This is a genomic window from Streptomyces netropsis, from assembly GCF_014203545.1.
Lineage (GTDB): Bacteria > Actinomycetota > Actinomycetes > Streptomycetales > Streptomycetaceae > Streptomyces > Streptomyces netropsis.
Genome location: NZ_JACHJG010000010.1, coordinates 1 through 55,511 on the forward strand (window position 1 = coordinate 1; position 55,511 = coordinate 55,511).

Annotated in this window: 56 protein-coding genes and 1 rRNA gene (1 of these 57 running past the window's edge); 30 read left to right on the top strand and 27 right to left on the bottom strand. The window is 70.7% G+C overall.

The window, feature by feature from the left end; translation table 11 throughout:
- Window positions 1-92 (top strand): 5S ribosomal RNA (gene rrf, locus FHS38_RS22520); the annotation flags it as partial.
- 122 nt (window positions 93-214) lie between these two features.
- Here the strand turns inward: rrf and FHS38_RS22525 are convergent.
- Window positions 215-1,249, bottom strand: a complete 1,035-nt coding sequence (locus tag FHS38_RS22525) for a hydroxyacid dehydrogenase (protein ID WP_221495267.1) — start codon at window positions 1,247-1,249, stop codon at window positions 215-217.
- A 122-nt stretch (window positions 1,250-1,371) separates the two neighbouring features.
- Between FHS38_RS22525 and FHS38_RS22530 the strand changes: the two genes are divergently transcribed.
- The 4 genes from FHS38_RS22530 (at window position 1,372) to FHS38_RS22545 (ending at window position 5,121) form a co-directional block, all read left to right on the top strand.
- Complete coding sequence (locus FHS38_RS22530) at window positions 1,372-1,929, top strand: GNAT family N-acetyltransferase (protein WP_184736170.1); 558 nt, start codon at window positions 1,372-1,374, stop codon at window positions 1,927-1,929.
- A complete protein-coding gene (locus tag FHS38_RS22535; protein WP_184736172.1) occupies window positions 1,923-3,110 on the top strand; it encodes a sensor histidine kinase in 1,188 nt (395 codons plus the stop codon). The genes FHS38_RS22530 and FHS38_RS22535 overlap by 7 nt, the downstream gene beginning before the upstream one ends.
- A complete protein-coding gene (locus tag FHS38_RS22540; RefSeq protein ID WP_184736174.1) occupies window positions 3,107-3,769 on the top strand; it encodes a response regulator transcription factor in 663 nt (220 codons plus the stop codon). The genes FHS38_RS22535 and FHS38_RS22540 overlap by 4 nt, the downstream gene beginning before the upstream one ends.
- 161 nt (window positions 3,770-3,930) lie before the next feature.
- Window positions 3,931-5,121, top strand: a complete 1,191-nt coding sequence (locus FHS38_RS22545; protein WP_184736176.1) for a serine hydrolase domain-containing protein — start codon at window positions 3,931-3,933, stop codon at window positions 5,119-5,121.
- Window positions 5,122-5,156: 35 nt separating this feature from the next.
- Here FHS38_RS22545 and FHS38_RS22550 read toward each other — a convergent pair whose 3' ends face one another.
- The 6 genes from FHS38_RS22550 to FHS38_RS22575 all read right to left on the bottom strand — a co-directional run bounded on the left by FHS38_RS22550 (window position 5,157) and on the right by FHS38_RS22575 (window position 12,498).
- On the bottom strand, window positions 5,157-6,647 hold the full coding sequence (locus FHS38_RS22550; RefSeq protein ID WP_184736178.1) for a P-loop NTPase family protein: 1,491 nt from the start codon (window positions 6,645-6,647) through the stop codon (window positions 5,157-5,159).
- Window positions 6,648-6,669: 22 nt separating this feature from the next.
- Window positions 6,670-8,085: an ATP-binding protein gene (locus FHS38_RS22555; RefSeq protein ID WP_184736179.1), complete on the bottom strand. Its 1,416-nt coding sequence runs from the start codon at window positions 8,083-8,085 to the stop codon at window positions 6,670-6,672.
- Between the two features lie 10 nt (window positions 8,086-8,095).
- Window positions 8,096-9,649, bottom strand: coding sequence for an SCO6880 family protein (locus FHS38_RS22560; protein ID WP_184736624.1), 1,554 nt, complete (start codon window positions 9,647-9,649; stop codon window positions 8,096-8,098).
- A 2-nt stretch (window positions 9,650-9,651) separates the two neighbouring features.
- Window positions 9,652-11,055, bottom strand: a complete 1,404-nt coding sequence (locus FHS38_RS22565) for a hypothetical protein (protein WP_184736181.1) — start codon at window positions 11,053-11,055, stop codon at window positions 9,652-9,654.
- Window positions 11,045-11,947: a DUF8175 domain-containg protein gene (locus FHS38_RS22570; RefSeq protein ID WP_184736183.1), complete on the bottom strand. Its 903-nt coding sequence runs from the start codon at window positions 11,945-11,947 to the stop codon at window positions 11,045-11,047. Before FHS38_RS22570 ends, FHS38_RS22565 begins: the two co-directional genes overlap by 11 nt.
- 239 nt (window positions 11,948-12,186) lie before the next feature.
- Window positions 12,187-12,498 carry a DUF8827 family protein gene (locus FHS38_RS22575; protein ID WP_130878234.1) on the bottom strand — a complete coding sequence of 104 codons (312 nt, stop codon included), beginning with the start codon at window positions 12,496-12,498 and terminating at the stop codon, window positions 12,187-12,189.
- Between the two features lie 410 nt (window positions 12,499-12,908).
- Between FHS38_RS22575 and FHS38_RS22580 the strand changes: the two genes are divergently transcribed.
- The 5 genes from FHS38_RS22580 (at window position 12,909) to FHS38_RS22600 (ending at window position 19,580) form a co-directional block, all read left to right on the top strand.
- A complete protein-coding gene (locus FHS38_RS22580; protein ID WP_184736185.1) occupies window positions 12,909-14,309 on the top strand; it encodes a serine/threonine-protein kinase in 1,401 nt (466 codons plus the stop codon).
- Window positions 14,310-15,019: 710 nt separating this feature from the next.
- Window positions 15,020-15,688 (top strand): hypothetical protein, encoded by a 669-nt coding sequence (locus FHS38_RS22585; protein ID WP_184736186.1) that lies wholly within the window; start codon window positions 15,020-15,022, stop codon window positions 15,686-15,688.
- Between the two features lie 231 nt (window positions 15,689-15,919).
- Entirely contained in the window at window positions 15,920-17,587 is a 1,668-nt protein-coding gene (locus tag FHS38_RS22590; protein ID WP_184736188.1) for a serine/threonine-protein kinase, read from the top strand.
- A 58-nt stretch (window positions 17,588-17,645) separates the two neighbouring features.
- Window positions 17,646-18,650, top strand: coding sequence for a C40 family peptidase (locus tag FHS38_RS22595; protein WP_308433509.1), 1,005 nt, complete (start codon window positions 17,646-17,648; stop codon window positions 18,648-18,650).
- Between the two features lie 219 nt (window positions 18,651-18,869).
- Window positions 18,870-19,580 carry a phosphatase PAP2 family protein gene (locus FHS38_RS22600; RefSeq protein WP_184736190.1) on the top strand — a complete coding sequence of 237 codons (711 nt, stop codon included), beginning with the start codon at window positions 18,870-18,872 and terminating at the stop codon, window positions 19,578-19,580.
- Between the two features lie 70 nt (window positions 19,581-19,650).
- Here FHS38_RS22600 and FHS38_RS22605 read toward each other — a convergent pair whose 3' ends face one another.
- Window positions 19,651-21,225, bottom strand: coding sequence for an FAD-binding oxidoreductase (locus FHS38_RS22605; RefSeq protein WP_184736628.1), 1,575 nt, complete (start codon window positions 21,223-21,225; stop codon window positions 19,651-19,653).
- A gap of 112 nt (window positions 21,226-21,337) precedes the next feature.
- Window positions 21,338-21,547 carry a hypothetical protein gene (locus tag FHS38_RS22610; protein WP_184736674.1) on the bottom strand — a complete coding sequence of 70 codons (210 nt, stop codon included), beginning with the start codon at window positions 21,545-21,547 and terminating at the stop codon, window positions 21,338-21,340.
- Window positions 21,548-21,637: 90 nt separating this feature from the next.
- Between FHS38_RS22610 and FHS38_RS22615 the strand changes: the two genes are divergently transcribed.
- Together FHS38_RS22615 and FHS38_RS22620 are read left to right on the top strand one after the other, a co-directional pair.
- Window positions 21,638-22,657: an SCO4651 family lipoprotein gene (locus FHS38_RS22615; RefSeq protein ID WP_184736192.1), complete on the top strand. Its 1,020-nt coding sequence runs from the start codon at window positions 21,638-21,640 to the stop codon at window positions 22,655-22,657.
- Between the two features lie 223 nt (window positions 22,658-22,880).
- Window positions 22,881-23,063: a hypothetical protein gene (locus FHS38_RS22620; RefSeq protein ID WP_184736194.1), complete on the top strand. Its 183-nt coding sequence runs from the start codon at window positions 22,881-22,883 to the stop codon at window positions 23,061-23,063.
- A gap of 63 nt (window positions 23,064-23,126) precedes the next feature.
- On the opposite strand, the gene FHS38_RS22625 is transcribed toward FHS38_RS22620, so the two are convergent.
- The gene (locus FHS38_RS22625; RefSeq protein ID WP_184736196.1) at window positions 23,127-23,522 is read right to left on the bottom strand and encodes a metal-sensitive transcriptional regulator; all 396 of its coding nucleotides are present in this window, start codon (window positions 23,520-23,522) and stop codon (window positions 23,127-23,129) included.
- Window positions 23,523-23,845: 323 nt separating this feature from the next.
- Between FHS38_RS22625 and FHS38_RS22630 the strand changes: the two genes are divergently transcribed.
- Together FHS38_RS22630 and FHS38_RS22635 are read left to right on the top strand one after the other, a co-directional pair.
- A complete protein-coding gene (locus tag FHS38_RS22630; protein WP_116213255.1) occupies window positions 23,846-24,466 on the top strand; it encodes a DUF47 domain-containing protein in 621 nt (206 codons plus the stop codon).
- A gap of 6 nt (window positions 24,467-24,472) precedes the next feature.
- Window positions 24,473-25,471, top strand: a complete 999-nt coding sequence (locus FHS38_RS22635; RefSeq protein ID WP_184736198.1) for an inorganic phosphate transporter — start codon at window positions 24,473-24,475, stop codon at window positions 25,469-25,471.
- Between the two features lie 131 nt (window positions 25,472-25,602).
- On the opposite strand, the gene pstB is transcribed toward FHS38_RS22635, so the two are convergent.
- The 4 genes from pstB to pstS all read right to left on the bottom strand — a co-directional run bounded on the left by pstB (window position 25,603) and on the right by pstS (window position 29,712).
- Window positions 25,603-26,382: a phosphate ABC transporter ATP-binding protein PstB gene (gene pstB, locus FHS38_RS22640; RefSeq protein ID WP_184736200.1), complete on the bottom strand. Its 780-nt coding sequence runs from the start codon at window positions 26,380-26,382 to the stop codon at window positions 25,603-25,605.
- Window positions 26,383-26,408: 26 nt separating this feature from the next.
- Window positions 26,409-27,485, bottom strand: coding sequence for a phosphate ABC transporter permease PstA (gene pstA, locus FHS38_RS22645; RefSeq protein ID WP_184736202.1), 1,077 nt, complete (start codon window positions 27,483-27,485; stop codon window positions 26,409-26,411).
- Entirely contained in the window at window positions 27,482-28,474 is a 993-nt protein-coding gene (pstC, locus tag FHS38_RS22650) for a phosphate ABC transporter permease subunit PstC (RefSeq protein WP_184736204.1), read from the bottom strand. Before pstC ends, pstA begins: the two co-directional genes overlap by 4 nt.
- Window positions 28,475-28,581: 107 nt before the next feature.
- Window positions 28,582-29,712: a phosphate ABC transporter substrate-binding protein PstS gene (pstS, locus tag FHS38_RS22655; RefSeq protein WP_184736206.1), complete on the bottom strand. Its 1,131-nt coding sequence runs from the start codon at window positions 29,710-29,712 to the stop codon at window positions 28,582-28,584.
- A 481-nt stretch (window positions 29,713-30,193) separates the two neighbouring features.
- On the opposite strand from pstS, the gene FHS38_RS22660 reads away from it, so the two are divergent.
- Together FHS38_RS22660 and FHS38_RS22665 are read left to right on the top strand one after the other, a co-directional pair.
- Complete coding sequence (locus FHS38_RS22660; protein ID WP_229822127.1) at window positions 30,194-31,231, top strand: C40 family peptidase; 1,038 nt, start codon at window positions 30,194-30,196, stop codon at window positions 31,229-31,231.
- Window positions 31,232-31,835: 604 nt separating this feature from the next.
- A complete protein-coding gene (locus FHS38_RS22665; protein ID WP_184736208.1) occupies window positions 31,836-33,059 on the top strand; it encodes a PP2C family protein-serine/threonine phosphatase in 1,224 nt (407 codons plus the stop codon).
- Window positions 33,060-33,206: 147 nt separating this feature from the next.
- Here FHS38_RS22665 and FHS38_RS22670 read toward each other — a convergent pair whose 3' ends face one another.
- The 3 genes from FHS38_RS22670 to FHS38_RS22680 all read right to left on the bottom strand — a co-directional run bounded on the left by FHS38_RS22670 (window position 33,207) and on the right by FHS38_RS22680 (window position 34,693).
- The gene (locus tag FHS38_RS22670) at window positions 33,207-33,599 is read right to left on the bottom strand and encodes a DUF2516 family protein (protein WP_184736210.1); all 393 of its coding nucleotides are present in this window, start codon (window positions 33,597-33,599) and stop codon (window positions 33,207-33,209) included.
- A gap of 102 nt (window positions 33,600-33,701) precedes the next feature.
- Complete coding sequence (locus FHS38_RS22675) at window positions 33,702-34,286, bottom strand: hypothetical protein (protein WP_184736212.1); 585 nt, start codon at window positions 34,284-34,286, stop codon at window positions 33,702-33,704.
- 17 nt (window positions 34,287-34,303) lie between these two features.
- The gene (locus tag FHS38_RS22680; protein ID WP_184736214.1) at window positions 34,304-34,693 is read right to left on the bottom strand and encodes a helix-turn-helix domain-containing protein; all 390 of its coding nucleotides are present in this window, start codon (window positions 34,691-34,693) and stop codon (window positions 34,304-34,306) included.
- 531 nt (window positions 34,694-35,224) lie between these two features.
- Between FHS38_RS22680 and FHS38_RS22685 the strand changes: the two genes are divergently transcribed.
- Entirely contained in the window at window positions 35,225-35,398 is a 174-nt protein-coding gene (locus FHS38_RS22685; protein WP_184736216.1) for a hypothetical protein, read from the top strand.
- A gap of 10 nt (window positions 35,399-35,408) precedes the next feature.
- On the opposite strand, the gene FHS38_RS22690 is transcribed toward FHS38_RS22685, so the two are convergent.
- Both FHS38_RS22690 and FHS38_RS22695 read right to left on the bottom strand, forming a co-directional pair.
- A complete protein-coding gene (locus FHS38_RS22690) occupies window positions 35,409-36,116 on the bottom strand; it encodes a hypothetical protein (RefSeq protein WP_184736218.1) in 708 nt (235 codons plus the stop codon).
- Between the two features lie 141 nt (window positions 36,117-36,257).
- Window positions 36,258-36,857: a TetR/AcrR family transcriptional regulator gene (locus FHS38_RS22695; protein WP_184736220.1), complete on the bottom strand. Its 600-nt coding sequence runs from the start codon at window positions 36,855-36,857 to the stop codon at window positions 36,258-36,260.
- 91 nt (window positions 36,858-36,948) lie between these two features.
- Here FHS38_RS22695 and FHS38_RS22700 point away from each other — a divergent pair, with 91 nt between their 5' ends.
- Together FHS38_RS22700 and FHS38_RS22705 are read left to right on the top strand one after the other, a co-directional pair.
- Window positions 36,949-37,650: an SDR family NAD(P)-dependent oxidoreductase gene (locus FHS38_RS22700; RefSeq protein ID WP_184736221.1), complete on the top strand. Its 702-nt coding sequence runs from the start codon at window positions 36,949-36,951 to the stop codon at window positions 37,648-37,650.
- Between the two features lie 150 nt (window positions 37,651-37,800).
- A complete protein-coding gene (locus tag FHS38_RS22705; protein ID WP_184736223.1) occupies window positions 37,801-38,880 on the top strand; it encodes a MerR family transcriptional regulator in 1,080 nt (359 codons plus the stop codon).
- Between the two features lie 209 nt (window positions 38,881-39,089).
- Here the strand turns inward: FHS38_RS22705 and FHS38_RS22710 are convergent, their stop codons facing one another.
- Window positions 39,090-39,635, bottom strand: a complete 546-nt coding sequence (locus FHS38_RS22710) for a DUF4232 domain-containing protein (protein ID WP_184736225.1) — start codon at window positions 39,633-39,635, stop codon at window positions 39,090-39,092.
- A gap of 280 nt (window positions 39,636-39,915) precedes the next feature.
- On the opposite strand from FHS38_RS22710, the gene FHS38_RS22715 reads away from it, so the two are divergent.
- The 4 genes from FHS38_RS22715 (at window position 39,916) to FHS38_RS22725 (ending at window position 42,144) form a co-directional block, all read left to right on the top strand.
- Window positions 39,916-40,119, top strand: coding sequence for a hypothetical protein (locus FHS38_RS22715; RefSeq protein ID WP_184736227.1), 204 nt, complete (start codon window positions 39,916-39,918; stop codon window positions 40,117-40,119).
- Window positions 40,120-40,301: 182 nt separating this feature from the next.
- The gene (locus FHS38_RS36390) at window positions 40,302-40,685 is read left to right on the top strand and encodes an erythromycin esterase family protein (RefSeq protein WP_373301799.1); all 384 of its coding nucleotides are present in this window, start codon (window positions 40,302-40,304) and stop codon (window positions 40,683-40,685) included.
- A gap of 101 nt (window positions 40,686-40,786) precedes the next feature.
- Window positions 40,787-41,707, top strand: coding sequence for an RNA polymerase sigma-70 factor (locus FHS38_RS22720; protein ID WP_184736228.1), 921 nt, complete (start codon window positions 40,787-40,789; stop codon window positions 41,705-41,707).
- On the top strand, window positions 41,695-42,144 hold the full coding sequence (locus FHS38_RS22725; protein WP_184736230.1) for an SRPBCC family protein: 450 nt from the start codon (window positions 41,695-41,697) through the stop codon (window positions 42,142-42,144). Before FHS38_RS22720 ends, FHS38_RS22725 begins: the two co-directional genes overlap by 13 nt.
- Window positions 42,145-42,182: 38 nt before the next feature.
- On the opposite strand, the gene FHS38_RS22730 is transcribed toward FHS38_RS22725, so the two are convergent.
- The 3 genes from FHS38_RS22730 to FHS38_RS22740 form a co-directional block, all read right to left on the bottom strand.
- Complete coding sequence (locus FHS38_RS22730) at window positions 42,183-42,530, bottom strand: DoxX family protein (protein WP_184736232.1); 348 nt, start codon at window positions 42,528-42,530, stop codon at window positions 42,183-42,185.
- A 129-nt stretch (window positions 42,531-42,659) separates the two neighbouring features.
- Complete coding sequence (locus tag FHS38_RS22735; RefSeq protein ID WP_184736235.1) at window positions 42,660-43,154, bottom strand: cupin domain-containing protein; 495 nt, start codon at window positions 43,152-43,154, stop codon at window positions 42,660-42,662.
- A gap of 131 nt (window positions 43,155-43,285) precedes the next feature.
- Window positions 43,286-43,669 carry a MerR family transcriptional regulator gene (locus tag FHS38_RS22740; RefSeq protein WP_184736237.1) on the bottom strand — a complete coding sequence of 128 codons (384 nt, stop codon included), beginning with the start codon at window positions 43,667-43,669 and terminating at the stop codon, window positions 43,286-43,288.
- A gap of 66 nt (window positions 43,670-43,735) precedes the next feature.
- On the opposite strand from FHS38_RS22740, the gene FHS38_RS22745 reads away from it, so the two are divergent.
- Window positions 43,736-44,839 carry an alkene reductase gene (locus tag FHS38_RS22745; protein WP_184736239.1) on the top strand — a complete coding sequence of 368 codons (1,104 nt, stop codon included), beginning with the start codon at window positions 43,736-43,738 and terminating at the stop codon, window positions 44,837-44,839.
- 253 nt (window positions 44,840-45,092) lie between these two features.
- Window positions 45,093-45,860 (top strand): sensor domain-containing protein, encoded by a 768-nt coding sequence (locus FHS38_RS22750; RefSeq protein ID WP_184736241.1) that lies wholly within the window; start codon window positions 45,093-45,095, stop codon window positions 45,858-45,860.
- 67 nt (window positions 45,861-45,927) lie between these two features.
- Here FHS38_RS22750 and FHS38_RS22755 read toward each other — a convergent pair whose 3' ends face one another.
- Together FHS38_RS22755 and FHS38_RS22760 are read right to left on the bottom strand one after the other, a co-directional pair.
- Window positions 45,928-47,346, bottom strand: coding sequence for an MFS transporter (locus FHS38_RS22755; protein ID WP_184736243.1), 1,419 nt, complete (start codon window positions 47,344-47,346; stop codon window positions 45,928-45,930).
- The gene (locus tag FHS38_RS22760; protein ID WP_184736245.1) at window positions 47,343-47,921 is read right to left on the bottom strand and encodes a TetR/AcrR family transcriptional regulator; all 579 of its coding nucleotides are present in this window, start codon (window positions 47,919-47,921) and stop codon (window positions 47,343-47,345) included. Before FHS38_RS22760 ends, FHS38_RS22755 begins: the two co-directional genes overlap by 4 nt.
- A gap of 104 nt (window positions 47,922-48,025) precedes the next feature.
- Between FHS38_RS22760 and FHS38_RS22765 the strand changes: the two genes are divergently transcribed.
- Entirely contained in the window at window positions 48,026-48,514 is a 489-nt protein-coding gene (locus FHS38_RS22765) for a MarR family winged helix-turn-helix transcriptional regulator (RefSeq protein ID WP_184736247.1), read from the top strand.
- Window positions 48,515-48,661: 147 nt separating this feature from the next.
- Window positions 48,662-50,143 (top strand): MFS transporter, encoded by a 1,482-nt coding sequence (locus FHS38_RS22770; protein ID WP_184736248.1) that lies wholly within the window; start codon window positions 48,662-48,664, stop codon window positions 50,141-50,143.
- 25 nt (window positions 50,144-50,168) lie between these two features.
- Here FHS38_RS22770 and FHS38_RS22775 read toward each other — a convergent pair whose 3' ends face one another.
- A complete protein-coding gene (locus FHS38_RS22775) occupies window positions 50,169-50,666 on the bottom strand; it encodes a MarR family winged helix-turn-helix transcriptional regulator (RefSeq protein ID WP_184736250.1) in 498 nt (165 codons plus the stop codon).
- Window positions 50,667-50,741: 75 nt separating this feature from the next.
- Here FHS38_RS22775 and FHS38_RS22780 point away from each other — a divergent pair, with 75 nt between their 5' ends.
- The 3 genes from FHS38_RS22780 (at window position 50,742) to FHS38_RS22790 (ending at window position 53,605) form a co-directional block, all read left to right on the top strand.
- Window positions 50,742-51,635, top strand: a complete 894-nt coding sequence (locus FHS38_RS22780) for an EamA family transporter (protein ID WP_373301780.1) — start codon at window positions 50,742-50,744, stop codon at window positions 51,633-51,635.
- A gap of 36 nt (window positions 51,636-51,671) precedes the next feature.
- Window positions 51,672-52,310, top strand: a complete 639-nt coding sequence (locus FHS38_RS22785; RefSeq protein ID WP_184736254.1) for an NAD(P)-dependent oxidoreductase — start codon at window positions 51,672-51,674, stop codon at window positions 52,308-52,310.
- Window positions 52,311-52,651: 341 nt separating this feature from the next.
- Window positions 52,652-53,605 (top strand): endonuclease/exonuclease/phosphatase family protein, encoded by a 954-nt coding sequence (locus tag FHS38_RS22790; RefSeq protein WP_229822323.1) that lies wholly within the window; start codon window positions 52,652-52,654, stop codon window positions 53,603-53,605.
- A 7-nt stretch (window positions 53,606-53,612) separates the two neighbouring features.
- On the opposite strand, the gene FHS38_RS22795 is transcribed toward FHS38_RS22790, so the two are convergent.
- Window positions 53,613-55,511: the 3' portion of an AfsR/SARP family transcriptional regulator gene (locus tag FHS38_RS22795; protein WP_184736256.1), read on the bottom strand. It continues 1,350 nt past the right edge of the window; 1,899 of the gene's 3,249 nt are visible here — the last part of the coding sequence; the start codon falls outside the window, past its right edge — the gene reads right to left on this strand; it ends in the stop codon at window positions 53,613-53,615.

Consider the following 55,511-nt stretch of genomic DNA (forward strand, 5'->3'; position numbering starts at 1 on the left):
CGCCCGGTTACATTCCGAACCCGGAAGCTAAGCCTTTCAGCGCCGATGGTACTGCATGGGGGACCGTGTGGGAGAGTAGGACGCCGCCGAACAATTTTTAAGAGTAGCCCCTGTGGGAACCTTCTGGTTCCTGCGGGGGCTATTCTGCGTTTCCGGGCCGTTTTCGGCGCCGGATCATTGAATCGGTTGAATTACCGGTTCGATCGCGTCCACATCAGGCCAGCCGGCTCAGCTCTTCTTCCCTGACCCGACCGCGCAGCGGTTCCCCGCGGACCAACCGTCCGATTTCCTCGACGGCGTATGCGCCGAGGCGGCGGACCTCGCTGCCCTGAGCCCCCGCGATATGCGGGGTGAGCAGGACATTCGGCAGCTTGCGCAGCGGGTGTCCGACAGGCAGTGGCTCCGGTTGGGTGACATCGAGAATGGCGTCCAGACGGCCCGCGAGACATTCCCGGGTGAGGGCGTCCGTATCGACGAGGGCCCCACGTGCCGTATTGACGACCGTGCCGCCGTCCGGGATGAGGGCGAGGCGCTCCGCATCCAGCAGGCGGTGCGTTTCCGGCAGGAGCGGGGCGTGGACCGTGACGATGGAACTGGCCCGGCACAGTTCGTCCAGCCCCGAAAGCTCGACCCCCAGTCCGGCCGCTTCTCGAGCGGTCACACAGGGGTCGTACAGAAGAATGCGGAATTTCGCGTCCGAGGCGCGCAGCCTGGCGAGGACCCGGCGGCCGATGCGTGAGGCACCGATCACCCCGACCGTGCGGCCGTCAGCGCCCTCACGGTCGAGGAAGGCCGGCTTGGGGTTCGTGGCGTAGGCGGCGGCTGCGGGGATCGCCTTCTTCGCCGCGAGGACGATGGCGGCGTACGTGTAGTCCGCCACTGGGCCGGCGTTCGCCTCGGCGGCCGAGGAAACGACGATGCCGCGATGCCAGACGGTGGAGGTGACCAGTTCCCTGACGGACCCTGCGGCATGGACCACCGCGCGCAGTCGAGGGGCGGACGCCAGAACGCCCTCGGTGAGTGCCGGGGTCCCCCAACCGGTGATCAGCACATCGGCGGCGGCAAGAGCCCTACGTTCTTCCGGTGCGGTGAGGTCTCCGGTCAGTACCCCGGGCGTCAGTCTCGCGATCGTGTCGAGCTCGGTGCGAAGGTCGGCGGGCAGAGACGCCGCGGCCTCGTCCGCCCCCATGGCGACGACGACGGTCGGTCGTGCCGGGAACGGCAGTGGATTCCCTGGACGGTCGTTCATGGCATGCAACCCCGCATTCCGTTCGCACGGACGCTAGAACCGGCCTTCCGGCGCGTCAACGCGTACACCGATTCGGGCGAAAGTTCGTTGACCGTGTCGTTCGTACGGGCGAACATCGGCGGATGGAGCACCTCATCAGAACCGTACGGGCCGGTGAATGGGCGAAGGTCAAGGAACTGCGGCTGGCCGCACTCGCCGACCCCGTCGCCCCGATCGCCTTCCTCGACACCTACGACAACGCTGTCGCCCAGCCCGACGCGTACTGGAAGGACCGTGCGGACACCGCGGCCGAAGGGACTTCCGTGTGCGGCTTCGTCGCCGAGGGCCCGGACGGCGAGTGGGCGGGGACGGTGACGGTCCTGGTCGAGATCCCCGGTGAGGACGGCGTCTTCGGCGGGGGAGCCACCGTGCCGCAGACCCACATCGTCGGTGTCTTCGTACGGCCCGAACACCGGGGCACCGGTCTCACGCAGGCGCTCTTCGGTGCCGCGCTCGACTGGTCGTGGGCGCTGTCCGAGCCCCGGACGGAGCGTGTGCGGCTGTACGTGCACGAGGGGAACGCCCGCGCCCAGGCGCTCTACCGCAAGCTGGGCTTCGAGCCGACCGGGGTGGTCGTGCCCATGCCCGGCGACCCCTCGGCGAAGGAGTACGAGCTGGCGATGGCCCGTCCGGCGTGCTGAGACGCGCTCCGGGGCGCCGGCTGAGCGGGGCGAGCCCGTGGCTCGTCGACGCCGTGATCACCGCCGTCGTCCAGGCGGCGGTGACGATCCCCTTCATCGTGCCGCGCCCGGCGGACCTGCCGCCCGCCACCTGGCCCATGTACGGGCTGACGTCGCTCCAGGTACTGCCGCTGCTGTGGCGCACCCGGGCGCCGCTCACGTCGCTGCTCGTCATCACCGCCGCGGGCTTCGGGTACCTGATCGTGGACGGGCCCGGCCAGCCGCTGCCCTACAGCCCGATCGTCGCGATCTTCACCGTCGCCGCGCAGGCGGGGCTGTGGCAGCGCCGGGTCACGATCGTCCTGGGCCTGCCGTTGGTCGCCCTCGGTGTGGCCCTGCGGGACAACACGGCCCGCGAGCATCTCTTCGCCTTCTTCCTGTTCAGCATGGTGTACCTGCTCGGAGTGCTGGCGCGTACCCGGCAGGCCTACACCGAGGCGGTGGAGGCGCGGGCCGCCGAACTGGAACGGGCGCGGGTGGTGGAGGCCGAGCGGGCTGCCGAGCGGGAACGCGCCAGGATCGCGCGGGAGATGCACGACATCCTGTCCCACGCCGTGAGTTTGATGATCGTTCAGGCGGAGGCCGGTCCCCTCGTCGTACGGTCCGACCCCGACCGCGCGGAGGCGGCCTTCGACGCGATCTCGGAAGCCGGGCGGGACGCCATGACACAGCTGCGCAGGATGCTCGGGGTGCTGAAGGACGACCCGGAGGCCGGGCGCAGCCCGCAGCCGACGCTGGCGGGGCTCGGCGCGCTCGTGGACGAGGTGCGGCGGACGGGGCTGGAGGTGAGCCTGATGGTTTCGGGTGAGCCTCAGGAGCCCGCGTCGGACGTGCAGGTGACGGTGTATCGGGTGGTGCAGGAGGCGCTGACCAATGTCCTCAAGCACGCCGACGCCCGGTCCGTGGCCGTGCGGCTGGTGTGGGAGCCCGGCGCCCTCGCCGTGACGGTGGAGAACGACGGTGCGGGTGTGGCGGTGCCGCGTCCCTACGGGGGCAGCGGGCGCGGACTGATCGGCATCCGGGAGCGGGCCGCCGCACACGGCGGAACGGCGGCTTCCGGGCCCGGGGCGCACGGGCGGGGGTTCCGCGTTGCCGTACGGCTGCCGCTCATGATCTCCTCCGGTGCGGAGGTGGGGAAGTGACGATCCGTGTGGTGGTGGCCGACGACCAGGAACTGGTGCGCAGCGGCTTCGCGATGATCCTGCAGGCTCAGCCGGACATCGAGGTGGTCGCCGAGGCCGGGGACGGGGCGGAGGCGGTCGAGGCCGTGCGGCGGCACGCCCCCGATGTGGTGCTGCTCGACATCCGGATGCCGCGCGTGGACGGCATCGAGGCGGCGCGGACGGTCTGTGCGGAGACCGACTGCAAGGTCGTCATGCTCACCACCTTCGACCAGGACGACTACGTGTACGAGGCGTTGCACGCGGGCGCGAGCGGGTTCCTGCTCAAGGACGTACGCCGCGACGATCTGGTGCACGCGGTGCGGGTGGTGGTCGCCGGTGACTCGCTGCTGGCGCCGTCGGTCGCCCGTCGGCTGGTCGCCGACTTCACGCGGCGGGCCGTGGCGGTGCCGGCCGCCGATCCGTCGGAGGAACTGGGGGCGCTCACGGCGCGGGAGCGGGAGACGCTCGTCCTGCTGGGGCGGGGGTTGTCGAACGCGGAGATCGCGGCCGCGTTGGTGGTGAGCGAGCACACGGTGAAGACGCATGTGAGCAATGTGCTGTCGAAGCTGGGGCTGCGGGACCGGATCCAGGCGGTCATCTGCGCGTACGAGACGGGGCTGATCGCCCGCGGGGGCTGACGGTCGGGGGCGGCGGGGCGGCGTTCCCTCCCTCGCGCGGGGGAGGGAGCGGGGGCACAAGACCGCTCGCGTCGGCGATTCGCGGGGGCGCGCCGATCTCCAGGATGGGACGCATCCGATGCGGCACCCGTCGCCTGTCGATCACCTGGGGAAGTTCCATCATGCGCCGTAAGGGAATTGCCGTCCTCGCGACCGCGGTCGCCGCCATGAGCGTCGCCGCCACGATCTCGCCCGCCGTCGCCTCCTCGTCCTCCCCGGCTCGGTCGGCCGCGGTGGTCGCCGAGCGGGTGCCGCCGAATGCCGAGGCGATGCGTCGGGCGATAGCCGGGCTGCCGTCGGCGGACGCCACTGCCGCGCAGGTCCGGCTGGGCGGCAAGGACGGGCGGTGGCTGGGGACGTCGGGGGAGGCCGACATCCGTACGCACCGGGCGCCGAAGGGCGACGAGCGCTTCCGGGCCGGAAGCATCACCAAGACGTTCACGGCCGCGGTCGTGCTTCAGCTGGTGCACGAGGGCAAGGTGAGGCTGGACGGGACCGTTCAGCACTATCTGCCCGGCCTGCTGCCCGCCGGCTACCCGGAGATCCGGGTCAGCCAGTTGCTGAACTACACCAGCGGCCTGCCGAGCGCCGACTTCCCGGCCGACTTCGACTGGCAGTACGCCCACCGCTTCACCTCGTGGGACCACAAGGAGCTGGTCAGCAGAGCCGTCGGCCGGCCCATGGAGTTCGCGCCGGGTACGAAGCAGCACTACTCCAACATCGGCTACAACGTGTTGGGCCTGATCGTCGAGAAGGTGACCGGCCGGTCCTACGAGCGTGAGGTCCGGGACCGGGTGATCGTCCCGGCGGGCCTCAAGGACACGTACAGCGCCGCCAACGACCCCCGGATCCAGGGGCGGCACACGCGGGGATACCAGGCGGTGAAGGCGGAGGACGGCACGTCCCGGCTGGTCGACGTGACCGAATGGAACCAGTCCATCACCTGGGCCTCCGGTGATCTGGTGACCACCACGGCCGACCTGGAGCGGTTCTCGTCGGCCCTGTTCCAGGGCCGCGTGGTGCCGAAGCCCGAGCTGAAGCTGATGTTCACCGTCCCCGACGTCCTCGCATACAACCCGAGCGGGGACCCGGCCAAGGACAGGAAGGCCACGTACACGAGCGGTCTGACCCGCGTCGAGGTCGGCAAGACCGTCGTCTACGGCAAGACCGGCGGGCGGTACGGCTATCTGAACGGGTTCGGCGCCACCCTCGACCGGTCCCGCACGCTCGTCTACTCGGTCAACTCCACGGACGCGAAGGGCGAGACCCCGCCCATCGTCGGCCAGATCATCGAGGCGGGGTTCGGCAAGTAGCGCAACGGGTGCGGTCGGTCTGGCCCAGGGTCGGTCTAGCCCACGAGTGTGCGGTGGGGCCAGCGGGCGCGGGCCTGCTCCTCGGAGCGCATCAGCGCGAGGGTGGGCAGGCCGCACCGCTCGCCGTCCGCGAGCAGATCCGGCAGGGCGGGGAGGGGCGCGACGGCGGCCACGTCGTCCAGCACCAGGGTCAGTGGTGGGTCGAGCCGACCGGAAGATGACCGTTCGGCCATGCCCCGGCCGCGCTCGACCACGTTCGCGAGGAGTGCGGTCAGGAGCGGCATCGCACCCGGGCGGGTGCGGGGATCCTCGATCGCCTCACCCACCACGTACAGCGTTCCCCCCTCGGCGACGAATGATTCCAACGCGAGCGAATCGGCTCGATTGGGGTTACAGGCGTCACGCATGTGGATGGAGGACAGCGCCTCCAGGGCACGGGCCGTCAGTTCCTGGGCCATGTCGCGCCGTTCGGGATGGCCGGTCAGCGCCGACTCCAGCTCGCCCGCCGTGCCGCCGACCGCCTTGGTGTTCGTGCGCAGGATCCGCACGGGCTCGTGCGCCGAGGCGCCCTGGGCCCAGCGGTGCACCTGGCGGAACGGTCGCCCGTCCACGGCGGCGGCATGCAGCCAGCAGCGCAGCAGCGTTTCCGCGGTGTCGGCGGTGGCCGAGTCGAGCGCGCTCACGGGCCGTACGGGCGCGAGGAGCGCGGTGGCGCGGGAGGCGGCGGTGTCGCGGGTCTCGCAGCCCGCGGTGGGGTTCCAGCGCAGGCGGGCGGGGGTGTCGAGGAGATGGCCCGGGTCGAAGACGTGGACGGGCCCGAGCTTGGCGCGGGAGTCCTTGGTGTCGGCCCACAGGCCGGGGTCGCTGGTGGTGACGAGCGCGGGCCCGGCGGCCTCCAGGAGGACGCGGGCCGCGGTGTCCCGTCGGTCGGCGCCGTAGTGGACGCGCTGGCGGGTGGGGGAGCGTGGGGCGGGGACGGCCGGGACGGGGGCGGTGGCGGGCTGTGCCGTGATGTGTTCCACGGTCGGTGCCGGTGCCGGTGCCGGTGCCGGTGCCGGGGTCGCCTGGGCCGGGATCGGGCCGGTGGAAGCGGCAGGGGCAGGGGCGGTCGCCGGGGGGACGGGTGTGTCCGTGTCCGTGCCCGTACGGCTCTGCTCCCTGCGCTGCGCCCGCACCGCGCGCCAGCGGGCGAGCGTGCCGAGGACGAAGACGGTGAGGACGATGAGGACCAGGAGCTGGCTGACCAGGATGCCCCAGAAGAGCCCGTAGCCCGAGAGGGCGTCCGGCGGGGTCTCGGGCCAGGCGGCGGGCAGGTCCTGCGGCCGGCTCAGCAGGTGCCGCAGGGCCAGGGGCGTCCGCAGGAACGTCACGCCTTCCGGCCAGGCGCCGTGGGTGAAGAGGGCCGCGAGACCGGTCGCCGACCACACCAGCCCGGCGAACCCCAGCAGAAAGGCGAGGACGCCGACCAGCAGGCCATCCGGAATGCCGCGTTCCGGAAGCCTGCCGTCCGGTCGTTCGCCCCGCATGGGTCTCGCACCGCCCGTCACGTCAGGCCACCGTCGACTCGGAGGAACCGTAGGCCTCGTCGGCGAGGTGGGCCTCCATCGCCGCGGCGGCCCGCTTCGCGGCCGCCGCCTCCGCTGCCAGCTCGCGGGCCACGTCCCCGTCCTCGGTCATGGCGCGGTCGGTGTAGACCAGCGGCCGCTCGGCCTCCGTGATGAGGTGCTTGACGACCTGCACGTTGCCGTTGACGTCCCAGACGGCGATGCCCGGGGTGAGGGTCGGGATGATCTCGACCGCCCACCGGGGCAGGCCCAGGACCAGCCCCGTGGCCCGCGCCTCGTCGGACTTCTGCGCGTAGATCGTCCGGGTGGAGGCCATCTTGAGGATCGCGGCGGCCTCCCGGGCCGCCGCGCCGTCGACCACGTCGGACAGGTGGTGGACCACCGCCACGAACGACAGACCGAGCCGGCGCCCGAACTTCAGCAGCCGCTGGAAGAGCTGGGCCACGAAAGGCGAATTGATGATGTGCCAGGCCTCTTCCACCAGGAAGATCCGCTTCTTGCGGTCCGGGCGGATCCAGGTGTGTTCGAGCCAGACCCCGACGATGGCCATCAGGATGGGCATGGCGATGGAGTTGCGGTCGATGTGGGAGAGGTCGAAGACGATCAGCGGGGCGTCGAGGTCGATCCCGGCCGTCGTCGGCCCGTCGAACATGCCCCGCAGGTCACCGTCGACCAGCCGGTCCAGCACCAGCGCGACGTCCAGGCCCCAGGCCCGTACATCGTCTATGTCGACGTTCATCGACTCCGCGGACTCGGCCTCCGGGTGGCGCAGCTGCTCGACGATGTCGGTCAGTACCGGCTGCCGGTCGAGGATGGTCTCGTTGACGTACGCGTGCGCGACCTTGAGCGCGAAGCCCGCCCGCTCGTCCAGGCCGCGCCCCATCGCGACCTCGATGATCGTGCGCAGCAGGGCGAGCTGCCCGGTCGTCGTGATCGACGGGTCGAGCGGATTGAGCCGGATGCCGCCGTTCATGGCGGCGGTCGGGTCGAGCCGGATGGGGGTTATCCCCAGCTGCTGCGCGATGAGGTTCCACTCGCCGACCCCGTCCTCGCCCTGGGCGTCCAGGACGACGACCTGGCGGTCGCGGAAGCGCAGCTGGCGCAGGACGTAGGTCTTCTCCAGCGCCGACTTGCCGTTGCCGGACTCGCCGAGGACGAGCCAGTGCGGGGCCGGCAGCTGCTGCCCGTAGAGCTGGAAGGGGTCGTAGATGTAGCCCTTGCCGGAGTACACCTCGCGCCCGATGATCACGCCCGAGTCGCCGAGGCCGGGCGCGGCGGTGGGGAGGTAGACGGCCTGCGCCTGGCCGGTGGAGGTCCGTACGGGCAGCCGGGTGGTCTCCACCTTCCCGAAGACGAAGCTGGTGAAGGCATCGGTCACTGCGGCGAGCGGGTCGAGCACGGCACTGCCCCTATCGTCGAATGCCGGTCGCGAACGGCAGTGTGTTGACGAAGGCCCGGTGGTGCTCGCGGTCGCACCACTCCAGTTTCAGGTAGCTCTTGCCGGCCGAGGCTCTTATCGTCCGCTTGTCGCGCGCCAGCGCCTCGGGGGAGCGCGAGGACACGGTGATGTACCCGACGAGGTTCACGCCCGCCGCGCCGCTGGCCAGGTCCTCGCCGCGCTGGTCGACCCGGGAGTGGTGGGCGACGTCGCGCGGGTCGACGACCCGGTTCATCTTGGCGGCGCGGGAGGCGTCCGCGTCGTCGTTGGTCTTCTCGGTCAGCATCCGCTCGATGGCCACGTCGGTGGGCTCGAGGTCCATGCAGACGGCGACCGTGCGGATCACGTCCGGGGTGTGGACGAGCAGCGGGGCGAGGAAGTTGACGCCGACGGGCGTCATCGGCCATTCCTTCACCCACGCGGTGGAGTGGCACCAGGGCTCGCGGGTGCTCGACTCGCGGGTCTTGGCCTGGAGGTAGGTCGGCTCCATCGCGTCCAGCTCGGCCGGCCAGGCGTTCCGCTTCGTCATCGCCTGGAGGTGGTCGATGGGGTGGTCCGGGTCGTACATGGAGTGCACGAGCGAGGCCAGCCGGCCCTGCCCGAGCGGCTGCCGGACCCGGATGTCGGCCTCGGCGAGCCGCGCGCAGATGTCGGTCAGCTCACGTGCCATGACGACGGCCAGCCCGGCATCCCGGTCCAGCCTCCGCTTGCCGGCCTCGTGGCGCGAAGCGCGGGCGATGGCCTGCGCTTCGGCCGCCAGCTCGCGGGTGTAGTGCATACAGGCGACGAGATACGCCCGGTGCTGCTCGGACGAGGTCGACACCATCGACTGGAGCTGCTCGTAGGACTCCTTGAGCCAGGCGGGCGACTTCTCGTCACCGCGCCGCTCGACGTCCTTGGCGTGCGCGTCGGGGTCGGCGGGGAGCGTACGGGCCAGCATCTGGATGCGGGTGACGTAGCCGTCGCCGTTGGCCACGTGCTTGAGCAGCGTCCCGAACCGGTCGACCAGGGCCTCCTGGTCCTCCGAGTCGCGCAGACCGACGCCCGGCCCCTCGATCTCGATCGCGGCGGTGACGGTACGGCGGTCGGCGTGCAGCAGGACGGCGATCTCATCGGGCCCGAAGGGCGCGGCCAGCCAGTTGATCCGCCCGATGCCCGGCGGCGGCCCGACCTCGACCTCCCGCCCGTCCAGGCGGGTACCGGCCTCGACGACGGACGAGCGGTAGGTGGTGCCGCGACGGAGCGTCCTCTTGTACGAGCGATTGATTTCAAACCACTTGTAGAACGTGCGGTGCTTGTACGGCACGTACACGGCGGCCAGCGCGAGCACGGGGAACCCGGCGAGGGTGAGGATCCGCAGCGGCAGGTTCGGCACCAGGAGGCCGCACATCATGCCGAGGAACGCGCCCGCGATGATCAGCGCGATCTCGCCGGTCTCCCGGTTCTTGCCGACGACCGCGTTGGGACGAGCACGGCCGATCAGATACGTACGGCGGGCCGCGATCGGCTGGGACTGGGCATGGATCGTCAACTCCGCTCACCTCCTCGGGTATTGCTGCGGTTCTGTGCGCGGGACGCCGAGGAGCCGGGGGAGCCGCCCGGGCCGGAGTGACCGGAGAAGCCTCCGCCGCCGCCCTTGCCGCCGCCGTTGCGGTCGGCGGGCCGGGAACTGTGGGCGGCGACCCCGCCCGACACGGCGCTGGCGGGCCTGGACTGCTGCCCGCCACCACCGTCGGAACCGCGGGCGCTGTGCGTGTTGATGCCCTGCTTGACGAGCGCGGCGGGCGAGGAGATCACGGCGGCGGCCTGGCGGGACGCCGCGTCCTTGCTGGCATTGCGGGTGCTGACGATCTCGTCGCCGAAGCCGGGAACGAACCGGTAGATCATCGCACTGGCGAAAATGGCAAGAATGATGATGGCGAGGCCCGACACGACCGCCGAGAACGCGTTCGGCCCCTTGCCGGACGACAGCGCTCCGGCGAGGCCGAGGACGACCACGATGATCGGTTTGATCAGGATCACCGCGATCATGATCCCCGCCCAGCGCCGGACGTGCCCCCACATGTTCTTGTCGACCAGCCCCGCGTAGACGGCCGTGCCGAGCAGGGCGCCCACGTAGAGCAGCGCGGCCCGGATCACCAGCTCCAGCCACAGCACGCCTGCGGCGAGCACGGAGACGAGCGACACCACGATCAGCATGATCGGCCCGCCGCCGATGCCGTCACCCTTCTTGAGCGCGTCCGCGAAACCGCCGAAGAAGGCATCGTTGTTCGAATTCGTACCGGAGGCGATGGCTTCGGTGACGGCGTCGGTGGCCGAGACGACCGTATAGAGGATCAACGGCGTGAACGCGGACGCCAGCACGGTCAGCCACAGGAACCCCACGGCCTCGGTGAACGCCTCCGTGAACGGCACCCCCCGCACGGCCCGCTTGGCGACGGCCAGCAGCCACAGGACGAGGGTGAGGACGGTCGAGGCGGCGAAGACGACGGCGTACTGGTGGAGGAAGGTGGAGTTGGTGAAGTCGACGGTGCCGGTGGCTTCGACGGCTTCGGAGAGCTTGCCGACGATCCAGGAGGCGGCGTCGGCACAGCCCTTGGAGAGGGACGCGAGGGGGTCGAGGGCGGTTTGGGGGTCGTTGGGGGACGGTGCGGAGGCGCCCTTGTCACCTGGCGACTTGCAGTATTGCTTCGCCGGGCCAATCAGGAGGTCGCATGGGTTGTTGCTCTGACCGGGTGATGGCGTAGCAGTCGGGGTAGGCGTCGACGATAGTGACGGCGTCGGCGTCGGCGTCGGCGTCGGTGTCGGCGCCGGTGACGGCGTCGGTGTGGGGGCAGAAGCTGCACGCGTTGCGAACGTCAGAGCAAGGGCCTGCAACCCGACCACTGCAGTGGTGATCGAGGCTGCGCAGCGCCGACGGCTACCTGGCATAAGTGAAGCCTCCGAACTCCTGGACAGCCTTAGTGATCTCGTCGGAACCGGAGACGGGCACGTCCCCTGAGACTGGTGCAGGGCCGTCCTTCTGGGAGTCGGCTTCGGCCTTCCAATCGTTGTCGACCCACTTCAGATCGAACGTCCAGGTCTTCCAAGCTGTACGAACCGGATCAGTGGAGCCGGTTCCTGCCATCCCAATGAGCCCGGTGTACCAGACAGAGACCTTTGCGCTGTCGGGTCCGTAGGCCTCTACCTTGGTGCCCACGGGGATTGTGCGAGAGACGAACGTCTTGTCCTTCGGCGGGTTACCGGACGCGTCGAGGCCGAGCTTCTTGAGGAAGTCGCCTGAGTAGGCCTGGTCCTGCGGTCCCGTGAGCTTGGCTGCCGCTTCAGCGGTGTAGACGGACGCGACGATCGCGTGACGGCTGTCCGCCTTGAACATCCCGTCACCACCCAGCGCGACAGCGAAATTCGCCGCCGCCGACTGCGCCCCCTGCTCCGAATGCGCGAACCCGGAAGCGATACCACCGGTCTTCCCGGTCACGGGCTTCGTTCCGGACGCCGCCGTGGGCCCGCTGCTCGCCGCCTTGTCGGTACTCGTGTCCGAGCCGTCCGACGACGAGTCGTCACCCCCCCTGTTGGCGAAGGCGATCGCGGCGAGGAGGAGCACCACGACACCGACGACCGTCATCAGGTTCCGGCTGGACATGCCCGGTCTGCCGCCGCCCGGGCGGCCGCCGCGGCGGGGCTGGCCGTAGGGGCCGTACGAGTCGCCCTCGCCCTCCGGCAGGCGGGTGCGGGTCAGGTGACGGTCGTCGTAGCCGCCGGGGTCCCCGGCCGAGCGGCCCGAGTCCTGCCCGTTGCCGTAGCCGTCGTCGCCGAGGCTCATCGCGCGTCCGTCCCCTCATCCGTCTCATGCGTCGTCGCTGGCTTGCCGCCCGTATATGACGGTAGCGGTGTGAACGGTTTCAGGGGGGAGGACAAGGGGGTGTGAGGGGGCATCAGGTGGCAGCCTCGGTGCGGGGGGACTCGGGGACGAGAGGGTCTGCGCGGGTCGATGCGCGGCGGAACGGGTGACGGGAGGGGGGCGGCTGGGGGGCGCGCAGTCGTCCGGCGTGACCGAACGGTTCAGACGGCCATGCCGTAGACGATGGTGAAGAGGGTGCCCAGCGAGCCGATGATGAACACGCCGGTGAGGCCGGCGACGATCAATCCCTTGCCCTGCTCCGCGCTGAAGGTGTCCCGCAGGGCCGTGGCGCCGATCCGCTGCTTCGCCGCGCCCCAGATCGCGATGGCGAGGCACAGGAGAATGGCCACGGCCATGATGACCTCGACCATCACTCGAGCTTCCGTGCCCAGGCTACCGAACGGCCCCCATTTCGGGGCGATTCCGCCAATGATGGTGTTGATATCACCCTTGTCGCCGGCTGCCAAAAACATTTGTAACTCACCGCCCCTTATGGGTAGTTGCGTCACCCCTGCCGCATGGCAAAGGTCAGGACCTATCTTCGCTGACGTTGCCGCTCAGCATGTCGACTTGGCGGCATTTTTTGCCGGAACCCGTATGCGCCGTCGGTGGTGCTGCCCTGACCTGCGGCGCGGACCGTTGTCAGTGGGGGGACCTATGGTGACTCTGTGTATCACGCGTATGGACGCCGAGCAATGATTGGCGAGGGCGGGGGGCCCGAGGATGCTCAAACGACAATGTGTTCGGTCGGTACGCTGGGGCGGCCGCCCTCGCGTTCGCCGCACTTCGTGGCCGCCGGGTCGGTTCATCGCTTTCATCGCGTTCATTGCACGCATCGCACTCGTCACCTGCTTCGGGTGCGTCGAAAACAAGGGTGGTACGGGTGCTGGTTGCCGATCGGTACCGGCTGGGGGATCTGCTCGGCCGTGGCGGGATGGGCGAAGTCTGGCGTGCACACGACGAGGTGCTGGGGCGTCAGGTCGCGGTGAAGCTGCTGCTGGGCGACGACGGCGACGAGTCGTCGGCGGCCCGGTTCCGGATGGAGGCCCAGACCGCGGCGCGTCTGAATCACCCTCAGGTCGTCGCGGTGTACGACTTCGGCGCCTGGGAGGGGCGCTTCTATCTGGTCATGGAGCTGGTCCAGGGACCGAGCCTGGCGGACCTCTCCGCGCGGGGCGCGTTCGCCCCGGAGCGCGTCGCCGACATCGCCGCGCAGGCGGCCTCGGGGCTGGCCGCCGCCCACCGGCAGGGAGTGGTCCACCGGGACGTGAAGCCCGGCAACCTGATGCTGGACGCCGACGGCACCTTGAAGATCGGCGACTTCGGCATCGCCCGCTTCGTGGACGAGACCTCGGCCGCCCTGACCCGGGCGGGCCAGATCGTCGGCACGAGCACGTACCTCGCGCCCGAGCGGGCCCTGGGCCGGATGGCGGGCCCGGGTTCGGATGTGTACGCGCTGGGATGCGTTCTCTACCAGCTGCTCGTCGGCCAGCCACCGTTCTGGGCGGACAGCCCGACCGCACTGCTCTATCTGCACGTGGACGCGGAGCCGGTGCCGCCGCGTCGGCACGGCGTCGACATGCCGTACGCCTTCGAGGCGTATCTGCTGCGCATGCTGGCCAAGGAGCCGGAGGAGCGGCCCTCGGCGGAGGAGGCGGCGGACTGGTTCGGCAGCGACTCCTGGCGGGACGTCGCGCAGCCGATGCCGATGCCCGCGCCGACGGCCGCGCCGGGGCTGCCCCCGGAGCCGATGCGCGCTCCGGCGGCTGCCCCCGGGCCCGCGCCGACTGCGGCGTACGCGCCGGTGCCGTCGCCGGCTCAGCCCGCGGCGCCGGGCGGCAGGCGGCGGAGCGGGGGCGGCCGGAGCAGCAGAGGCGGGCGCAGCCCGAAGGTGCTGATCGGTGTGGTCGCCGGGGCGGCGGCCTTCGTGGTGGCCGCCCTGGTCGGGTCGTCGGTGTTCGGCCCGTCGGGCGGTGGCCAGGACTCCCAGAAGCCCGAGGCGCAGCCGTCCGAGTCGGCGCAGCAGGAGCCGGGCGGCCCGGACCCCGGTCCCGCTCGCGACGCGCCGAACGTGGTCCCGGCGGAGGCGACCCCGGCGGCACCCTCACCGGTGCAGCCGACGGCGCCGTCGAAGCAGGCCAAGCCGAAGAAGTCCGAGGACCCGAAGCCGAGCGCGTCGGCCGGGACGCCCAAGGAGCAGCCCAAGACGGAGAAGCCGAAGCGGCAGTCGGGGCACGACGATCACGACATCGTCGAGGTCGGCGACGAGCGCGACGACGACTGAGCGGCCCCATGGAACGTCGGCGGGCTCCCCGGCTCCGGCCGTGCCCGCCGACGCTCGTCGCCCGATGCGGACGACCATGTCCGGCTGTCTGCCTCCCCTCGTTTCCGATGTCCCACTCGATCGAATTGCCGTTCGGGATATCGGTGGCGTGATGCGTTTCCCGATCCAATGCCGGCGGCGCTGTTGGTGATCTCGTCCTGGCGCGGGAAGAGGTTCGTCGTCCGGGGCTCTCCGGGGCGCGGTCCACGGGGCGAAACCTTCTCGGCCGAGTGGTGATTCGTCGAGAATTTCCGCGCGTTGGTTCCGCGTGCTCGGGGACTGCACACAGTTGATGGGCCGACAGCGGCAGGTAACTGCCGAGCGAGGGCGCTTCGTTCGCGAGTGGGCCACTCTCTGGGGCGCATCGCCGCCGATATCGCGGGCCAGTACCGTCGAGCCGGACGACGGCTACCGCTTCCTCCGGGCCGTGGTCGGCCGTGTGCCAGGCTTGGTGAACTCCTGGCGAAGGCCTGGAGGGGCAGTGGTTCGGGGATTGTCCGGCGGGCGTCGGCAACGAACGGGTACGCGAATTCCTTACCGATATGTAGCCCGCCCGAGCGAATGCTCGCGAAACGCCCGAGCGATACCCAAGCCTTGAGTGCGTCAATGCTCCCGTTGTGCCATGGAGTTCGGGCGGCCCATGATTCGCTGCCCGTGAAGGGGGATGGGGAGTGGCGGGAAGACATATCTCCTCTCTGCGACTGGCTGCGGCCGTGGGGCTGCCGGTATCGGCGGTGGGGCTGGTGACCGGGGCCCGGTGGCTCAATGCCTACGGGGCCGGTGGCGTGGTCGTGGGCGGGCTGGGCGTGGTGATGGTCCTCGCCGCGATGGCCATCTGGGTGTTCTCGCCCTCGCTGTCCGAGAGCGGGGTGGTGTTCTTCGTGTCGGCCGTCACGCTCGCCGTCGCCCTCGGCGGCGCGTACACAGGCGTCGACAAGTGGGTGCTGTACTCGCGGGGCGTGAGGGCCCAGTGCGCGGTTCTCGACGTCGACAAGCGCGTGGAGACGCACACGACGACCGATGCCCAAGGGTTTTCGAACACGACGACCACGACGTCCTACGACCACCGTCTGCGCTGCGCCGGCGGCCGACCCCGGGACATGACCACGAGCCGGCGCATCGCGGACAAGGGCGAGCGGCTCACCGTCGCCTACGACCCCGACGGACGGGTGGGACCGAGCCCGGCCGGGGAGGTCTCCGACGGTCGTGCGGCCAGGTGGGTTTGCGGGATCGGCCTCGCCGTGACGATCGCCCTCCGCGTCGGTGACGTCCTCGTCCACCGGCGGCGAAAGCCCAGTTGGTACCGGACGAGTGGCTCCGATGCGCCTGGTCGTGTCTGATGCCTCGGCCGAGCGGGGCGCACGAGGGGCGATCCCGGCAGGCGTCGTAGAGCTCGGACGTGAAGGAGTGCTTTCCGTGAGCTGGTATGCGAACTCGCGTACGGCAATGTGGATCTCGGAGCGTCGTTGGAAGAACGCACCGCCTGGCATATGTGGTGGCCGGGGGGGGGGGAGGAGGGTTGCTCAGCCCTACCTCTCTACCTCCGACCTTGGGAGCTAAAGTTCCAATCCGTGGAGACACTACGCCCCCAGGACCCCACGCACATCGGTGCGCACACCGTTCTCGCCCGGCTCGGAGCCGGTGGCATGGGACAGGTCTACCTGGGGAGGTCACCCGGTGGACGGCAGCTCGCGATCAAGGTGATCCGCGAGGACTTCGCCGAGTCCGCCGAGGCTCTGTCGCGGTTCCGACGCGAGGTCGAGACGGTACGAGCGGTACGGAGCGCGTATACCGCCAATCTCATCGACGCCTCGCTGGAGGCTACCCCGTACTGGCTTGCGACCGAGTACGTGCCCGGGCCCACCCTGGTCCAGGCGATAGCCGAGGCTGGCCCGTTCCCGTCCGATACGTGCTTCCGGCTGTTCGCGGCGCTCGCTGAAGCCTTGGCCCACGTGCACCTCCATGGGGTGACGCACCGTGACCTGAAGCCCCATAACGTCATTCTCTCCTCTGTCGGGCCCAAGCTCATCGACTTCGGGATCGCGCGCGGGACCGGGCAGGCCGCCTTCACCCAGGCCGGGACGGCACCCGGCACGCCCGGGTTCACAGCGCCCGAGGTCATCACGCGGAACGATGTCAGCACCGCCGCAGACGTATTCGCGCTGGGCGCGACGATGGCGGCCGTGGCGACGGGACGGCCGCCGTACGGCGAGGGCGCGATGGAGTCCGTCACCTACCGGGTGGTCCACGGCGAGATCGATGTGGAGGGGGTCGAACCGAGACTGGCGGCGCTCATCCGGGAATGCGTGGCCGGCGATCCAGGGCGGCGGCCCGATCCTGCCGGGATCATTGCTCGGTGCGCCGTGACCTCTTCGCTGGCGGACGACCCGGTCTATAGGCCCCTCGCGGGGCTGAGGGCGGAGAGCGTGCCTCCGGTGCGAGGGTATGTGCCTACGCTGGCGCCCGGCGCGCCACAGGCCCAGCCGCAGGGGCACCGATCCCGGCGAACGGTCTGGATCGCGGTCGCCGTTGCCGTGGCGTCCGTCGCGGCCGGGGCCGGGATCGCGACCCAAGTGGTGGGCGACCAGGGGCGGGGAAACGGCGCCTCGCCCAAGGGCACGGGGGAGGCCAGGCCGGCGTCGGCATCGCCGTCCGCAGCCACTGCCGCTGCGCCTCCCAGTGGCTTTGGCAAGGAGCCCGGCTACATCGAGACCACTGCTCCCGTCCGTGACTTCTGGACACCCAAGGAAGGGGCTGGTCATGGTGAGGGTTCGTGCGCTCTGCCAGCCGAGGAGCGCGCCGAGCAATTCCAGTTCTCGATCGCGGACGCGGCGGATCCGGCTGTCACAGAGATGTCCGGCAAAGTGAAGATCTCATTCCGCTTCAAGTACGCAAACGCCGCCACGGGGAAGCCGTACTACCTTGCGGTGGCCGTCAAGCCGCCGCATGAGATCGACCGGGAGACAGGCAAGCCGTTCGAGGGGCTGGTCCAAGGCAACCTCGGCTTGGGCTACACGAGCAAGCCGGTGAACATCATCCCGAAGGACCCGGGCGGCTACGGCTCGGATTTTGTGGAGCTCACCTATCCTGACGACTTCCAGCAGATGTTCCGGGGCAAGCCGTACTCGGCGGCCATCCCCCTCTCGAACGACCCCGGAAACTGGACCGTGCTCTTTCAGCACGTCAAGAGCGCGAAGGAGTACACGAGCATCGCGTGCCACGGATTTGTCGCAAAGTAGCCTGGGCGCGAAACCGAAACCGAGGATGAACCACGGCTGGATGGGGCAAGGTTGACGGGTGCGCAAGCTTTGGGTGGGCGTGGGTGTTGGAATCGGGATGTGCCTGAGCTTCATCGGGCTGCTCGTTCTCGGGGTGTATTCGGCTGCCTGGAAGCTCGGCGGCCCGGGTTCGGGAGCGATTGGGCTGGCCGAAGGCTCGGTCCCGGCCGCCTATCGGTCAATTGTGCAGAAATGGGGCAACTTGTGCCCCGCCCTCAACCCTGCGATCCTCGCCGCCCAGCTCTACACCGAGAGCAACTGGGACCCGACGGCGGAAAGTCACGCCGCGGCTCAGGGCATTGCGCAATTCATCCCCGAGACATGGGCGACGCAGGGGATTGACGGTAACGGGGACGGTAAGCGGAACGTATGGGACCCAGCCGATGCGATCCCTTCGGCCGCCAAGTACGACTGCGAGCTGTCAGGTGACGTGAAGGGCGTGCCGGGGAACGTCACGGACAACATGCTCGCCGCCTACAACGCGGGCCCGTACCGCGTCATCAAGGCGGGCGGTGTGCCGTCGATCAGCGAGACCCAGGGTTATGTGAAATCCATCCGCGATCTCGAGAAGAGCTTCGCGCGCCCCGTCGGGCGGGTGGCGCCCTCGCAGCGGGCGGCCGGGGCGATCTACTTCGCGCAGGAGAAGCTCGGGACGCCCTATCTGTGGGGCGGCGACGGCACCAAGGAGGACAACGGGCGTTTCGACTGCTCGGGGCTGACGAAGGCTGCCTACGAGTCGGTGGGGATCGAGCTGCCGCGTGTGGCGAACGACCAGTGGAACGCGGGAGCCCATCCCAAGCGGGACGAGCTGCTCCCCGGTGACCTGGTGTTCTTCGCGCACAACCTGCAGGATCCGCGCAGCATCCACCACGTGGGGCTGTATGTGGGCGGCGGGTACATGATCAACGCGCCGTACACGGGGGCCGTGATCCGGTTCGACAAAATCGACACACCGGATTACATCGGTGCGACGAGAGTGACCGAAGACGGCGCGAAGGCGTTGCCTCGTACGAACAACGCATGAACGCCGCGCCCTGGGCTGCGACGATGGGTCACCCTTCGATAACGTCCTGGTGATCTTTGGGTTGAGGGTGGAACGCCTGGCCGGATCGAGGCGTTCCATTGGGAGTGGGGAAGCAGCGCCGGGGCTGGGCGCACGGACCACGGGGGTCGGCAGCTGGACGTAGAAACAGGCGACAGATAGGGGCCGTGGGACATGGCTGGACTCGTGATGGGGCATCCCATGCCAGAGGCCAGGGGTGGATCGAACCCCGACGTCAGCCTGCTCTACGACATCAACGGCATCGCGAAGGACGCGCCCAACTGGCTCGACCGGACCATGGAGTTCATCGGCGAGTTCGGCATCGTCCTCGGTCTCGGTGTGCTCATGCTCTTCGCCTGGTGGAGCGTCCGCAAGAGCGAGGACGCGCCCGCCGGGGTCGCCGCGCTGGTGTGGGCTCCGCTCGCCGCCGGGATCGCGCTGCTCGTGAACATCCCGATCCGAGGGTTCGTCAAAAGGCCGCGCCCGTTCGTCGATCACGGCGGGCTGGACGTCCTGGTCAAGGGCAAGACCGACTTCTCCTTCGTCAGCGACCATGCCACGCTGACCATGGCGCTGGGCGTCGGCCTCTTCGTCGCCCACCGGAAGTACGGGCTCGTCGGGATCGGCCTCGCGCTCCTCGAAGGCTTCTGCCGCGTCTACATGGGCGTGCACTATCCGACCGACGTCGTCGGCGGCCTCGCCCTCGGCACGGCCGTCGCCCTGCTGCTCGCCCCGCTCGCGATGATGCTGCTCACGCCGCTGGCCAGGACGGTCGCCGGTTCGCGGGCCGGTTGGCTCGTGCGGTCGGCCAAGGCGCCCCGGCCCGTGATGGCACGGGCCGGGAGCGGTGCCGAGGCCGACGCGGGATTCCCCGAGCACCCCCGGCACCGGGACAACGACCTCGCGGCCTGAGCCCCTTCCGAAGCCGGTGTCACCGTGCCTGTGACGTCACGGTCCCTGTGACGTCACAGCGACTGCGGCGTCACAGTGCCTGCGGGAAGGTGAACAGCCTTCCCGCGTCGTACTTCCCCTTGATCTTCGCCAGCCGGTCCGCCGCGTCCCCGTAGTACGCCTTGCGCCAGTCCTTCAGGCTCGCGTCCGCGTAGTTCTGGTACGCGGCGCCCGAGGCGAAGCGGCGCATCGCCGCGTGCGTGCCGTCCAGCCACGCGGTCTGCTTCGTCCCCGAGCCGCCCGCCGCCCACGAGGTCAGGTACTGCGCGAGGAAGCGCGACCGGCGGTGCACGAAGGCCGTCGACAGCGGCTGCACACGGTTGACCGCCCCGCCCAGCGCCGTCAGCTGGATCGAGCCGCCGCCGCTGCCACCGCTCTTGCCGAATCGTTCCACCTGGTCGAGCAGCGCGCGGATGCCCGCCGCCGGGAGCGAGCGGTCGTAGAAGTCGGAGCGGGCCGCGTACGTCTCCCGCTCCAGTGCACCGGAGGACTCGCGTCCGGGGGTCTTGCCCGGCAGATGGCACTGCGTCTGGGTCTTGTCGCCGCAGCCCGCGTAGGCGCGCATCGAGTCGAGGTAGCCGCGGCGGCGCAGCCCGAGGCCCTTCTTCGGGGCGCTGCCCACCTTGCGCACCAGCTCGTCCAGGGCGTTCTCCAGATCGCCGTACGTGCCCAGGGAGTACGCGACGACGGAGACGCGGGGGGTGCCGCCCGCCGCCACGGCCAGGTCGCACGCGGACCAGATCTCGTCCGGCTGTGTCGGGCCCCACTCCTGCCAGGCGCGGATCACGTCGGCGGCCTTCGCCCAGGGCCAGGAGACGTAGCCGGTCACGCAGTCCGACGCCTTCCGGGTGCGGAAGCGCAGCTCGGTCACGACGCCGAAGTTGCCGTTGCCCGCGCCGCGCAGCGCCCAGAAGAGGTCGGTGTTGCGGGAGGAGTCGCAGTCGACGGTCTTGCCGTCGGCGGTGACGAGGGTGGCGCCGGTGAGGCTGTCGCAGGTCAGGCCGTACGCCCGGGAGAGCACGCCGTGACCGCCGCCGAGGGTGAGACCGGAGACGCCGACGGTGGGGCAGGAGCCGGCCGGGATGGTGGCGCCGTGCGCGGCGAGGCCGGTGTAGACGTCGATGAGCTTGGCGCCCGCGCCGATCACTGCGGTGGAGGCGGTGGGGGTGCGGACCGACTTCAGCCGGGAGACGTCGATGACGAGGCGGTCCGTGCCGCTGGACCAACCCGCGTAGCTGTGGCCGCCGTTGCGTATGGAGACGGGTATGGAGTGGCGGCGGGCGAACGCGAGGCACTGCGCTATGTCGCCGGTGCCGGCGACATAGGCGACCCCGGCGGGGCGCTGGTTGTCGAAGCGGGTGTTGTAGAGCTGGCGGGCGGCCGCGTAGTCGGCGTCGCCGGGACGGACGACACCGCCGGACAGGCCCTTGCCGAGGGCGGTCCAGTCGGCCGGCTTGGCCTTGGAGGCGGCGGTGACCGAGGTGGACCGGCTCGCGTTGGTCATCCGGCCCGGGGTCGCCTGGGTGGTGTCGTCGGCGCACGCCGCCGCCCACACGCCGGCGGCCGCCAGCCCCGTCCCCGTCGCCAACAGCCTGCGCCTGTCCATGGCCATGTCGCCCGCCCCTTGTCGCCCTGTACGTGATGCGCCGCACGTGATGCGCGGTGTACCTGCCTGGACAGATGACGCACGTGGGCGGGCGGTTCCCTGTACGCGGCAGCTATTGGTTTCCCGCCGCCGCGAGGTGGCCGGCGCCGTCCTCGCGGGCGAGGGAGCGGGCGCGGCGGGCGGGTCCGAACCAGCCGCAGCTGCAGCGGGCCGTGCAGAACGACCCTCTCTCGCTCGTGCTGATGTGGTGCTCGGCGGGGTGCTGCGCCGCTCGCCGTGCGGGCGGGGGCGCGGGCTGGTTCGCGGGGGCTGCGTCGGACACGTGACCACGCTACCCGGCCGTGACGGTGACACCCACGCGGTCGTTGAACGGATCGGGGTCCACAGCGTTTTCGGTAGGGGGCTGGCGGTCATGGTGGTGCGAGGGCAAAGACGCAGGGGCGCGGTCGTCGCCACCGCGGTCGCGGGCGGCGTCGCCGTCGTTCTGCTGGCGTCCGGCTGCTCCCCGATGACCGCGGCCTACGAGCCGCAGGGCGGCCGGGGCGGCCGTCCCCACTCCGCCCGGCCGGTCCACGGGACGGGGTCCCTGGCCGACCCGCGCCGGGCGCTCGGCGCCGTGCGCCGGGCCGCCGCCGTCCTCGCCCGGGAGGGCGGCGCGAAGGTCGCGACGTCCATGGAGACCGTCAGCGGCGGCACCCGGCTGACGATCCAGGGCTCGGGCGTCTACGACTTCGCCCGGCCCGTCGGCGAGTTGACGGTGCTGCTGCCCGAGGACGCGGCCGGGGCCGCCGAACACCGGCCGATCACCGAGGTCTTCACCCCGGGCGGGCTGTACATGAAGAACCGCGGGGCGGGGGTGCCCGCCGACAAGTGGGTGCGGCTGGACACGGCCGCGCTCCCCGACGGCAACCTCCTCACGAGCGGGGCCACCGACCCCCTCGCCGCGGCCGAACTGCTCGGAGGCGCCCGCGAGGTGACGTACATGCGGGACGAGCGGGTAGGCGGGGTCCGTGTGGGTCACTACTGGGGGACGATCGATCTCGGACGGGCCGCGCGCGCGGCACCGGCGCGCGACCGGGGGCCGCTCGCCGCGGCGGCGAAAGGGTTCTCCAGCGGCACGGTGGCCTTCGACGTCCTCATCGACGAGCAGGGCAGACCGCGCGAGCTGCGCTACCGGTTCAGCGTCGAGGGCGGAAGGGGCGATACCGGAGACGCCGGCGCGGGCGGCGATCCGGCGGCCGACGGGAGCGGCGCCACGACGGCCACGGCGGTCGCCGCCGCCACGGCTACGGCGGTGCGGCCCTCGCCTTCCGCGGTCCCGATGACCGTCGTCTCGACCGTCCGGCTCTCCGCCTTCGGTACGGGGGTCAGGGTGGGCCTGCCGGCGCCCGGCGATATCTATGCGGGGAAGGTCGGTTCGCCGCAGAAATAGTGCGGCAGGGCGTAGTTGGCCATGGAAATGGTCCATCTGTGCCATGCGCGGAGTGTGTACCGATCACTACGCTGGTAAACCGAGTGCCGGGGGTTCCGGGGCGCGTACCGGGAACGCGCGGCGGGGGCGCGATCGCGGAATCCGTCGGAGGGCAAGCAAAGAATATGTAAAGACCAAAGCGAAGAGCAGAGCGGAAGACCGACGACCCGAGGAGGTGAATCACGTGGCTTCACGACCCGGTTCGTCCGGCGGGCCGGATCCCGTGGCCCTCATCGAGATCGATCTCTACGGTGAGCTGATGATCGCCGCGTCGAGCGTCGACGAGGAGCGGCTCAGTCCGGACCGGATCGACGAGGTGCTCCGCGTCGTTCCTCGCGGGCCGCAGGGGGATGCCGACGGGGGCTGAGCGCGGTGCCCGGCCCCGGGCGCGTGATCACGGGGCTCCGCCCGGTCCGCCCCGGCGTGCGGGTTACGTACGCAGCAGGCGTGCGATGGCCGCGCTGGCCTCGGCGACCTTGGCGTCGATCTCCGCGCCGCCCTTGAGGGCCGCGTCGGCGACGCAGTGGCGCAGGTGCTCCTCCAGCAGCTGCAGGGCGAACGACTGCAGGGCCTTGGTGCTCGCCGAGACCTGCGTGAGTATGTCGATGCAGTAGACGTCTTCCTCGACCATGCGCTGGAGGCCGCGGATCTGGCCCTCGATCCGGCGCAGGCGCTTGAGGTGCTGGTCCTTCTGCTTGCTGTAGCCGTGGGGGCCGGGGTGCTGCTCGGACGCCGCGGCGGGGGCGTCGGCGGCGGGGGCGCCGTGGCAGGGCGCCGCGCCCGACGGGTCGGTGGTGCCGGTCGCTGCGGCTTCCGTGGTCGTCATGGCGTCCTCCGTCGTTCTGCCCGTCGCGGATGTACGTGTCGTGGTGTCGCGGATAGCTGTGCGGCGCTTACTCACGGTGCATGCGCTCGGTATGCGGCGCCTATGCGGTGCGTATAACGGTTCGTATACCCCAAGGCATACCCCCGACGGGTATATGGTACCGAAATTTATTGCCCAAGACGGCCGGAAGGTGGCCTGGAGGCGGTACCGCCTTGGTGAGCACTCTGCCCGATGGGCGACACTGAGGGAATGCCAGTTAGCTGTGGCCGGATGATGCGCCTAGCATCAACGAGACCGAATCCGCTGCACCCCGAGGATCCCACGTGCGCTTTCGTCTGACCCCCAGGGAGACGAGCTTCTACGACATGTTCGCCGCGTCCGCGGACAACATCGTCACGGGCTCCAAGCTCCTCATGGAACTGCTCGGAGCGGACACCTCCGCCCGGGCCGAGATCGCCGAGCGGATGCGGGCAGCGGAGCACGCGGGTGACGACGCGACACACGCGATCTTCCACCAGCTGAACTCCTCCTTCATCACGCCGTTCGACCGCGAGGACATCTACAACCTCGCCTCGTCGCTCGACGACATCATGGACTTCATGGAAGAGGCGGTCGACCTGGTCGTCCTCTACCAGGTCGAGGAATTGCCGAAGGGCGTCGAGCAGCAGATCGAGGTCCTCGCGCGGGCCGCGGAGCTGACCGCCGAGGCGATGCCGAACCTGCGGACCATGACCAACCTCACGGAGTACTGGATCGAGGTGAACCGGCTGGAGAACCAGGCGGACCAGATTCACCGCAAGCTCCTCGCCCAGCTCTTCAACGGCAAGTACGACGCCATCGAGGTTCTGAAGCTCAAGCAGATCGTCGATGTGCTGGAGGAGGCGGCCGACGCGTTCGAGCACGTCGCCAACACCGTCGAGACCATCGCGGTCAAGGAGTCCTGACCCCCGGTGGACACGTTCGCACTCGTCGTGACCATCGCGGTCGCGCTCGGCTTCACGTATACCAACGGCTTTCACGACTCCGCGAACGCCATCGCGACCTCGGTCTCCACGCGGGCGCTGACCCCGCGCGCGGCCCTCGCGATGGCGGCGGTGATGAACCTCGCCGGTGCCTTCCTGGGCAGCGGGGTCGCCAAGACCGTCAGTAAGGGCCTGATCGAGACGCCGGTGGGCGACAAGGGGATGGGCATCCTCTTCGCGGCCCTGATCGGCGCGATCGTCTGGAACATGGTCACCTGGTACTTCGGGCTGCCCTCGTCGTCCTCGCACGCGCTGTTCGGCGGCATGGTCGGCGCGGCTCTCGCGGGAGGCACGACCGTCATCTGGTCGGGCGTCCTCGAGAAGGTCGTCATCCCGATGTTCCTGTCGCCCTTCGTCGGGCTGATCCTCGGCTATCTGGTGATGGTCGTGATCATGTGGATGTTCCGGAAGTCCAACCCGCACAAGGCCAAGCGCGGCTTCCGGATCGCGCAGACGGTCTCGGCGGCGGGCATGGCGCTCGGCCACGGTCTCCAGGACGCGCAGAAGACCATGGGCATCGTGGTGATGGCGCTGGTCATCGCCGATGTGCAGGACGCGGGCGCCGCGATTCCGGTCTGGGTCAAGATCGCGTGTGCGCTGACGCTGTCGCTCGGCACGTACGCGGGTGGCTGGCGGATCATGCGGACGCTGGGGCGCCGCATCATCGAGCTGGACCCGCCGCAGGGCTTCGCGGCCGAGACGACGGCGGCGTCGGTCATGTACACGGCGTCGTTCATGTTCCACGCGCCGATCTCGACCACGCACGTCATCACCTCCGCGATCATGGGCGTGGGCTCGACCAAGGGCCCCCGCGCGGTGCGCTGGGGCGTCGCGAAGAACATCGTGATGGGCTGGTTCATCACCATGCCGGCCGCCGCGCTGGTCGCCGCGTTCAGCTACTGGATCGTGTACCTCGCGTTCGGCTGACCGCAGCCCCCCCCCGCGTGAGCGGAGCAGAAAACGAACGGGCCCGCCCCCTGGTAGTCACAGGGGGCGGGCCCTTCGCCTTGCGGCGGCACCGCCATGCAGCGCCGCAAGGCGGCTCGGAGGGGGACCGGCTATCCGAAGCGGCCCGAGATGTAGTCCTCCGTGGCCTGCACCGAGGGGTTGGAGAATATGCGCTCGGTGTCGTCGATCTCGACGAGCTTGCCCGGCTGGCCGACTCCCGCGAGGTTGAAGAACGCCGTACGGTCCGAGACACGGGCCGCCTGCTGCATGTTGTGCGTCACGATGACGATCGTGAAGCGCTCCTTCAGCTCCCCGATCAGGTCCTCGATGGCGAGGGTGGAGATCGGGTCCAGCGCCGAGCAGGGCTCGTCCATGAGCAGGACCTGCGGCTCGACGGCGATCGCGCGGGCGATGCACAGACGCTGCTGCTGGCCGCCGGAGAGGCCCGCTCCCGGCTTGTTCAGCCGGTCCTTGACCTCCTTCCAGAGGTTGGCGCCCTGGAGGGACTTCTCGACGATGCCGTCCAGCTCGGCCTTGCGGACGCGGCCGCCGTTGAGGCGGACCCCCGCGGCGACGTTGTCGTAGATCGACATGGTCGGGAAGGGGTTCGGCCGCTGGAAGACCATGCCGACCGTGCGGCGCACGGAGACCGGGTCCACGCCGGGGCCGTAGAGGTTCTCGTCGTCCAGCATCACCTTGCCCTCGACGCGGCCGCCGGGGGTGACCTCGTGCATGCGGTTCAGGGTGCGCAGGAAGGTGGACTTGCCGCAGCCGGAGGGGCCGATGAAGGCCGTCACGGAGCGGGGTTCGACGGTCATCGAGATGTCCTCGATGGCCTTGTGGTTGCCGTAGTAGGCGTTCAGGCCGCCGACGTCGATGCGCTTGGCCATGTGAATCAACTTCTTTCGTAACCGCGTCAGCGGCCGGTTTTCGGGGCCTTCCAGCGGGCGATGCCGCGGGCCACCAGGTTCAGGATCATGACGAAGGCGATGAGGACCAGGGCCGCTGCCCAGGCGCGGTCGTAGCTGGCCTCGTTGCCGGCCGCCCACTGCTCGTAGATGTAGTACGGCAGGGAGGACTGGGCTCCGTCGAAGGGGTTGTTGTTGATCACCTGGGAGCCGAACACCAGGAGCACGATCGGGGCGGTCTCACCGGCGATGCGGGCGACCGCGAGCATCACACCGGTGGCGATGCCGCCGATGGCGGTGGGCAGGACGACCTTGAGGATCGTGCGCCACTTGGGCACGCCCAGGGCGAGGGAGGCCTCGCGCAGCTCGTTGGGGACGAGCTTGAGCATCTCCTCGGTGGAGCGGACGACCACGGGCATCATCAGGATCGACAGGGCCATCGAACCGGCGAAGCCGGAGTAGCCGAAGTCGAGCATGATGATCCAGAAGCTGAGGATGAACAGACCCGCGACGATCGACGGGATGCCCGTCATGACGTCCACGAAGAACGTGACGGCCTTCGCGAGCCGGCCGCGCCCGTACTCCACCAGGTAGATGGCGGTCAGCAGGCCGATCGGGGCCGAGATGGCGGTGGCGATGCCGACCTGCTCCAGGGTGCCGATGATCGCGTGGTAGACGCCGCCACCGGGCTGGATGGTCAGGACACCGGACATCGAGTGGGAGAGGAAGCCGCCGTCGAGGACCTTGGAGCCCCGGGCGACGGTCTCCCAGACCAGGGAGATCAGCGGGACGACGGCGAGCAGGAAGCAGACCCACACCAGGCTGGTGGCGAGGCGGTCCTTGGCCTGCCGGCGGCCCTCGACACGGGCGGCGAGGGCGTACATCCCGACGACGAAGAGCAGCCCGGCGATCAGGCCCCACTGGATCCGGCTGCCGAGCCCGGCGCCGATGCCGATGCCGACGGCCACGGCGGCCGCGCCGAGCGCGAGGGCCGGCGGGGTCCAGCGCGGCAGGCGGGGCTGGCGCAGGGTGTACGGGCGCGGGGCGCCGTCGGCGACCGGCGGCTTGTCCATGGTCACGCTCATGCCGTGTACTCCTTGCGGCGCGCGATGATCATCCGGGCGGCGCCGTTGACCAGCAGGGTCAGCACGAACAGCACCAGACCCGAGGCGATCAGGGCGTCCTTGCCGATCTCACCGGACTCCTTGAAGCTGCTCGCGATGTTCTGAGCGAACGTTCCGCCACCCGGGTCGAGCAGGCTCGTGTTGATCAGGAAGCTCGGGGACAGGACGGTCGCGACCGCCATCGTCTCGCCGAGGGCGCGGCCGAGGCCGAGCATCGAGGCGCTGATGACGCCCGAGCGGCCGAAGGGAAGGACCGACATCCGGATGACCTCCCAGCGCGTCGCGCCGAGCGCGAGCGCGGCCTCCTCGTTCATCCTCGGGGTCTGCAGGAAGACCTCGCGGCTGACGCTGGTGACGATCGGCAGGATCATGATCGCCAGCAGGATGCCGATGGTGAAGAGGGAGCGGGCGGCACCGTCGTGGTACGCGAAGATGCCGGTCCAGCCGAGGTAGTCGTTCAGCCAGCTGTAGAGGCCGCCGAGGTGCGGGACCAGGAACAGGGCGCCCCACAGGCCGTAGACGATGGACGGGACGGCGGCGAGCAGGTCGATGACGTAGCTCAGCGGCGTCGCGAGCTTGCGCGGCGCGTAGTGCGAGACGAAGAGCGCGACCCCGATGGCGACGGGCACGGCGATCAGCATCGCGATCAGCGAGCTGACGACGGTGCCGAAGGCCAGCACCGCGATGCCGAAGACCGGCGGGGTGGAGTTGGCGCTCCACTCGAAGGTGGTGAAGAAGTTGCCCTCGTTGTGCGAGAGGGCGTTCACGGCCCGCACGGCGAGGAAGGCGGCGATCGCGGCCATGATCACCAGGAGCAGGATGCCGGAGCCGCGGGAGAACCCGAGGAAGATCCGGTCACCGGGGCGGGTGGCCGACTTCGCCTGCTCGGCCGGGGCCGGGGCGCCTGACAAGGGCGGCGGGGCTGCTGAAGTTGCGGGAGTTATGTCCATTTTGTATCCACGGGTTCTCCGGTCTGCGGAGCCGGCTTCGGCTCCTGGCGCGGCGGTGCACCGGATGATGCGGCCGGCCCCCGGGAGCGAGGGCCGGCCGCACCTGGTCAGGAGAGGCTCGCGACGTTCTCGCGGACCTTCGTCGCGATCTCGGCGGGGAGCGGGGCGTAGCCCATCTCCTTGAGGACGGCCTGGCCGTCCTCGCTCGCGATGTAGGTCAGGAAGGACTTGGTGGCGGGCAGGGTCTCGGCCTTGTTGCCCTTGTCACCGACGACCTCGTACGTCACCAGGGTGATCGGGTAGGCGCCGTCGGCCTTGGTGGCGTAGTTGAGCTTGAGCGCGAGGTCCTTGCCGGTGCCGACGATCTTCGCCTCGGCGATGGCCTTCGACGCGTTGTCGGAGCTGGCCTCGACCGGGGCGGAGGCTCCGGTGTTGAGCTTCACCGTCTTGATCGAGTTGGCGGTGGCGTAGGAGAGCTCGAAGTACGAGATCGCGCCCGCGGTCTGCTTGACCTGCGAGGACACACCGGCCGAGCCGTCGGCGGACTGGCCGCCCTTGGCCTTCCACGCCTTGGCGGGCTCGTACGGCCACGACTTGTCGGCGGTGGCCTTGAGGTACTTGGTGAAGTTGTCCGTGGTGCCCGACTCGTCCGAGCGGTGGAACGCCTGGATCTTGAGGTCGGGGAGCTTGGCGCCCGGGTTGAGCTTCTTGATCGCCTCGTCGTTCCACTTCTCGATCTTCGAGTCGAAGATCTTGGCGAGGGTGTCCGCGTCCAGGACCAGGTTGTCCACGCCGGGGACGTGGTAGCCGATGGCGATCGGGCCGCCGAGCAGCGGGAGGTTGATGCCCTGGCCACCCTTGACGACCTGCTTGGACTTCGTGACCTCCTCCGGCTTGAGCGCCGAGTCGGAGCCCGCGAAGGCGGTCTTGCCCTGGAGGAACTCCTGGATGCCCGCGCCCGAGCCGGTGGGCTTGTAGTTGATCTGCACGTCCTTGCAGGCCGCCATGTAGTTCTTGACCCACAGGTCCATGGCGTTCTTCTGCGCGGACGAGCCCGAGGCCAGCAGCTGGCCCTTGCCCTCGCACTTGATCTTGCCGGCACCCTGCGTGTTGCCCCCGCCGGTGGAGCCGCCGCCGCTGTTGTCGTCCGAGCCGCACGCGGTGAGTACCAGGGCACCGGAAACGGCGATGGCGCCGAGGGCGACTGCGCGGAGTCGGTTCTTACGCTGAAGCTTCACTTTCGGGTGTTCCTTTCGGGAGCCGCCGCGAGGCGGCGTGCGAGAGGTCGGTGGTGCTGTTCCGCTGAGCGGCCAGCCGGCCTGCCCCGTAGCTGATTCTGGGGTCTGACCTGCTGATTCATCGTGTTCGGCGGTACGGGGGCGGCCCTTGTTCGGCCGTTCGGCTCGCACCTTCCACGGTCGAAATTAGGCAGAACAGGTGAAGCGGTCGATGGGGAAGAGTGAACGGGAGGTGAACCTCGGCCGTCAGTGTGGTGGCCCTGACCGGGGGGCCGGTTTCCGGCCGAGTCCGTGAGAGATCTCTATCGGTTTTCGATCCTCCGTGGCACCATCCGTTCCTCGTGTGACGGCATGTCAGGCGTGGGGGCGGAAGTCGCGGAGGTGTCCTGTGAGGCGGAACGGCGGCGTGGTCGCGGGGGCGACGGTTGGTCGTACGGGCTCGGTGGCGGTTTTCGGCCACACCCGAGGCAGACGTACGGCCGTGGCGACCGCGCTCGTGTGCGCGGTCGTGACGGGCATGATCGTCACGCCGGGCGTGGCGTACGCGGACCCCAGCCCCCCGCAACGGAGCCTGGAGGACGTCCACAGGGAAGTGGAAGACCTCTACCGCAAGGCGGAGGCGGCCACGGACGCCTACAACGCGGCGAGCGAGGCGCAGTCCCGCCAGGAGAAGTCGATCGTCGAGATCGCCCGCTCGGTGACCGCGGCCCAGGAACGCATGGCCCGCCTCAAGAACCAGGCCGGAGCCCTGGCCCGCTCCCAGTACCGCGCCGGCGGCATGCCGGACGGCGCCCGGCTCTTCTTCGACGCCTCACCCGACTCCTTCCTCGACGGCGTCTCCCTCGCCCACAAGGGCGAGCAGGCCACCCGCGGACTCCTCGCCCAGGTCGCGGTCACCCAGAAGAAGCTCGACGGCTACGCGAAGGCCGCCGACGAGCGCTGGAAGAAGCTCGACGGCGAGCGGAAGAAGAAAGAGGACGCGAAGAAGGAGGTCGAGACCCGCCTCAAGGACGCCAAGCGGCTCGAGGAGCGGCTGGAGGAGAAGGAACGGGAGCGGCTGCGCCGGATCGAGGAGGAGCGCGCCCGGGAGGCCCAGCGCCAGTGGCTCGCCTCCGAGCCCGTGAAGAGCGTCACTCTCAAGGAGGCGGGCGCGGGTACGAGCGCCTCGACCACGGAGGGTGGCCGAGCGGTCGCCTTCGCGACGGCGCAGATCGGCAAGAACTACGTCTGGGGCGCGGTGGGCCCGGACACGTTCGACTGCTCCGGCCTGACCCTCAGGGCCTGGGAGGCCGCCGGGCGGGCGATCCCCCGCACGTCACAGGAGCAGTGGCGCCTGCTCCCGAAGGTCGACATCAAGGACATGCGCCCCGGCGACCTGGTCATTTACTTCAAGGACGCCAGCCATGTGGCCATGTACGTGGGCGACGGCACGATGGTGCACGCGCCGCGGCCCGGCCGGCAGGTGACGTTGGCCGGAGCGGGGTCCATGCCGATCCTGGGCGTGGTGCGGCCGGGGTAGTGGGGGGGGACCCACGGGTCTTTTCTTTCCCCCCCACCGGCAGGAGGGGGCGGGTCGGAGGGGGCCTTGTGCGGGGCGTAAGGCGAAGCGGCCCCACACAAGGCCCCTGGAGGCCCGACACCGACCTGTCACGGCCCCGCGCAGCGGACACGGCCCCGCGCCAGCGGAAACGGCCCCGCGCCAGCGGAAACGGTGCCGCGCCAGCGGAAACGGTGCCGCACCCGGCAACGGTCAAAGCCCCCGCGCAGCGGAAACGGTGCCGCACCCGGCAACGGTCAAAGCTCCCGCGCCAGCGGAAACGGTGCCGCACCCGGCAACCGTCAAAGCCCCCGCGCAGCGGACCCGGCAAAGGTCAAAGCCCCGCGCAGCGGAAACGTGACCGGGGCCACGTCCACCTGACGGACGGCAAGTCCCCCCGCCGCGTGATGTTTGTCATTGGTCGTTTCGCCCCCCGCACGCCAAATGCCATGCGGGGCAAGGCATATGACAGCGGTCATTGGCTCCGTGCCATTCCGTTGGCCCAAGCCTTGCCGCTAGGGTCGCGTTCGGCGCCCGCCGGTCGGTGGGCGCTGTGCCCTCGGGGGGTGGGAAGGAAGCCGAAACGATGCCCGTACCCGCGCCGAGCCCGGCGGAGCAGCCCGCCGTGCTGCCCGACGGCGGGCTGACCCTGCTCGTGATCGAGGACGACCCCGGCGGGTCGCTGTCGTTCACCGAGCTGCAGGGCACGGCGGGCAAGCCGGTCCGGGTCCGTACGGCCCGTAATCTCACCGAGGCCGAGCGGCTGCTCACCGACGACGTGCAGTGCATCCTGCTCGATCTGGACCTGGCGGGCGTGGAGTGCCTGCCGGGGGAGACCGACGACGGGTTCGAGACGCTGCGCGCGGTGCTGGGGCTCGCGCCGCGCCAGGCCGTGCTCGCGCTCATTCCCGAAGGGGACGCCGAGCGTGCGGCGGAGGCCGTGCGGGTCGGGGCGCAGGACTATCTCTTCCGCGACGAACTCGACGCGCGGGTGCTCAGCCGGGCCATTCGCTACGCGGTGGAGCGCAAGCGCGCGGATCTCGCGCAGTGGCAGCTCACCGAGTCGCGGCTGACCGCGCAGGAGAACGCCCGGCTCGAGCGCGGCCTGCTGCCGACGCCGCTGCTGGCGGGTTCCGATCTGCGGTTCGCCGCCCGCTACCGGCCGGGCCGCAGCCGGGCGCTGCTCGGTGGTGACTTCTACGACACGGTCCGTACCCCCGACGGCACGGTGCACGCGATGATCGGCGACGTCTGCGGCCACGGCCCGGACGAGGCGGCGCTCGGTGTGGAACTCCGCATCGCGTGGCGCGCGTTGACGCTGGCCGGGCTGTCGGGCGACGAACTGCTGTCCACGCTCCAGCAGGTGCTGGAGTACGAGCGCGCGGACGAGGAGATCTTCGCGACGCTGTGCACGGTCGACATAGCGCCGGACGGCCGACGGGCCGGGCTGTGCCTGGCCGGACACCCGGCCCCGCTGGTGGTCCGCTCCGGGCACGCACCGCATCTGCTTCCGCAGGAGGACGGCGGTCCGGCGCTGGGTCTGCTGCCGCGCGCCCGCTGGCCCCGCCGACAGGTCGAACTCGGCGGCGCCTGGAGCCTGATGATGTACACCGACGGCCTGATCGAGGGCCGGGTCGGCGAGGGGACGCAGCGGCTCGGCCAGGAGGGCGTGGTGGAGTTGATCACCCGCCAGGTCAAGGAGGGGCTGCGCGGTGAGGATCTGCTGGACGCGGCCGTGACGGAGGTGCGGGCGCTGAACGGCGGCGAGTTGACGGACGACCTGGCGGTGCTGCTGCTCGACTGGGGCTAGGCCCCGACCGGGCGTGTCCGCGACGTCGCGCCGCCCGCCCGCCCTAAGAGCGTGACCCGTGAGGCCGGTGCGTGCGATCGCGAGGCGTACGGCAGCCCTTGTGCCGGGCGTGCGCGAGGGTAGCCCGCGAAGATCGACCGGACGCGCCTAGCGCCTGCCGTACGGGCCGCCCCCGCCGCCGCGGGGCTTGGGCCAGCTGCGACGGCCGTTGATCTGCTTGAGGGACGCGCGGACGTCCACGTAGTAGACGATGGTGGCGATGAGGCCGGCGAGGATGAGCAGGAACCCCAGCCGGCCGAAGACCCCCGCCAGCGAGGCCCATCCGCCGCCCAGGTAGCGGGCGGACGGCAGCCCGGAGACGAGGGCGGCGAGGGCCGTGACGACGATCCAGAACCGCTTGGTCTGCTTGCCGATCGCGCGGAAGGCGTCCTCGCGGGTGGTCGCGGCGTCGACGACCGCGGCCAGGGCGAACAGGCATAGCACGCGGGGAAGCCATTCCCCGAGCCAGTCCAGTGCGCTGCCGAACCCGTCCACCAACACGCGGCTCACCTCAAGGTCGTTTCATCGCGGACGCTTGCGCGCCACCGTACCCGGAGAACGGTCCGGGCACGCGGCACGCGCCCCCGGACCGCTGTGGAGCGCCTACTCGCCGGTCTTGGGGTCGGCCTTCTTCGCGGCGGGCTTGCGGGCGGTGGTCTTCTTCGCGGCGGGCTTGGCGTCGTCCTGGGCCGCGGCGTCGGAGTCCTGCGCGGTCTCGGTCTGCTCGCCCTTGGCGGCCTGGCCGTCGGTCTGCGGCTCGCTGTCCGGCTCGATGGCCACGGCGATCTCCGCGACCTCCTCGGCGGCCTCGCCGCGCCAGGTCTTCACGGCTCCGCGGCCGCGGTCGGCCAGCTGCTCGAACTTCTCACCGGCGGCGGCCGCGAGGCCGACGGCCTGCCCGACGCCCTGGAGCGTCAGGTCCTGCGCGGTCTGGCCCAGCTTCTTCAGATCGGCGTCGAAGGTCCCGATGATCTCGGTGAACTTGGTGCTCACCGTGGTCTGCACCTCCTTGGCCTGCTGCGTCACCTTCTCCTGGACGGCCTTGGGGTCGGTCTTGCGCAGCTTCTCGATGCGCTCGGGCGCCTCGGTGACGAGCTGCCCGAGCTTCTCGGCGGTCAGATCGGCCGCGCCGGCCGCGGCGTAGGCGGTGTCGGTGGCGGCCTTGCGGATGTCTTGGGCGATGGCCATGGCGATGGTCTCCCGGATCAGCTCGAAGGTGTGCCGGCGTCTTTGCCGTCGTCGTCCGTCGCGAGCCCGTTCTCCTTGCGGAAGGACTCGTAGATCTGGAGCAGCACGTGCTTCTGCCGCTCGTTGATCGAGGGGTCGGCGAGGATCACACTGCGGACCTCCGCCTCTTCCCTGTCCCGTTCGTCGAGGATCCCGGCCTGTACGTACAAGGTCTCGGCGGAGATCCGCAGCGCCTTGGCCAGCTGCTGCAGGATCTCGGCGCTCGGCTTGCGCAGGCCGCGCTCGATCTGGCTGAGATACGGGTTGGACACTCCCGCGGCGTCGGCGAGCTGGCGCAGGGTCAGCTGCGCGCTGCGGCGTTGTTCCCGCAGGTACTCACCGAGGTTGCCGACGTTGAGTGATGCCATGGAGTCGATGCTGCCGCACGTTGCTAACTTTTGCAAGCACCTGCTTGCAAAAGTTAGCCGGAGCTGTCTGTGGCTGAGTGTGCCTGGCAGCGATAGATGTCACTTCGCAGCACCACTGTCACCAGCTGGCCTGATGTGCGGGGTGCAGGGGTGCGGCAGCGCCTCCGCAGGCCCCCTCTCCATGGCCCGTAGTGCGAGGAGCCGGCACGCCGTGTCACTCGACGAGCCAGTGAGTGATCATCCGGACGAGCTTCGCGAGGAAGCGTATGCACTCGAAGACCGGACGCACCTCCTCCAGGCCGCGCCGCGCGCTCCGGGCGACCATCCCTATCCGTTCCCAGCGAGGCTGACAGGGTCCCGGTCTGCCGCAAGAGCTGAATGGATCCCGCCTGAATCTGACATCGTCAGATAGCCCACGGCGAGCCTCGGCGAGGCAGTCGCAGCTACCCGCGACGTCCTCCGGTCCACCACCGGCGCCGCGGGGCGGACGGCGACTGCTCTGGGCTCGTCGGCGCCGCCGGCCGCCAAGAGGTGGCCGCGTCGCCCAGCGCGGCCGTACGGATCGCCGTCCAGTCCTCGCCACGCCACCAGTTGAACAACTCCACCGTGCTGATCACCTTCACCGGCAGCGACTCCAGCGAGGCGACGAACTCCGGCCGCGAGTACAACTCCGCCGTTCTCTCCGACGGGTGCAGCTTGTGCTGATGGTTGACGATCAGCACACCGTCGGAGACCGGCTCGTCCGGCCGCAGCTGCGGCCAGGTCTCCAGATGCCTTGGAGGTACCCGACTAGGTGCTCCTGCGCGGGCCCGTAAACGCCCTTGACCTCCACCAGGCGCGCCGATACACCTTCGGCGCTGACGAGCAGGTCGGCGGACTTCGTACCGCCGAGCTGCTCGTCCGGATCGACGGCATGCATCCCGGCGTCGGCCAGGACCTGCGCCACCGCGTTGACCAGCTCGGAGCCGCTCCCGTGCAGCAGCCCGTACCGCACCGGCTCCGCCTTCTCCTTGGCCTCCCGCAGCGTCCGCTCCAACTGGCGTTTTTCGTCAGCGTACTGCGCCTCCAGGTCGTCCAGGGTCTGCCGAGCGGTCTGTTCACCGACGCTCTGCCGATCGGGGTCGACGAAGTACGGCGACCGCGCCCTACGCAGTACATCGGGCACGTGCTCCGGCAGCGCCCGATGGGCCAGCCAGCCCAGCACGTTGTCCCAGCTGGTGCCGTCCGGGATCACATACCAGCGTTGGCTGCCCGCAGGTGACGTCCATGCTGCGACCACCGGGTCTCCCAGGGCGTCGACCAGGATGGGGTCCGAAGCGCCTTCGGCAGGGTGGTCCTCAGAGCCGGAGCCATCGCCGCGCTCCAGGTGCACGCCGCGCAGGTGCAGGATCCACCAGGGGGAGCCTTCCGGACGGGTCGGCAACCGAATCGCCAGGTCCCGGTCAGCTCCGCTCAGGTCCGGCGCGATCTGGGGTCGCGTCCCGGCGGGAAGGCGCTGCCCGCCGACGCTCGACCACGCTGAGCGTGCCCGCCTGGTCGGGTCGGCGAACCTCTGAGAGGGCACTCAGTTCGAGCGGGGCCTGAGCAGCCCCTCGGCAAGGGTGTCCGCCAGATCGCGGGGAATGCTCGATCCCGTCAGGGCGCAGTAGACGATCGGGCCGACGAGGGCGTCGATCGTGGCGTCGAGGCCGAGTCGGGGTGAGACCTCACCGGCGTCGATCGCGCGCGCGAGCATGTCTCGCTCTTGGTCACGGCGTGGACCGAGATAGCGCGTGTGAAAGCTCTTGGCCGTGTGGGGATCGTGCTGCGCCTCGGCGATGAGCGCGAGCAGGACCTTGCCGGCGGGGTCGTCGGTGAGGAATCGCGCGAAGTCGCCGAGGTAGCCGCGGATGCTCTCTGCCGTGGGCCTCTCCGTCGGGACGGGGAGGCGTTTGTCGCTGTCCTCGATGAGCGTGTCGAGGAGGATCTCGACCTTCGAAGGCCACCAGCGGTAGATCGTCTGCTTGGCGACGCCGGCGCGACGCGCGATCGCCTCGACGGTCAGAGCGCCGAAGCCGTGCTCGACGAGCAGATCGTCTGCGGCGTGAAGCACGGCGAGGCGTGCGGCCTCGTCGCGCCTGCTGCCGGCGCGCGGCCTGCGGGGCTGAGGGCTGGCTGCGGGCATGGGAGACACCCTACCCAGTGGCAGCCCTTGGAGTGTTGTATGGACGCAACGGTGCGTCTACTCTAATTTTCCTACCGTGAAGGGGTGTCATATGTCCGCCACGTCCCACCGCAAGGCCCTCGTCATCGGAGCCTCTCGAGGGTTAGGGCTCTTCCTCGCCGACGAGCTCGCTCGACGCGGCTGGCGCGTCATCGCCACGACGCGCCAGGACGTCGGCGAGTTGCCGGCGCATGCTGAAGCCTGGAACGGGCAGCTGACGGTCGAATCGCTGGAGATGACGAGCTCCGACCAACTGGCCGCGCTGCGCGAGCGTCTGGAAGGCGAAGGCTGTCGACTCGATCTGCTCTTCGTCAACGCTGCGATCGACCGAGGGAATCTGCCGATCCATGAGGTCTCGACCGACATGTTCACGGACGTGATGATCACCAACGCATTGAGTCCGCTGCGCGCCCTTGAGGCCCTCCGCGGACTCGTCGCGCCCGGCGGGACCGTCGCAGTCATGTCCTCCGACCAAGGCAGCATCTCGCGGAACACCGAGGGCGGCTACGAGCTCTACAAGGCCAGCAAGGCCGCGCTCAACCAGCTGATGCGCAGTTATGCCACCCGCCACGCGGAGGACGGACAGACCAAGCTGCTCATCGACCCCGGCCACAATCGGACCCGGCTCGGCGGGCCCGACGCGCCACTCGCCCCCCAGGAGAGCATCCCAGCCGTCGTCGACGTCCTCGAAGCGCAAGCCGGTGCCCCCGGCCTGCGGTTCTTGGACCGCCACGGCAAGAGCGTCCCGTGGTAGAGCGGAGCGGCGTTCTCAGCTGATCACGACCCTGAACCAGTGGGGGCCGGCCAACGGGCCAAGCAGAAACCTTGGTTGACCTTCACCTTGGGGGAGGCCACAGCATCGGTGGGGCCGGGCGATGTGCCCGGCATGAGGAGGAGAGCGGGCATGGGGTTGCTGACCATCGGGGCGTTCGCGAAGGCATCCCGGCTGTCGCCGAAGGCGCTGCGCCTTTACGACGAGCTCGGCCTGCTGACCCCCGCTCGCGTCGACCCGGTGACCGGCTACCGCCTCTACGCACCGGAACAACTGGACCAGGCCAGGCTGGTCGCCTGGCTCCGGCGCCTGGGGATGCCCCTCGCCCGCATCCAGCACGTCTGCACGCTGGAGGCAGGCCCGGCGGCCCAGGAGATCCGCGCGTTCTGGGCCCAGGCCGAAGCCGACACCGCCGCACGGCGAGGTCTGGCCACCTTCCTCATCGACCACCTGTCCTGGAAGGACCCCGCCATGTCAGCGATCGCCGAGCCCCTCGGAATCCGTTACGCCGCACTTTCCGACACGGGCCTCGTCCGTGAGAGCAACCAGGACACCGCCTACGCCGGGTCCCGCCTGCTCGCCGTCGCCGACGGCTACGGCAGGGAAGGGGCCCCCGCGAGCGCGGCCGCCGTCGACGTGCTCAAGCACCTCGAAACCGACAGCATCCCGGCAGGCAATCTCCTCAACGCCCTCGAAGACGTATTCGACCGGGCCAAGCAGGCCGTGCACGACGTCGCCGGGGCCGGTTCCTCCCCCGAAGAGGTCGGCACGACACTCACCGCGATGCTCTGGACCGGATCACAACTGGCCCTCGTCCACATCGGCGATTCCCGCGTCCATCTCCTGCGCGGCGGAGAGCTGTTCCAGATCACCCACGACCACACCATGGTGCAGTCGATGGTCGACGAAGGACGCATCAGCCCGGAAGAAGCCGCCTCCCACCCCCAGCGGTCGCTGCTGGTACGAGCCCTGGGGCAAGGAGCCGATGCCACCCCCGACATGCGTCTGCACGATGCGCAGCAGGGAGACCGATACCTGCTCTGCTCCGACGGTCTGTCCACCGTCGTGCCGACCGAGGAAATCCACCGGGTGCTCGCCGGGATCACGGAGCCCGAGCAGGCGGTCCGCGAACTCGTCGCCCTCGCCAACGGCTCCGGCGGCCCCGACAACGTCAGCTGCGTGGTCGCCGACGTCGTGGAGCTCCATCAGTAGGGGTGAGCGGCAGGCGCGTCGCGTTGCACGAGGTCCGCTCTCGGGAACTCATCCGTGATGCCGGCGAGTACCGACTCGCCCAGCACGCCAGGAGAGCGGGACCGGGCTCCCCGGGCCGTGCCGCCGCGTACGCCGACGGCACGGGCCGGGCGGGCTCCACGCCGGCAACGGCTATGGCGCCATGGCCCACTTCAGGCCGCGTGGAAGGCTCAGAAATCGTAGGGCTTGGCGGTGTTCCAGTTGAGGACGTCCGCCTCGGTCCAGGTGAACTTCGACGGGGTGCCGTCGCTGCCGAAGGAGGTCTGCTCGGCGGCCGGGCCGGTGCCGCCCTCCTCGTTGCGCATGGCGAGGGAGAAGCTCTCCGAGGTGTGGGTGTTCACGTGGTCGGAGAAGAGGTTCACGGCCGAGTAGACCTTGCCGCCGGGCTTGATCGTGATGCGGGTGCTGCCGCCCGGGGCGTCCTTGCGCGAGTGGGGCAGCACGTTCACGCTGTCGCCGAGCATGACGGACGGGTACGACGTGACCCAGCAGGGCTTGGAGTCGGCGTTCTTCGCGGTGATGAGCAGGTGCTCGCCCTGCTGCTGCGGGAAGCGGTGCAGCACGGTGTAGGACATCTCCTGGCCGTCGCACGCGCGGACGTCGGCGGCCTTGCCGGTGGCGGCCGTGGCGCCGCCGGCGGCGCTCAGGGTCAGGGCCAGCGTGGCGGCCACGGTCGCGGCGGCCGCTGCGGTGGTGCGGATGCGAGAAGTGCGCATGACGGGCTCCTGGGTAAATGCGTGGATATCGCGGTGTTTTCCGCGATGTGTTCAGCTTGGCCGGGCCCGCTGCCGTCCCGCTCACGTGCGGCTGCCGTCCCGCTAACGTCCGGCGGCGTCCCGGTTCCGGTCGGTTCCGCGCGTGCGCCGCACCGGCGCCTTGGCCTGATCCGGTGAAAGATCGTCGGGTACCGGAGCGGCGTGACCCGGGCGCGACGGCATACGGCTACCACGGGCGGTGAACGCATCGCCTCACAACACCGGACAGGAGTTGCTTCCGATGGCCACCTCCCGAGCGGACGCCCTGGCAATCAAGGCTGAGATCGTCGCGGCCGACGCCCCGGCCAAGACCTGGCACTTCCAGACCTTCGCGACCCTCGAAGAAGCCGTGATCTTCGTCAACTCCGAGCCCCCGCAGGCTGCGGGGGAGTTCGGGATCTCCAACCGCTCCGACGGGCAGGTGGACGCGATCTACTACCTCTGAGCCCCGCACCTCTCGGCGGCCCAGGGCGCCTGGGCCCTGGGGCCCGAGTCGTGGGGACATCCCCCCGGGAAGGGGTCGGGCCGGCCCCGGCGCGCCCGGGCCCCCCGCGCACGTGACCATGTCCTCAGCAGCGCTTGACACCAGGCTCGTTGGGGAGTGGTCACACGTGATCAGCAACGGGAATCGGCTCGCAGCAGCGGCTCTCGCCCTGCCCGCGACGCCGGCCCCACAGCGGCGCGCGCGGACCGCCTCGCCATCGGCCCCGCCTTCGACCAGGCTCCTGCCTCTCCAGGGGCGAGGCGCTCGGCGGTGAGTGGAAGAAGTTCACCGTCGCCCCGGCCGGTCCCGGCGCGAACGAGCACACGCTCGACCAGGGACGGCGCCGTGACTCCTGCGTCGACCTGCGCAAGGCCCCTGCCGTAGCGCGCAGTTGGCCGGACGCCTCGCGCCCGACGTCCGGCGTCGGCACGCAGTGCCCGAACGGCAAGAAGCCTGAGATCGCCATCGACAGGGCCTACGACGTCCTGGTCCACCGCCATGCCGTTCGGGAGGCGGGCAAGCTGTAGTGCCCCAGTGCGAACCGGGCGTCTGCCGGCCGGCGGGTGCCACACCTGTGAAGCGGATCACAGCGGCGGGCTGTCACGGTTCCCCGGTGCGGGGTGTCTCGATGGGCATCCGAGGAGAGGAGCCGGGTGTGGAGGACGCCTTCACCGAGCACCGTCCGCTGTTGTTCACCATTGCCTACGAGATGCTGGGCAGTGCCGCCGACGCCGAGGACGTGCTGCAGGAGAGCTATCTGCGGTGGAGCGCGGTCGATCCGGCCGCGGTCGAGCATCCGCGCGCCTACCTGGTCCGCGTGGTGACCCGGCAGGCCCTCAACCACCTGCGCGCGGTCAGGGCGCGGCGCGAGGAGTACGTCGGCACGTGGCTGCCCGAGCCGATCCGCACCGCACCCGAGGTGAGCGAGGACGCGATCCTGGCCGAGTCGGTGTCGATGGCCGTGATGCTCGTCCTGGAGACGCTGAACCCGACCGAGCGAGCGGTGTTCGTGCTGCACGACGTCTTCGGCTACACCCACGGCGAGATCGCCCTCTCGGTCGGGAAGACCGAGGTCACCGTCCGGCAGATCGCCCACCGCGCGCGGCGGCACGTCCACGCGCGGCGCCGCCGCTTCGATCCCGACTGCGATGCCTCCCGCGAGGTCGTCCGGCGGTTCCTGCTCGCGGCGGCGACCGGTGAGATCCAGGCGTTGATGGACCTGCTGGCGCCCGACGTCGTCCAGATCTCCGACGGCGGCGGGAAGGTGGTCGCCGCCCGGCGCCCGATCACCGGCCGCGACGACGTCGCCCGGTTCGTCATCAAGGTGATCCGCAACAGTGCCGCGACGACCCATGTCGAGCACACCACCTACAACGGCATGCCCGCGGCGCGGTTCCTCACGGGCGGTGAACTCGACTGGCTGGTCGCGTTCGAGATCCACGACGGACGGATCACCGGCCTCTACGGCATCCGCAACCCGGACAAGCTGCACGGCGCCGACACGGTGCACCCACTCGACAGAGGAGCATCCCAGCCATGGAAACCATGACGGTCGAACGTGTCATCGACGCCCCGATCGACGAGGTGTTCGCCTGGCTCACCACGACCACCAACTACACGAGCTCGCCCCTGGTGGTGCGCTGCCGTCTGACCCGGAGCGGCGAGGGTGCGCCCTACGGGGTCGGCGCGGTGCGCAGTCATCTCTGGCTGATCGGCTGGTTCCGGGAGCGCATCACCCACTACGACCCGCCGTACGCCACCGAGTACGTCGTCGAGCGCAGCCTGCCGCCGTCCCGGCACGAACTCGGCCGCATGACGTTCACCGAGGTCGAGGGCGGCACCCGGGTGTGCTGGACCACCCGCGCCGAGATCCCCGTCCCGTTGCTCGGCGGCCTCCTCACCCGGCGCGTCGCGCGGCCGATCATCACCCGCACCTTCGGCAACATCCTCGATGCCGCCGGTGCCGCGCTGGCCAAGCGCCCCTAGTCGGCCGCCGGCCTGGATCCGGGGTCGAACGGCGCAGGTCAGGCGGTGAATCCCAGGGCCAGGGCGCCGACCACCGGCGCCGCGTACAGCAGCGGGAAGGGGATGTGCGCGTACCAGCGGGCCCGGATCACGGTGATGACGGCGCCCGCGTAGTACAGCGCCAGGCCGATCCCCGCCATGACCCCGATGACCGGCAGGAACAGGCCGACCAGCAGCCCCACCGCCCCCGCGGCCTTGGCCGTGCCGAGCGGGAGGAGCCACGACCGGGGGACGCCGTAGTCGGCCATCGGCTCCACGACCCACTTGGCGCGGAGGAAGACGGAGACGGCCGAGAAGCCGGTCATGGCGGCGGCCAGGAGGGTGACGACGACGTAGGTGGTGGACATCGGGATGCTCCTATCGGGCGGGTGCCGGAGCGACGCGCTCCGGCCGGGGTTCCTCACTGCTATGACCCGCCGCGATATGGAGATGTGACAGATGAACGAGATCAATTCGCGCGCCTCGGGCGCCGTCCTCTACTTCGCGGCTTCGAGGGCGGCGCGCCACACCGGGCTGTCCACGTAGTGGTTGTCGAAGTGCTCGGAGGAGTCCTTGATCTCCTGCGGGCTCGCCTCGCCCCGCATCACCCGGCCGAGCAGGCGGAGGTAGTCGAAGCGCGGCATGCCGGGCGTGAAGACGAACAGCACATCGGCTTCGCAGCCGGGGGCCGCCGCGAAGGCGTGCGGGGTGTGCGGCGGCACGAGCAGGAGGTCACCGGCGTTCAGGATCTTGATCTCGTCGTCGACGAGCACCTGGAGGGAGCCGCTGATGACGAAGAAGAGCTCCGAGGCCCGGGTGTGGAAGTGGGCCGGGGCGCCCACCGCCCCCTCGCTGAAGGTCGAGCGGTAGCTGGTGAGCGAGCTGCCGTCGGTGCCGCAGTCGGCGAGCAGGGTCATGACGCTGCTGGGGTCGCAGGTGGTCTCGGCGTCGGCGGAGCGGGTCAGAACCGGCTTGAGTGCGGTGGCGTTCATGGTGGTACTCCCTGTTCCGGGCTGCGGCCCCGGGCTTCTGCCGTGGCTTCGTGAGTACGACTCTAGGCGCCCAAGCGACCTTCCCCAGGGTGCATTTCCATGCCAAGAAAATGGGTCAATTCTCGCTGCCGTCACGGTTCGACCAGGGCGGGCCGGAGGCGGTCCGACGCCGTGTCGATCACTTCGTCCAGGACGTCGCGGGAGCGGATCAGGTCGGTGATCATCCGGTTGATGCGGTCCCGCTCCGTGGCGAGTTCGGTGACCAGCTGCGGGGTGGCGATCTCGGACGGGGCGCCGTCCGTGTCCCGCATGCAGGGGAGCAGCAGCGCGATCTTCTTGCTGTTCAGTCCCGCGGCGTAGAGCGCCTGGATGCGGATGACCCGGTCGACCGCCCAGTCGCCGTAGACGCGGTGGCCGCTGGGGGTGCGCTCGACCCTCAGCAGACCCTGCGTCTCGTAGTAGCGCAACGAACGCTCGCTCACGCCGGTGCGTCGAGCCAGTTCACCGATCCGCATTCCCCACCCCGTCCGCCGATGTGCGCACTTGAACCTGACATTGGTGTCAACTTTTACCGTACGGGCATGACGAACACACGAGTTGACTCCCGCCTCTTCGAGCCCACCAGCCTCGGCGCTCTCGCGCTGCCGAACCGTCTGGTGATGGCGCCGCTGACCCGCAATCGCGCCGGCGCCGACGGCGTCCCGCAGCCGATCATGGCCACGTACTACGCGCAACGCGCCTCCGCGGGGCTGATCGTCGCCGAGGCCGCCACGCCGAACGCCGTGGGGCAGACCTATCCCAACATCCCCGCGATCTACAACGAGGCGCACGTGGCCGGATGGCGGCGCGTCACCGATGCGGTGCGGGCCGAGGGTGGCCGGATGTTCCTGCAACTGCAGCACGGGGGCCGGGTCGGACACCCCGACAACAGCGGGCTGACCCCGGTCGCGCCGTCGCCGGTACCGCTCCCGGAGACGATCCACACGCCCAGTGGACTCCAGGACGCCGTCGTGCCCCGGGAGATGTCCCTCGACGACATCCGTTCCACCGTGGCCGATTTCGCGGCCGCTGCCCGCAACGCCATGGAGGCCGGCTTCGCGGGAGTGGAGGTGCATGCCGCCAACGGCCACCTCCTGCACCAGTTCATGGCGCGGGGCACCAACCACCGCACCGACGCCTACGGCGGCTCGGTCGCCGGCCGCATCCGGTTCGCCGTCGAGGTGGTCAAGGCGGTCGCCGAGGCCATCGGCCCCGAGCGGGTGGGCCTGCGCATCTCCCCGGGAGTGACCGTCAACGGCATCGACGAGGGCGACACCGGGAGCATCTACCCGGCGCTCGTCGAGGCGCTGGCGGACACCGGCCTGGCCTACCTGCACGTCGTCTTCGCAGACCCGGAGCAGCCCCTCTTCCAGGCCATCCGGAAGGCCTGGCCGGGCACCCTGATGGCCAACCCGGTGCTGGGGTGGGGAGGGCCGCTGCCCGCCGACGGCGGCCGGGAGGCGGGCGAGCGGTTGCTGGCGGCGGGAGCCGACCTGATCTCGCTCGGCCGCGCGTTCCTGGCCAACCCCGACCTCGTCGAGCGGCTGCGCGTCGGCGCCCCGCTCAACCCGGTGGGGGACAAGGGCCTGATGTACGTGGGCGGGGAGGCCGGGTACACCGACTACCCCGTGCTGGCCGCCGCCTGACGGCCAGGGCCCCCAGGGCAGCGGGTGCGGGAGTGGTCTCGGTCACGTGGGTGAAGGTTGTACGTGAATGCGTCTCGATTGGATGGCCCTGGGATTGCACGGGCGTCACGATTGCGAAGAGCAGGGCATTCCCCTGATCGCAAGGCGGGAACAGGCCTTATTTTCAGTGTTCACAACAAATTCCGCGTGTCACCGGTCGAGTGGACTTCGCGTGGGGAGCGTTGTTCACCGAGACAAGAAGGAAAGCCGTTTCATGCGCCGCACCATCGTCCGTCGTACCGCCGTCGCCGCCTCCGCCGTCTCGCTCGCGCTGCTCGTCGGCGCCTGCGGGTCGTCCGACAAGCCCGCCGCCGAAGCCTCCTCCGAGGGCAAGGAGAAGGGCAAGGAGAGCGCGTCCGCCGGCAAGGTCCTCTCCAAGGCGGAGCTGGACAAGCTCATGCTCGTCGAGAGCGACCTGAAGGACCACAAGGTCACCAACGCCAGCGAGGCGGACCTCGCCTCGGTGAAGGCCGCCACCACCGACAAGGCCGAGTGCAAGCCGCTCCTCGACGCCATGACCCTCCAGTCCGGCGGCAAGCCCGCCGCGACGGCGGTGCGCAAGATCATGGCGATGCCCCCGAAGCCGGCCGAGGACGCCTCCCCCGAGGAGAAGGCGAAGGCCGGTCTGAGCGCCCTCGGCGGGACGATCACGTCCGACGTCCTCGGTTCCTACGAGGGCAAGGGCGCCCAGGAGGCCCTCGCCAAGCTGAGCGCGGCGGGCAAGGCCTGCACCGGCGGGTTCACCATGATCGTCGGCTCGGACAAGACGAAGATCAGCAAGGTGGCCCCCGCCACGTTCAGCGGTGGCGACGAGGCGGTCGCCTTCACGCTGACGCTCGACGCGGACGGCTCGAGCGGCACGACCCACGTGGTGGCGTCGCGCAAGGGCAGCACGCTCGCGACCTTCTTCGCCATGAGCCTCGCGGGCAAGGCGGACCAGCCGAAGGCCGTCGTCGACGCGCAGCTGGGCAAGCTGGGCTGACCCTTCCCGGGCTGAAACCGCGACCCCGCCCCGGCATCCGACGCCGGGGTGGGGTCGCGCGTATCCGCTATCCGTGGCCGGTGTCCGCGCGCGACACCGGCAGCTTGACCGCCAGCAGCGCGCCGAGCGCGGCGACGGCCGCGAGGGCCGCCAGGGTGGACCCCATCGCGGTGACGAAGGCCCCGTCGGGCCAGCGCGGGCCGTCGCCGTGCGCCGGGCCGGTGGCGGAGCCGGGTCCGGCGAGGCTCATCAGCATGGTGGCCGCGGCGACCCCCAGCGTCGGGCCGACGTTCATGGCGGTCTGCTGGAGTCCGCCCGCGACGCCCGCGTGCTCCACGGGCGCGTGCCGCACGACGACGGCCGTGGCGGTGACCATCACCGCGCCGAAGCCGGCTCCCATCGCGAGGAAGCAGCCGCCGATCTCCGCGGCCGCGGCCGCCCGGTCGAGCCGGGCGAAGAGGAAGATGCCGAGGGCGAGGAGCGCCATCCCCGCCCCGGCCGTCCGGCGGGGCCCGTACCGGCGCACCAGCACGGCGGCGACCGGCGCGCCCAGCACCATCATCACGGCCAGCGGCAGCGCCCTCAGCCCGCTCTGGAGGGGGTCCAGCGCGAGGACGTCCTGCAGGAAATAGGTGCCGACGAACAGGGCCCCGAAGACCGACGCCGAGGCCGCGACCAGGATGCCGAGCGCCGAGGCGACGGCTGCCGAGCGCAGCACGCTCGGTGGCACCAACGGGTGCGCGGCGCGCCGCACATGGTGGAAGAACGCGCCGCCGGCCGCCGTCGCGGCGGCGAGTTGCAGCGTGATCGCCGTCGTCCAGCCGGTTTCCGGTATCGAGACCAGGGTGTGGACGAGGCAGACCAGGGCCACCGCGAGCAGGAGGGCGCCGGGCAGGTCGAGGCGGACGTCTGCGGCCCGCTCGGGTGCCGGGATGCGAACGACCAGCGCCAGCACACCGATCACGAGCGCCGGTGCGACGCCGAGGAAGAAGACGGCCCGCCAGCCGAAGTGGGCGGTCAGCGCACCGCCGACGACGGGTCCCGCCGCGGCCGCCAGCCCGATGGCGCTGGTGCGCAGCGCGATGGGCATGCCGAGCCGGTCGGGCGGGTACGCGGCGCGCAGCATGCCGAGGGTGGCCGGTTGCAGCAGCGCGCCGAAGACCCCTTGGGCGACGCGCAGGCCGATCACCCAGTCGATGCCGGGCGCCAGGCCGATGCCCGCCGACGTGACGGCGAACCCCAGGCTCCCGACGGCGAAGACCTGCCGGTGGCCGTACCGGTCGCCGAGCCGGCCGGCGAAGACGAGGAGGCTCGCGACGGCGATGAGATAGCCCGTACTGGCCCACTGGACCTGGGTGAACGAGGCGTGCAGGTCGCGCTGCATGGTGGGCTGCGCGACGGTCAGCACGGTGCCGTCCAGGGCGACGATCACGGCCCCGGTGACGCTGCCGACGAGCGTGAGGTTCTGGTGGCGTCGTGAGCTCATCGGCCCACGGGTCCCAGGTGCGCGTCCAGCGCGGTGCGCAGCAGCGGCTCGACGTCCGGGGCGCCCGTGGCGAGTTGGAGGCTGCCCCAGCACCACAGCTGGGCGATGCCGTGCAGATTCGCCCACAGCGCGGCCGCGACGACCGGCGCGTCCGCGTCCGGCCGCACCAGGGTGACCAGGTCGACGAGGATGCCGAAGAGCGGGAGGCTGGTGTCCCGCAGCCCGAGGCGGTCGCTCTCCAGCAGGTCGTGCCGGAACATCAGCTCGAACATGCCGCGGTTGGCCAGGGCGAAGTCGAGGTAGACGCGCCCCAGCGCCAGGAGCCGCTCGCGGGGGGCCGCCCGGCCGTCGCCCACCGCCTCGGTGACCCTGGCGGCCAGGTCGGCGAAGCCCTGACGGGCGATGGCGGACAGCAGGTCCAGATGGGTCGGGAAGTAGCGGCGCGGGGCGCCGTGAGAGACCCCGGCCCGGCGGGCGATCTCCCGCAGGGTCAGCGCCTGGAGTCCCTCGCTCGTCACCAACTCGACGCCGACCTCGATCAAACGGGACCTGAGGCCCATGTCTCGCTCACTCATGGGCACTGTCTACCAAAGCGCGTAGACAGTGTCTACTGAACCCGTCACCCAGAAGGTCTATTTCCGGATCATCCGCCACGGATCGAATTGCTACGCTGGCGAACATGACTGCCATGGCGCCCGCCCGCACCGAACCCGACCTCTCGTTCCTGCTCGACCACACCAGCCATGTGCTGCGCACGCAGATGGCGTCGGCGCTGGCCGGGATCGGGCTGACCGCCCGTATGCACTGCGTGCTGGTCCACGCCCTGGAGGAGGAGCGCACCCAGGCCCGGCTCGCCGAGATCGGGGACATGGACAAGACCACGATGGTGGTGACGGTGGACGCCCTGGAGGAGGCCGGGCTCGCCGAGCGACGGCCGTCAGCCCGGGACCGGCGGGCCCGGATCATCGCGGTCACCGAGGAAGGTGCCCGGGTCGCCGCGCGGAGTCAGGAGATCGTCGACCGGGTGCACGAGGAGGCGCTGTCGGCGCTCCCCGAGGGTGACCGCAAGGCCCTGCTGCGAGCCCTGAACCTGCTGGTCGGCGGGCATCTCGCCAACCCCGTCGAGGGGCCCCGGCCGGCCCGGCGCGCGCGCCAGCGCGAGAAGTGAGGGATGGGGCGTGCCCGGTGGCTCTTTGTGTGCTTTCGATCCGCCGGCGGGCCCTGATGGACTTCGGAACGCTCTGAAGTAGATCGTCTGCAACAAAACTATCTGCTACGGTCTCTCCTGTCGTCACGACTGACAGGAGAGGCCGCCATGCCCGCCGCACCCGCTCTTCCCTCCATCGCCCCCCTCCCGCGAGAGCGAGGGCGGTCGCGTTGGGCGGCCCTCGGTGTCCTCGCCACGGGGATGCTGATGACGGTCCTCGACGGCAGCATCGTGACCGTGGCGATGCCGGCCATCCAGAGCGATCTGGGGTTCTCGCCCGCCGGCCTCAGCTGGGTCGTCAACGCCTACCTGATCGCGTTCGGCAGCCTGCTGCTGCTCGCCGGGCGGCTCGGCGACCTGATCGGCCGCAAGCGCGTGTTCCTGGCCGGCACCGGGGTGTTCACCGCGGCCTCGCTGCTGGCGGGGGCGGCCGCGTCCCCCGCGGTGCTGATAGCCGCCCGGTTCCTTCAGGGGGTCGGGAGCGCGATGGCCTCCGCGGTCAGCCTGGGCATCCTCGTCACGCTGTTCACCGAGCCCGGCGAACGCGCCAGGGCGATCGCCGTGTTCAGCTTCACCGGCGCGGCCGGCGCCTCGCTCGGCCAGGTGCTCGGCGGCGTCCTGACCGACGCGCTCGACTGGCACTGGATCTTCTTCATCAACCTGCCGATCGGGCTCGCGGCCCTCGCCTTCGCCGTGCCCGCGCTGCCCGCCGACCGTGGGGCCGGGCGCAAGGCCGGGGCCGACGTCCTCGGCGCCCTCCTCGTCACCGCGGGGCTGATGCTCGGGATCTACACCGTCGTCAAGGTCGAGGAGTACGGCTGGACCTCGGCGCACACCCTCGGCCTCGGCGCCCTCGCCGCCGTGCTGCTCGCCGCGTTCGTCGCCCGTCAGGCCACCGCCGCCGCGCCGCTCATGCCGCTGCGGATCCTCCGGTCGCGGAGCGTCTTCGGCGCCAACCTGGTCCAGGTCCTCATGGTGGCCGCGCTCTTCTCCTTCCAGATCCTCGTCGCCCTCTACCTGCAGAAGGTGCTCGGATACGGCGCCGCCGAGACCGGTCTGGCGATGCTCCCGGCGGCGGCGGTCATCGGCGCGGTGTCACTGGGCGTCTCCGCCCGCCTGAACGCCCGCTTCGGCGAGCGCAACGTCCTGCTGGCCGGGCTCGCCCTCCTGATCGGGGTCCTCGGCTGGCTCACCCGCCTCCCGGTCCACGCCAACTACCTCGTCGACCTGCTCCCGGTGATGCTGCTCGCCGCCGGCTTCGGGCTCGCGCTCCCGGCGCTGACCACCCTCGGCATGTCGGACGCGGGAGGTGAGGACGCCGGGCTCGCCTCCGGGCTCTTCAACACCACCCAGCAGATCGGCATGGCCCTGGGCGTCGCGGTGCTCTCCACGCTGGCCGCCTCCCGCACCGACGCCCTCCTCGCGGACGGGCGGAGCCGCGCCGAGGCGCTGACCGGCGGCTACCACCTGGCCTTCACCGTGGGCGCGGGGCTGCTCGTCGTCGCCTTCGCGATCGCCTTCACCGTGCTGCGTCCCCGGCGGGAGGCGCCCGCCGGGCGGAAGGCCGACGGGCACGTCATCGCCGCCTGATCCGCCCCCGGCCGGGAAGGCCCGGTCACGCGGTGCCGTCGAGGGACTCCAGGAGATCGCGGAGTCCCTCGGCGAGCGCGTCCCGCTGGGGCCGCGAGAGCGCGGCGAGGATGCGCTCCTCGTTGGCGACGTGGTCGGGCAGGGCCCGGTCGATCAGGGCGAGACCCTCCTCGGTGAGGGTGACGTCCACGACGCGGCCGTCCGAGGCGCTCGGCGTGCGGGTCACCAGGCCCCGGGCCTCCAGGCGGTCGAGGCGCTGGGTGATGGCCCCCGAGGTGACCATCGACGACCGCATCAGCCCGGCGGGGGTCAGGGAGTACGGCGCCGGTCCGCTGCGGCGCAGGGTGGCCAGTACGTCGAAGGACGCCTTGTCGAGGCCGTGCGCGGCGAACGTGCGATTCAGCTCGGCGTCGATCAGCCGGTGCAGCCGCGACAGCCGCCCGATCACCGCCATCGGCGACACGTCCAGGTCGGGGCGGCGCTCGGCCCACTGTTCCAGTACTCGGTCCACATGGTCTGCCATGACTCCACTCTAGCCAATCTCTTAGCGGTGAGATATGTTTGCTTAGTGCTAAGCAATCGGATCGGGATCATCCTTGTGACCGCGCTGGCGCCCGCCGTCTGGGGCACCACGTACCTCGTCACCACTGAACTGCTGCCGCCGGGCCGCCCCCTGCTGGCCGCCGTGCTGCGCGCCCTTCCGGCGGGCCTCCTGCTCGTGGCGTTCACCCGGCGGCTGCCGCGAGGCGTGTGGTGGTGGCGTGCGCTGGTGCTCGGCGCCCTCAACATCGGGGCGTTCCTCGCCCTGCTGTTCGTCGCCGCCTACCGGCTGCCCGGCGGGGTCGCCGCCACCATCGGCTCCCTGCAGCCCCTGCTGGTCATCGGCCTGTCCGCCGGCCTGCTCGGCGAGCGGGTGTCCCTGCGGACCGCCCTCGCCGGCATCGCGGGGGTCGGCGGCGTCAGCCTGCTCGTCCTGCGGGCCGACGCCCAGCTGGACGGCATCGGCATCGCGGCCGCCGTCGCCAGCGCGGTGGTCATGGCCACCGGAGTCGTCCTCAGCAAGCGGTGGACCTCGCCCGCACCCCTGCTCGCGACCACCGGCTGGCAGCTCGTCGCGGGCGGTCTGCTGCTGCTCCCGGTCGCCCTCGTCGTGGAAGGCCCCCCGCCGACGACGCTCAGCACCGCGAACCTGGCCGGCTACGCCTACCTCTCGATCATCGGAGGGGCCCTCACCTACGCCCTGTGGTTCCGGGGTATCCGTGCCCTGCCCCCGACGAACGTGACCTTCCTCGGGCTGCTCAGCCCCCTGGTCGCCACCACGCTGGGCTGGCTCGCGCTCGACCAGGACCTCACCGTCGGACAGTCGCTGGGCGGCTTCGTCGTCCTCGGCGCCCTCGTCGTGGCACAGATACGCAAAGCCCCGCGGGGCCCGCAGACGGAGATCCCGGCGGCGACCCCCGAACCGGCCCGTCCCGTCCCGTCCTCACGCTGAACCGAACCACCCCTCTTCACAAGGAGCTTGAGAACCATGCGCATCACCGTCTTCGGAGCAGCCGGCAACGTGGGCAGCCGAGTGGTGGCCGAGGCACTGTCCCGGGGCCATGAGGTCACCGCCGTCGTCCGGAACTCCGCACGCTTCCCCCAACTGCCCGCCGGGGCCGAGGCCCGCGTCGGCGACGCCTCGAACGCCGAGGACGTGGCCCGGCTGAGCGCCGGCCAGGACGTCGTCATCGGCGCGACCCGCCCGGCACCCGGCAGCGAGGGCGAACTCGTCAAGGCCACCGAAGGGTTGCTCACCGGACTCGCCGGCACCGGCGTGCGGCTGCTGGTCGTCGGCGGCGCGGGCAGCCTGATAGTGCCCGGCACGGGCGGCGCCACCGTGATCGACGCCCCGGACTTCCCCGCGGACTGGCGGGGCATCGCCCTGGCCTGCAACGCGCAGCTTGCTGCTTGCCGCGGTTCGTCCGAGGTGGACTGGGCCTACCTGAGCCCGGCGGCGATGCTGGAACCGGGCGTTCGCACCGGGTCCTACCGGTTGGGCGGTGACGAGCTGCTCGTCGATGCCGACGGTAACTCGGCGATCTCCATGGAGGACCTGGCGGTGGTCCTCCTGGACGAGGCCGAACAGCCGCGGCACCGACGGGTTCGGTTCACGGCTGCGTACTGACCGTTGTCGGGTGCGGTGCCGGTTTCCGCTGGCGCGGGGCCGAATCCGCTGCGCGGGGCTGTTCAGGTGCGGTGTCGGGCCTCCGCGGGCCCCTTGTCGGGCTGCTTCGCTTTACGCCCGACAAGGGGCCCGCTCCGACCCGCCACCTTCCGTGGGTGGGTGGGGGAAAACAAACCCTCTGTGGTCCCGGGTGTCTGTCGGGTGCGGGGCGCCCACTGGTTTTTTCTCCCCCCACCGACCTGTCACAGCCCCGCGCAGCGGGAAACGGCGCCGCACCCGGCAAGGTCAAGGCTCCGCGCAGCGGGAAACGGCGAGGTACCCGCAAAATGGCAGCCGTGAGGATGAACGCCCCGTTGAAGAAAGCCATACAGATCGCCTGCGCGACATCCCTGGCCGGCGCAGCCGTACTCGTCGCGGCGCGAGCCATGACGCTGGACGACGGGACCTGGTTGGCGATGCCCATGGCGGGGTTCCCGTACGTCGTGGCCGGCACCGTGGTCGTCCTGGTCGTGTTGTTGGCGCTGCGCTCGTGGTGGGGTGCGGCGGTGGCGGCCGTTCTGGTCGCGACGGAGCTGGTCTGGACGGTGCCACGGTTCGTTCCCGACAGGGAAGACGTGTCGGCGGGCGCGCCGCGGTTGCGGGTGGCCACGAGCAACGCGCATGTGGGCGCGGTCGATCCCGAGGCGCTCGTCCGGTTCGCCCGCGCCGAGCGGCTGGACGTGCTGGCCATGGAGGAGCTGACGCCGCAGGCGATCGCGGCGCTCGACAAGGCGGGCATGGCCGAGCTGATGCCGCACCGCGAGCTGCACCCCGAGTCGGATTCCTCGCTCTACTCCCGGCTGCCGCTGACGGGCGGGGGTCTGCTGCGCGGCCGGGCCACGGTGTGGCCGCAGACGACGGCCGCCGTCAAGGTCGGCGGGCGCACGGTGCGGCTGGTGGCGGTCCACACGCTCTACCCGCTGGGTGACGCCCGGCGCTGGGCGCGGGACATGCGGGAGCTGCGGGCCGAGGCGGTGGACTCGGGCCGGGACACGGTGTTCCTCGGGGACTTCAACGCGACCCTCGACCACGCGCCCATGCGGAAGCTGCTGTCCGCGGGGCTCACCGACTCCCACGCGGAGCTCGGCCGTGGTTGGGCCCCGACCTGGCCGGCCGATGCCTCGGGTGTGCCGGCCCTGCTTCAGCTGGACCACGTCCTGCACGGCCGCGGGCTGGCGGCGGTCTCGGTCAGCGAACACGTTTTGCGGGGCTCTGATCACAAGGCGGTTGTCGCGGAACTGGGCCTTGTCGGCTAATGGCGCATCACCGCTGCGCGGCGGTGTCCTCGATCGCCGGACGGGCTTGGTGCGGCTGAGGCCGGCCGAAACCAGCCCGTCCGGCGTTTGAGGACGCGCCCGCAGGGCGCTCGCCGCCGTAGGCGGGTACGGCCTCTTGGGGGTCGGTCGTCCGGCCGTGCTCGAACGCCTCCTCGAAGGCCGCCTTTCCCATGGCGGCCTCCGCCGCCGTCGTGATCCGGTCGACGTCGCCGCGCTCGGCGGGCGGCAGGGGCGCGCCCGCCGACTCCCGGGTGGCCGCCGCCGCGCCGAGGAGGAAGGCGGCCCGCCCGGGGGACCCGGACAGGGCCTCGACCCCGGAAAGGCCCTCCAGGGCCAGGGCGACGGCCCGGGGGCCGCCGATCAGGCGGGCGGCCGCCAGCCCCTGGAGGTGCAGGGCCCGCGCGGCCTCCGCGTCGCCGCGTTGTTCGGCGACGAAGCCCAGTTCGGCGAGGATCAGCGCGTTGCCCGCGGGCTCCGGCGCCACCTGCTCGTACCACTCCCGGATCCGGCGGAGGTGGGTCTCGGCGGTGGCGAGGTCGCCCTCCCGGCGGGCCCCGAGGGCGAGGCCCATCTCGGCGTGTATCTCACCGAACTTGAAGCTCTGCTCGGCGGCGGTCCGCCGGGCCCGCTCGTGCAGCTCGCGCGCCCCGTCCCGGTCCCCGGCCAGCAGTGCGAGCCGGCCGAGGCCCGACAGCCGTGCGGAGACCTCGGCCCGCAGGCCGAGCTCCTCGGCCATGCGCAGCCCGTCCCGCAGGATGCCTCCGGCCCGCTCGTAGTCGCCGCCGATCTCGGCGAGCGCGGCCAGTGGGACGACGCTCTGCAACCGGCCCCAGCGGTCGCCCAGTTCCCGGAACAGCTCCGCGCTGCGTTCGCCGTCGTGCCGCAGCGCCGCCATGTCGTCGCGGATCAGGGCGTGCACCGCCCGTCGGCCGAGCGCCGCCGCGACGCCCCACCGGTCGCCCCGCTCGTGGAACCCGGCCAGGGCGAGCTCGACGAGCGCCTCGGCGCCCGCCAGATCGCCCGCGTTGAACAGGGCGTACGAGCGGAACCACCGGGCCTGCGGCCAGGGCCCGGCCTCCGCCGTCTCCTCCGCCGGGGAGAGTGGCGTCCGGGTGCCCGACAGCAATGCGAAGCTGCCCCACAGGGAACGGACTTCGGCCCGTAGGGGGAGGGACTCGGCCGGCATCCCCAACGCGCTTTCCAGCGACCGGCGCGCCTCACCCAGCCGGCCCCGCAGCAGCCAGTACCACGACAGGGCGGCGGTCAGCCGTAGCGCCGTTTCCGCCGGGCCCTGCCGGACCGCGGTGTCGAGGGCCGTGCGCAGGTTCGCGGTCTCGGCGTCGAGGACGGCGAGCCAGTGACCCTGCTCGGGGCCGCGGAGGCGGGGCGCGGCGCGCTCGGCCAGTTCGGTGTAGTGGTGCAGGTGGCGGGCGCGTACGGGCTCGAGGTCCGCCATCTCCCGCAGGCGTTCCGTGCCGTACGCGGCGACCGATTCGAGGAGGCGGTAGCGCGGGCCCCGCGGGCCGTCCGTCATGACGACCAGGGAGCGGTCGACCAGGCGGGCCAGCAGGCCGAGGACCTCCTCGGCCTGGACGCCGTCGCCCGCGCAGACCGCTTCCGCGGCCTGGAGCGTGCAGCCGTCGGTGTGGGCGGCGAGGCGGCGCAGCACGATGCGCTCGGGGGCCGTGAGCAGCTCCCAGCTCCAGTCGATCACCGCGCGGAGGGTCTGCTGGCGTGGCGGGGCGCCGCGGTGGGTGCCCGTCAGGACGCGGAAGCGGTCGTCGAGACGGTGGGCCAGTTCGCGTACGCCCAGCGCGCGCACGCGCGTGGCCGCGAGTTCCAGGGCGAGGGGGAGGCCGTCGAGCCGCCGGCAGATCTCCTCGAC

Coding starts and splice junctions, on each gene's coding strand:
- FHS38_RS22750 (WP_184736241.1), top strand. CDS start 45,093: ATGCGCCGCACCATCGTCCGTCGTACCGCCGTCGCCGCCTCCGCCGTC.
- FHS38_RS22715 (WP_184736227.1), top strand. CDS start 39,916: ATGGCCACCTCCCGAGCGGACGCCCTGGCAATCAAGGCTGAGATCGTC.
- FHS38_RS22615 (WP_184736192.1), top strand. CDS start 21,638: ATGGTGGTGCGAGGGCAAAGACGCAGGGGCGCGGTCGTCGCCACCGCG.
- pstB (WP_184736200.1), bottom strand. CDS start 26,382: ATGGCCAAGCGCATCGACGTCGGCGGCCTGAACGCCTACTACGGCAAC.
- FHS38_RS22695 (WP_184736220.1), bottom strand. CDS start 36,857: ATGCCCGCAGCCAGCCCTCAGCCCCGCAGGCCGCGCGCCGGCAGCAGG.
- FHS38_RS22765 (WP_184736247.1), top strand. CDS start 48,026: ATGACTGCCATGGCGCCCGCCCGCACCGAACCCGACCTCTCGTTCCTG.
- FHS38_RS22675 (WP_184736212.1), bottom strand. CDS start 34,286: ATGGCCATCGCCCAAGACATCCGCAAGGCCGCCACCGACACCGCCTAC.
- FHS38_RS22740 (WP_184736237.1), bottom strand. CDS start 43,669: ATGCGGATCGGTGAACTGGCTCGACGCACCGGCGTGAGCGAGCGTTCG.
- pstC (WP_184736204.1), bottom strand. CDS start 28,474: ATGGACATAACTCCCGCAACTTCAGCAGCCCCGCCGCCCTTGTCAGGC.
- FHS38_RS22665 (WP_184736208.1), top strand. CDS start 31,836: ATGCCCGTACCCGCGCCGAGCCCGGCGGAGCAGCCCGCCGTGCTGCCC.
- FHS38_RS22730 (WP_184736232.1), bottom strand. CDS start 42,530: ATGTCCACCACCTACGTCGTCGTCACCCTCCTGGCCGCCGCCATGACC.
- FHS38_RS22775 (WP_184736250.1), bottom strand. CDS start 50,666: ATGGCAGACCATGTGGACCGAGTACTGGAACAGTGGGCCGAGCGCCGC.
- FHS38_RS22720 (WP_184736228.1), top strand. CDS start 40,787: ATGGGCATCCGAGGAGAGGAGCCGGGTGTGGAGGACGCCTTCACCGAG.
- FHS38_RS22760 (WP_184736245.1), bottom strand. CDS start 47,921: ATGAGTGAGCGAGACATGGGCCTCAGGTCCCGTTTGATCGAGGTCGGC.
- FHS38_RS22600 (WP_184736190.1), top strand. CDS start 18,870: ATGCCAGAGGCCAGGGGTGGATCGAACCCCGACGTCAGCCTGCTCTAC.
- FHS38_RS22700 (WP_184736221.1), top strand. CDS start 36,949: ATGTCCGCCACGTCCCACCGCAAGGCCCTCGTCATCGGAGCCTCTCGA.
- FHS38_RS22625 (WP_184736196.1), bottom strand. CDS start 23,522: ATGACGACCACGGAAGCCGCAGCGACCGGCACCACCGACCCGTCGGGC.
- FHS38_RS22755 (WP_184736243.1), bottom strand. CDS start 47,346: ATGAGCTCACGACGCCACCAGAACCTCACGCTCGTCGGCAGCGTCACC.
- FHS38_RS22725 (WP_184736230.1), top strand. CDS start 41,695: ATGGAAACCATGACGGTCGAACGTGTCATCGACGCCCCGATCGACGAG.
- FHS38_RS22680 (WP_184736214.1), bottom strand. CDS start 34,693: ATGGCATCACTCAACGTCGGCAACCTCGGTGAGTACCTGCGGGAACAA.
- FHS38_RS22745 (WP_184736239.1), top strand. CDS start 43,736: ATGACGAACACACGAGTTGACTCCCGCCTCTTCGAGCCCACCAGCCTC.
- FHS38_RS22570 (WP_184736183.1), bottom strand. CDS start 11,947: ATGAGCCTCGGCGACGACGGCTACGGCAACGGGCAGGACTCGGGCCGC.
- FHS38_RS22785 (WP_184736254.1), top strand. CDS start 51,672: ATGCGCATCACCGTCTTCGGAGCAGCCGGCAACGTGGGCAGCCGAGTG.
- FHS38_RS22550 (WP_184736178.1), bottom strand. CDS start 6,647: ATGCGGGGCGAACGACCGGACGGCAGGCTTCCGGAACGCGGCATTCCG.
- FHS38_RS22790 (WP_229822323.1), top strand. CDS start 52,652: ATGAACGCCCCGTTGAAGAAAGCCATACAGATCGCCTGCGCGACATCC.
- FHS38_RS22605 (WP_184736628.1), bottom strand. CDS start 21,225: ATGGACAGGCGCAGGCTGTTGGCGACGGGGACGGGGCTGGCGGCCGCC.
- FHS38_RS22735 (WP_184736235.1), bottom strand. CDS start 43,154: ATGAACGCCACCGCACTCAAGCCGGTTCTGACCCGCTCCGCCGACGCC.
- FHS38_RS22530 (WP_184736170.1), top strand. CDS start 1,372: ATGGAGCACCTCATCAGAACCGTACGGGCCGGTGAATGGGCGAAGGTC.
- FHS38_RS22565 (WP_184736181.1), bottom strand. CDS start 11,055: ATGCCAGGTAGCCGTCGGCGCTGCGCAGCCTCGATCACCACTGCAGTG.
- FHS38_RS22575 (WP_130878234.1), bottom strand. CDS start 12,498: ATGTTTTTGGCAGCCGGCGACAAGGGTGATATCAACACCATCATTGGC.
- FHS38_RS22545 (WP_184736176.1), top strand. CDS start 3,931: ATGCGCCGTAAGGGAATTGCCGTCCTCGCGACCGCGGTCGCCGCCATG.
- FHS38_RS22705 (WP_184736223.1), top strand. CDS start 37,801: ATGGGGTTGCTGACCATCGGGGCGTTCGCGAAGGCATCCCGGCTGTCG.
- pstA (WP_184736202.1), bottom strand. CDS start 27,485: ATGAGCGTGACCATGGACAAGCCGCCGGTCGCCGACGGCGCCCCGCGC.
- FHS38_RS22525 (WP_221495267.1), bottom strand. CDS start 1,249: ATGAACGACCGTCCAGGGAATCCACTGCCGTTCCCGGCACGACCGACC.
- FHS38_RS22710 (WP_184736225.1), bottom strand. CDS start 39,635: ATGCGCACTTCTCGCATCCGCACCACCGCAGCGGCCGCCGCGACCGTG.
- FHS38_RS22770 (WP_184736248.1), top strand. CDS start 48,662: ATGCCCGCCGCACCCGCTCTTCCCTCCATCGCCCCCCTCCCGCGAGAG.